Origin of the sequence: Pseudoalteromonas sp. NCIMB 1079, assembly GCF_040567695.1 — a bacterium.
Taxonomy (GTDB): domain Bacteria; phylum Pseudomonadota; class Gammaproteobacteria; order Enterobacterales; family Alteromonadaceae; genus Pseudoalteromonas; species Pseudoalteromonas distincta.
This window is the reverse complement of record NZ_JBEWZA010000001.1, coordinates 1,960,830-2,018,500: the sequence shown is the minus strand read 5'-3', so window position 1 is coordinate 2,018,500 and position 57,671 is coordinate 1,960,830. Positions and strand designations below refer to the sequence as shown.

General features: G+C 38.7%; 46 protein-coding genes, 1 tRNA gene and 2 pseudogenes (2 of these 49 cut by a window edge). 15 read left to right on the top strand and 34 right to left on the bottom strand.

Features of this window, described 5'->3' with window-relative positions; genetic code table 11:
• Positions 1 to 900, top strand: partial view of a class Ia ribonucleoside-diphosphate reductase subunit beta gene (gene nrdB / locus ABX891_RS09340; RefSeq protein WP_002961159.1) — the 3' portion only. Its footprint begins 231 nt before the window's first position; 900 of the gene's 1,131 nt are visible here — the last part of the coding sequence; the start codon falls outside the window, past its left edge; the stop codon is at positions 898 to 900.
• On the top strand, positions 900 to 1,172 hold the full coding sequence (gene yfaE / locus ABX891_RS09335; RefSeq protein WP_007583035.1) for a class I ribonucleotide reductase maintenance protein YfaE: 273 nt from the start codon (positions 900 to 902) through the stop codon (positions 1,170 to 1,172). Before nrdB ends, yfaE begins: the two co-directional genes overlap by 1 nt.
• 79 nt (positions 1,173 to 1,251) lie before the next feature.
• On the opposite strand, the gene pbpC is transcribed toward yfaE, so the two are convergent.
• From pbpC to ABX891_RS09315, 4 genes are all read right to left on the bottom strand, one after another.
• A complete protein-coding gene (gene pbpC, locus ABX891_RS09330) occupies positions 1,252 to 3,633 on the bottom strand; it encodes a penicillin-binding protein 1C (protein ID WP_354629349.1) in 2,382 nt (793 codons plus the stop codon).
• The gene (locus ABX891_RS09325) at positions 3,614 to 9,538 is read right to left on the bottom strand and encodes an alpha-2-macroglobulin family protein (protein WP_354629348.1); all 5,925 of its coding nucleotides are present in this window, start codon (positions 9,536 to 9,538) and stop codon (positions 3,614 to 3,616) included. Before ABX891_RS09325 ends, pbpC begins: the two co-directional genes overlap by 20 nt.
• A gap of 65 nt (positions 9,539 to 9,603) precedes the next feature.
• Positions 9,604 to 10,197, bottom strand: a complete 594-nt coding sequence (locus tag ABX891_RS09320) for a DUF1287 domain-containing protein (protein ID WP_165743582.1) — start codon at positions 10,195 to 10,197, stop codon at positions 9,604 to 9,606.
• A 27-nt stretch (positions 10,198 to 10,224) separates the two neighbouring features.
• Positions 10,225 to 10,698 (bottom strand): hypothetical protein, encoded by a 474-nt coding sequence (locus ABX891_RS09315; RefSeq protein WP_024606555.1) that lies wholly within the window; start codon positions 10,696 to 10,698, stop codon positions 10,225 to 10,227.
• A gap of 284 nt (positions 10,699 to 10,982) precedes the next feature.
• Here ABX891_RS09315 and ABX891_RS09310 point away from each other — a divergent pair, with 284 nt between their 5' ends.
• Positions 10,983 to 11,978 (top strand): alpha/beta fold hydrolase, encoded by a 996-nt coding sequence (locus ABX891_RS09310; protein ID WP_165743579.1) that lies wholly within the window; start codon positions 10,983 to 10,985, stop codon positions 11,976 to 11,978.
• 136 nt (positions 11,979 to 12,114) lie between these two features.
• Here ABX891_RS09310 and ABX891_RS09305 read toward each other — a convergent pair whose 3' ends face one another.
• Both ABX891_RS09305 and ABX891_RS09300 read right to left on the bottom strand, forming a co-directional pair.
• A complete protein-coding gene (locus ABX891_RS09305; RefSeq protein ID WP_007586178.1) occupies positions 12,115 to 12,543 on the bottom strand; it encodes a hypothetical protein in 429 nt (142 codons plus the stop codon).
• A 199-nt stretch (positions 12,544 to 12,742) separates the two neighbouring features.
• A complete protein-coding gene (locus tag ABX891_RS09300; RefSeq protein WP_354629347.1) occupies positions 12,743 to 12,922 on the bottom strand; it encodes a hypothetical protein in 180 nt (59 codons plus the stop codon).
• Between the two features lie 272 nt (positions 12,923 to 13,194).
• Here ABX891_RS09300 and ABX891_RS09295 point away from each other — a divergent pair, with 272 nt between their 5' ends.
• Complete coding sequence (locus ABX891_RS09295; RefSeq protein ID WP_024590141.1) at positions 13,195 to 13,584, top strand: YkgJ family cysteine cluster protein; 390 nt, start codon at positions 13,195 to 13,197, stop codon at positions 13,582 to 13,584.
• A gap of 215 nt (positions 13,585 to 13,799) precedes the next feature.
• Positions 13,800 to 16,169, top strand: a complete 2,370-nt coding sequence (locus ABX891_RS09290; RefSeq protein WP_354629346.1) for a TonB-dependent receptor — start codon at positions 13,800 to 13,802, stop codon at positions 16,167 to 16,169.
• 368 nt (positions 16,170 to 16,537) lie between these two features.
• Here the strand turns inward: ABX891_RS09290 and bamJ are convergent, their stop codons facing one another.
• The 7 genes and pseudogenes from bamJ to ABX891_RS09255 all read right to left on the bottom strand — a co-directional run bounded on the left by bamJ (position 16,538) and on the right by ABX891_RS09255 (position 21,904).
• On the bottom strand, positions 16,538 to 17,158 hold the full coding sequence (gene bamJ / locus ABX891_RS09285; RefSeq protein WP_002962890.1) for a BamJ family beta-barrel-assembly machinery protein: 621 nt from the start codon (positions 17,156 to 17,158) through the stop codon (positions 16,538 to 16,540).
• A gap of 69 nt (positions 17,159 to 17,227) precedes the next feature.
• The gene (locus ABX891_RS09280) at positions 17,228 to 17,614 is read right to left on the bottom strand and encodes a hypothetical protein (protein WP_354629345.1); all 387 of its coding nucleotides are present in this window, start codon (positions 17,612 to 17,614) and stop codon (positions 17,228 to 17,230) included.
• A 53-nt stretch (positions 17,615 to 17,667) separates the two neighbouring features.
• A tRNA-Ser gene (locus ABX891_RS09275) sits at positions 17,668 to 17,758 on the bottom strand.
• Positions 17,759 to 17,902: 144 nt separating this feature from the next.
• Positions 17,903 to 18,280: a hypothetical protein gene (locus tag ABX891_RS09270; protein WP_002962892.1), complete on the bottom strand. Its 378-nt coding sequence runs from the start codon at positions 18,278 to 18,280 to the stop codon at positions 17,903 to 17,905.
• Positions 18,281 to 18,483: 203 nt separating this feature from the next.
• A complete protein-coding gene (locus ABX891_RS09265) occupies positions 18,484 to 19,032 on the bottom strand; it encodes an NAD(P)H nitroreductase (RefSeq protein ID WP_138489000.1) in 549 nt (182 codons plus the stop codon).
• A 129-nt stretch (positions 19,033 to 19,161) separates the two neighbouring features.
• A pseudogene (locus tag ABX891_RS09260) lies at positions 19,162 to 19,849 on the bottom strand (HvfX family Cu-binding RiPP maturation protein).
• A gap of 93 nt (positions 19,850 to 19,942) precedes the next feature.
• Entirely contained in the window at positions 19,943 to 21,904 is a 1,962-nt protein-coding gene (locus ABX891_RS09255) for an oxidoreductase (protein ID WP_197098684.1), read from the bottom strand.
• A 219-nt stretch (positions 21,905 to 22,123) separates the two neighbouring features.
• On the opposite strand from ABX891_RS09255, the gene sppA reads away from it, so the two are divergent.
• Positions 22,124 to 23,989: a signal peptide peptidase SppA gene (gene sppA, locus ABX891_RS09250; RefSeq protein ID WP_039489813.1), complete on the top strand. Its 1,866-nt coding sequence runs from the start codon at positions 22,124 to 22,126 to the stop codon at positions 23,987 to 23,989.
• Between the two features lie 82 nt (positions 23,990 to 24,071).
• Positions 24,072 to 25,082 carry an asparaginase gene (gene ansA / locus ABX891_RS09245; RefSeq protein ID WP_002962901.1) on the top strand — a complete coding sequence of 337 codons (1,011 nt, stop codon included), beginning with the start codon at positions 24,072 to 24,074 and terminating at the stop codon, positions 25,080 to 25,082.
• 68 nt (positions 25,083 to 25,150) lie between these two features.
• On the opposite strand, the gene gnd is transcribed toward ansA, so the two are convergent.
• Positions 25,151 to 26,524, bottom strand: coding sequence for an NADP-dependent phosphogluconate dehydrogenase (gene gnd / locus ABX891_RS09240; RefSeq protein WP_165743572.1), 1,374 nt, complete (start codon positions 26,522 to 26,524; stop codon positions 25,151 to 25,153).
• A 377-nt stretch (positions 26,525 to 26,901) separates the two neighbouring features.
• Here gnd and pyk point away from each other — a divergent pair, with 377 nt between their 5' ends.
• Entirely contained in the window at positions 26,902 to 28,338 is a 1,437-nt protein-coding gene (gene pyk, locus ABX891_RS09235; RefSeq protein ID WP_002962904.1) for a pyruvate kinase, read from the top strand.
• Between the two features lie 64 nt (positions 28,339 to 28,402).
• Here pyk and ABX891_RS09230 read toward each other — a convergent pair whose 3' ends face one another.
• From ABX891_RS09230 to thrS, 10 genes are all read right to left on the bottom strand, one after another.
• Entirely contained in the window at positions 28,403 to 29,227 is an 825-nt protein-coding gene (locus ABX891_RS09230; protein WP_182195575.1) for a LytR/AlgR family response regulator transcription factor, read from the bottom strand.
• Positions 29,220 to 30,296 (bottom strand): sensor histidine kinase, encoded by a 1,077-nt coding sequence (locus ABX891_RS09225; protein ID WP_024606563.1) that lies wholly within the window; start codon positions 30,294 to 30,296, stop codon positions 29,220 to 29,222. Before ABX891_RS09225 ends, ABX891_RS09230 begins: the two co-directional genes overlap by 8 nt.
• A gap of 249 nt (positions 30,297 to 30,545) precedes the next feature.
• Positions 30,546 to 32,102, bottom strand: coding sequence for a SulP family inorganic anion transporter (locus tag ABX891_RS09220; protein WP_002960702.1), 1,557 nt, complete (start codon positions 32,100 to 32,102; stop codon positions 30,546 to 30,548).
• A 129-nt stretch (positions 32,103 to 32,231) separates the two neighbouring features.
• Positions 32,232 to 32,690: an Lrp/AsnC family transcriptional regulator gene (locus ABX891_RS09215; RefSeq protein ID WP_002960703.1), complete on the bottom strand. Its 459-nt coding sequence runs from the start codon at positions 32,688 to 32,690 to the stop codon at positions 32,232 to 32,234.
• 106 nt (positions 32,691 to 32,796) lie between these two features.
• Positions 32,797 to 33,438, bottom strand: a complete 642-nt coding sequence (locus ABX891_RS09210) for an MBL fold metallo-hydrolase (protein ID WP_197098687.1) — start codon at positions 33,436 to 33,438, stop codon at positions 32,797 to 32,799.
• 1 nt (position 33,439) lies between these two features.
• Entirely contained in the window at positions 33,440 to 35,257 is a 1,818-nt protein-coding gene (locus tag ABX891_RS09205; RefSeq protein WP_354629344.1) for a M14 family metallopeptidase, read from the bottom strand.
• A gap of 441 nt (positions 35,258 to 35,698) precedes the next feature.
• The gene (gene rplT, locus ABX891_RS09200; protein WP_002960711.1) at positions 35,699 to 36,058 is read right to left on the bottom strand and encodes a 50S ribosomal protein L20; all 360 of its coding nucleotides are present in this window, start codon (positions 36,056 to 36,058) and stop codon (positions 35,699 to 35,701) included.
• Positions 36,059 to 36,073: 15 nt separating this feature from the next.
• Positions 36,074 to 36,274, bottom strand: coding sequence for a 50S ribosomal protein L35 (gene rpmI, locus ABX891_RS09195; protein WP_002960713.1), 201 nt, complete (start codon positions 36,272 to 36,274; stop codon positions 36,074 to 36,076).
• Between the two features lie 211 nt (positions 36,275 to 36,485).
• Complete coding sequence (gene infC / locus ABX891_RS09190) at positions 36,486 to 37,046, bottom strand: translation initiation factor IF-3 (RefSeq protein WP_309168752.1); 561 nt, start codon at positions 37,044 to 37,046, stop codon at positions 36,486 to 36,488.
• Between the two features lie 59 nt (positions 37,047 to 37,105).
• The gene (gene thrS, locus ABX891_RS09185) at positions 37,106 to 39,016 is read right to left on the bottom strand and encodes a threonine--tRNA ligase (RefSeq protein WP_309168751.1); all 1,911 of its coding nucleotides are present in this window, start codon (positions 39,014 to 39,016) and stop codon (positions 37,106 to 37,108) included.
• A gap of 354 nt (positions 39,017 to 39,370) precedes the next feature.
• Here thrS and ABX891_RS09180 point away from each other — a divergent pair, with 354 nt between their 5' ends.
• Together ABX891_RS09180 and ABX891_RS09175 are read left to right on the top strand one after the other, a co-directional pair.
• Positions 39,371 to 39,817, top strand: coding sequence for a DUF3010 family protein (locus tag ABX891_RS09180; RefSeq protein ID WP_002960715.1), 447 nt, complete (start codon positions 39,371 to 39,373; stop codon positions 39,815 to 39,817).
• Between the two features lie 198 nt (positions 39,818 to 40,015).
• Positions 40,016 to 41,748: pseudogene (locus ABX891_RS09175) on the top strand (AMP-binding protein).
• 142 nt (positions 41,749 to 41,890) lie between these two features.
• Here ABX891_RS09175 and hflX read toward each other — a convergent pair.
• From hflX to ABX891_RS09140, 7 genes are all read right to left on the bottom strand, one after another.
• Entirely contained in the window at positions 41,891 to 43,243 is a 1,353-nt protein-coding gene (gene hflX / locus ABX891_RS09170; protein ID WP_309168748.1) for a GTPase HflX, read from the bottom strand.
• Between the two features lie 208 nt (positions 43,244 to 43,451).
• Positions 43,452 to 44,804 (bottom strand): NADP-specific glutamate dehydrogenase, encoded by a 1,353-nt coding sequence (gdhA, locus tag ABX891_RS09165; RefSeq protein ID WP_011328073.1) that lies wholly within the window; start codon positions 44,802 to 44,804, stop codon positions 43,452 to 43,454.
• Positions 44,805 to 45,236: 432 nt separating this feature from the next.
• Complete coding sequence (locus tag ABX891_RS09160; protein ID WP_011328072.1) at positions 45,237 to 45,710, bottom strand: YehS family protein; 474 nt, start codon at positions 45,708 to 45,710, stop codon at positions 45,237 to 45,239.
• Between the two features lie 134 nt (positions 45,711 to 45,844).
• Complete coding sequence (locus ABX891_RS09155) at positions 45,845 to 47,089, bottom strand: lipoprotein-releasing ABC transporter permease subunit (protein ID WP_354629343.1); 1,245 nt, start codon at positions 47,087 to 47,089, stop codon at positions 45,845 to 45,847.
• A complete protein-coding gene (gene lolD / locus ABX891_RS09150) occupies positions 47,079 to 47,777 on the bottom strand; it encodes a lipoprotein-releasing ABC transporter ATP-binding protein LolD (protein WP_007375330.1) in 699 nt (232 codons plus the stop codon). The genes ABX891_RS09155 and lolD overlap by 11 nt, the downstream gene beginning before the upstream one ends.
• Entirely contained in the window at positions 47,770 to 48,987 is a 1,218-nt protein-coding gene (locus ABX891_RS09145; RefSeq protein WP_354629342.1) for a lipoprotein-releasing ABC transporter permease subunit, read from the bottom strand. Before ABX891_RS09145 ends, lolD begins: the two co-directional genes overlap by 8 nt.
• A gap of 147 nt (positions 48,988 to 49,134) precedes the next feature.
• Positions 49,135 to 50,007 (bottom strand): LysR family transcriptional regulator, encoded by an 873-nt coding sequence (locus ABX891_RS09140; protein WP_354630131.1) that lies wholly within the window; start codon positions 50,005 to 50,007, stop codon positions 49,135 to 49,137.
• Positions 50,008 to 50,136: 129 nt separating this feature from the next.
• On the opposite strand from ABX891_RS09140, the gene ABX891_RS09135 reads away from it, so the two are divergent.
• Together ABX891_RS09135 and fghA are read left to right on the top strand one after the other, a co-directional pair.
• Positions 50,137 to 51,258 (top strand): S-(hydroxymethyl)glutathione dehydrogenase/class III alcohol dehydrogenase, encoded by a 1,122-nt coding sequence (locus ABX891_RS09135; RefSeq protein WP_165723406.1) that lies wholly within the window; start codon positions 50,137 to 50,139, stop codon positions 51,256 to 51,258.
• A gap of 68 nt (positions 51,259 to 51,326) precedes the next feature.
• Entirely contained in the window at positions 51,327 to 52,169 is an 843-nt protein-coding gene (fghA, locus tag ABX891_RS09130; protein WP_354629341.1) for an S-formylglutathione hydrolase, read from the top strand.
• Here the strand turns inward: fghA and ABX891_RS09125 are convergent.
• Complete coding sequence (locus ABX891_RS09125) at positions 52,123 to 52,497, bottom strand: hypothetical protein (protein WP_354630130.1); 375 nt, start codon at positions 52,495 to 52,497, stop codon at positions 52,123 to 52,125. The genes fghA and ABX891_RS09125 overlap by 47 nt on opposite strands.
• 75 nt (positions 52,498 to 52,572) lie before the next feature.
• On the bottom strand, positions 52,573 to 52,797 hold the full coding sequence (locus ABX891_RS09120) for a hypothetical protein (protein WP_354629340.1): 225 nt from the start codon (positions 52,795 to 52,797) through the stop codon (positions 52,573 to 52,575).
• A gap of 213 nt (positions 52,798 to 53,010) precedes the next feature.
• Here ABX891_RS09120 and ABX891_RS09115 point away from each other — a divergent pair, with 213 nt between their 5' ends.
• The 3 genes from ABX891_RS09115 (at position 53,011) to ABX891_RS09105 (ending at position 56,291) form a co-directional block, all read left to right on the top strand.
• Positions 53,011 to 53,427 carry an MgtC/SapB family protein gene (locus ABX891_RS09115; RefSeq protein ID WP_002960738.1) on the top strand — a complete coding sequence of 139 codons (417 nt, stop codon included), beginning with the start codon at positions 53,011 to 53,013 and terminating at the stop codon, positions 53,425 to 53,427.
• Between the two features lie 149 nt (positions 53,428 to 53,576).
• A complete protein-coding gene (locus ABX891_RS09110) occupies positions 53,577 to 54,761 on the top strand; it encodes an acetyltransferase domain-containing protein (protein WP_165743549.1) in 1,185 nt (394 codons plus the stop codon).
• Between the two features lie 156 nt (positions 54,762 to 54,917).
• A complete protein-coding gene (locus tag ABX891_RS09105; RefSeq protein ID WP_024598303.1) occupies positions 54,918 to 56,291 on the top strand; it encodes an IS4 family transposase in 1,374 nt (457 codons plus the stop codon).
• Positions 56,292 to 56,335: 44 nt separating this feature from the next.
• Here ABX891_RS09105 and ABX891_RS09100 read toward each other — a convergent pair whose 3' ends face one another.
• Positions 56,336 to 57,671, bottom strand: partial view of a beta-ketoacyl synthase gene (locus tag ABX891_RS09100; RefSeq protein WP_354629339.1) — the 3' portion only. It continues 572 nt past the right edge of the window; only the last 1,336 of its 1,908 coding nucleotides appear in the window; its start codon lies off the right edge, out of view — the gene reads right to left on this strand; the stop codon is at positions 56,336 to 56,338.

The window sequence follows — 57,671 nt, the reverse complement described above, 5'->3', positions numbered from 1 at the left end:
TTAAAATACCAAACACTGCTTGATAGTGTACAAGGTCGTTCGCCAAACGTGGCTCTACTTCCAATTGTATCGCTACCAGAGCTTGAAACATGGATAGAAACGTGGGCGTTCAGTGAAACAATTCACAGCCGTTCATACACGCATATTATCCGTAACGTAACACAAGCACCTGAGCTTATTTTTGATGACATTGTTAGCAACGATAAAATTAGCGAACGTGCTGATGCCGTAACTAAATACTACGATGACTTAATTAACTCTGTATCGCTTTACAACTTATACGGTGAAGGCAAACACGAGATTAACGGTAAAACAGTTATCATTAATTTATTTGAGCTTAAAAAGAAACTTTACCTGGCTATGATGTCGGTAAATATTCTTGAAGCGATTCGCTTTTACGTAAGCTTTGCATGTTCGTTTGCATTTGCTGAGCGCGAGCTAATGGAAGGTAACGCTAAAATCATCAAGCTAATTGCACGCGATGAAGCACTTCACCTTTCTGGTACTCAGCATATTTTAAACATTATGCAAGACGGTAAGGACGATCCAGAAATGGCGATTGTTGCTGCCCAGTGCCGCGACGAAGCAATTAAAATGTTTGTTGATGCTGCAGAGCAAGAAAAAGAGTGGGCCGAATACTTATTTAAAGATGGTTCGATGATTGGCTTGAATAAACATATTTTATGTCAGTACGTTGAATACATTACCAACGCACGTATGACTGCAATTGGTTTGCCAGCACAGTTTGAAAATAACAGTAACCCTATCCCGTGGATAAACTCGTGGTTAGTGTCTGATAACGTGCAAGTAGCACCACAAGAAGCAGAAATAAGCTCATACCTTGTTGGTCAAATAGACTCTCAAGTTGATGCATCAGAATTTGGTGATTTTGATTTATAATGAGTGACAAGTCTACTGCAAGCATAACGCTTGCAGAAAACAGCCAGTGTATAGAATTTACCGCAGGCTGCCCTTCTCTTTTACAGTGCTTAGAGTCCATGAAAATAGACGTCGCATTCCAATGCCGTGAAGGTTACTGCGGCGCTTGTAGAGCAACGTTAGTGTCAGGTAGTGTTGAATATAACGAAGAGCCACTTGCGTTTGTGCGCGAAGGCGAAATACTCCTGTGCTGCTGTAAACCCAATGGCAATGTAAGTATTAATTTAAAGTAGTCTAAACGCTAAATACAGTTTATAAACGCCAATCTAATTGTTTAATACCCGATAACTAGCTCTTTAGCTTATTTACGTATCACTGAACGAGCTTTACACGCATTGAAACTGATGCGCTACGCCCTAAATTATCAACCACTCTTACGTCAAATTCGCCTACTTGCGGGTGCCAGAAAAAAGGCGTATCTCGCTCTACTTTACCAACAAAGCTGTTATCTACAAACCAATATAAAATACGTGAATCTGTATCTGTGATTGCACTAAAAGGCAGGCCTTCTTTTTTCAATTTACTGGCTCTTATCGTGTAGCTAATTAAATTACTCGGGGATGTAATACTCGGTGCTGAGCCACGTGTACTCGTGTCATTAATTAAGCATGAATCTAAATAAGGTGGAGGCTGGCGTTTAACAATACCTGCTTGTTTAAATAATCTGACTAAGTCAGATGGCCAAAATTCATAAACTGCCTTTGTAGTTGTAGATTCAACATACTGACAAGCACGTAATCCCGATACTTTATCAATATAAATTTCACGATGTACATCGGACACTTTAATTGGCGACTTACCTGGAATAAAAAGCCCTTTTTCTGTTTTAGGGCAATGCACATTAGGTAAATCACCTGTTGTTGAACAAATATCTACTTCTGTAATATTTAAACTACCTGGTTTTATATTGCCTTTGATTAAGCCGTAACTATCTAATGAACGTATTATTTCAAAAAATAAAGGCGCGGCTGCTTGTCGCCCAATAAAAGATGGGTGCCCTTCTCCTGAGAAATTACCCACCCATGTAGCTAAAACATACGGACCAACAATACCTACTGACCATGCATCGCGAAAAGCAAATGAAGTACCTGTTTTCCAATATACAGGGTATGATTGCCTTCTTTCTTTTTGAAATGAAATTTCATCAACTGCACTATTTTTACTTAGCATTTGTAAAGTCAGGTAGGCTGCCTCTGGGCTGATGAGTTGCTTAATATGATTGTTTTGATTATTTGGGTTGTTTTGGTTAATAACAGTGGCGTCTTTTTTTAATATAACTTCATCCTTATACACCCCTAAATTAGCTAACATAGCGTATAACTTAACGAGCTCTAGCATCGTTACTTCACTGCCGCCCAGCGCAAGCGCTAAACCATAAAACTCTTTGGGCTGAAGCTTTTTAACATCGGCTGCAACGAGTAAATCGTATAGCCCAACATTTTGTAAGCGATACATCAAATTAACAGCAGGCACATTACGGCTCAGCACTAGCGATTCAGTAGCCGATATAGGCCCTAAAAACTGCTGATCGTAATTCTCTGGTGTATATCCTCCAAAGCGTTTGGGGGCATCTTTTACAAGCGTTAATGGATGAATTAACCCTTCCTCTATAGCAAGCGCATAAATAAATGGTTTAAGGGTTGAACCTGGTGAACGCTTAGCTCTTACACCATTTACTTGACCGCTAATGTCATTATTAAAAAAATCCACAGAGCCTAATTCAGCAACTACTTCCATAGTTTTATAATTTAGTAAAATAGCAGACGTATTACTAAGCCCGTCTCTATGCCTGCGATTAATGTAATTTCTTGCATGGCGCTGAAGTAAGTTTTGTAAATTAAGGTCTATCGACGTTTTATATTCTCCAGGCTTTAGGTGCGGGTACTCGCTTTGTAAATTATTAATAAAATGTGGGGCTTCAAAAGGCAAGTCTGAAGAGGCATATACCTTTATCGGTAATTGCATAGCTGCTAGCCAGTGTTTATCGTCTGGGTACTTTTCAAGCCAACGAGTAAACAGTTTTTTTCTTGTTTCTAGCAATACCAGTTTAGCCGATTTTTTAATGGGATTTCGTTTGGTTGGGTTTTGCGGGATTAAGCTAAGTAATAATGACTCAGGTAAATTAAGATCAATAGCTGGTTTCTTAAAATAAATTAAACTGGCTGCACCAACACCTTCAATATTTGATCCATAAGGCGCTAAGTTAAAATACGCCTCGAGTATTTGGTTTTTACTGTAGTGTCGCTCAATTTGTAACGCTCGAAGTATTTGTTCTACTTTTCCAAAAATAACATGCGTGTTCATCCCAAAGTGTAACCGGGCTACTTGCATTGTTATTGTTGACGCACCGACTCGGTGACTTCTTTTAATATAGCTAGTATAAAACGCATTTATTAAAGCAATAAAATCGACACCAATATGCTCATAAAAGTCTTGGTCTTCATACAGTAAAGTAGCTTGTTGAATGCTCAAAGGGATTTTATCTATTGGCGTCCATAATCTATATCTATCGTCTGCGGCTAAATTTAAACGAAGTAATTTATCACTGCTATCGTAAAAAGCCGTTGAGTAAGCATTGGGCTGGGTAATATCAGGCTTTGGAGTAAATAAATACAACAGCACTGCAAGCAGTGCTGTTGTAAAAAAAGCCGTTTTTATTATAAAACTAAGCTTTTTATTTAGCGGCGGTAACATCAAAACGACCCGATTTTGAGTGCGCTTTAATACTTAAATCATACATAGATTCAGCATAAGCCGATGGCACTACAAAGCTGCCAGATGCTGTAGCCTTAACTTTGTAAGTAAGCTCAGTCATGCTATCGCCAAAGCTGTCATACAATATAACGCGATCCTCTCGTATATCTTTATAATCAGAGGTCCAGCGATTATAACTATTGCGAACGCTGTCTCTGAGTACTTCAAACCCACCAGGTAGTAAATCAATAACAGCAACATCCGAAATATTTTTACCCGTTGTACTACGCACTCGTAATACAACGTTTAGTTCTTGACCTTGAACAGCGGTGGTTATCACATTACCTTTATCGTCTTGGTATTCTCTGACAACTTCTAAACCATTACTTAATGACTTTTGTGGCACGTTTGTATCAAAACCAGCTTGGCTCATCATGTAAAATGAGCGAGGTGGCGCTAATACATCAAGCGTTTTAACGTCATTTAAAAACGAGGCTTTAGGATAAGGTGTATAGGTTACGTCTAATGCCTTTTTTTCTGCCATTGTCGTTGTTGCCATTATTTTTACATCTTCAGGCTGGGCTTGTGATAACGCAACTTTTGAGTATGCCGTCATAGCAAGTACAGACCAAGCAGACGACAACGTGTTGAAGTCTCCTTTAAAAATAGGGTCAACGACATTAAACAAATCATCTTTAGTTAACTGCTTTAAGCGAGCAGGAAAATGTTTTGATAACAAATAAATATACTGTCCGTCGTGAGCTAAACGTGAGTCGTAAGCGCCCCAATTATCGTGCTGGGTATCTTGCCCAATTTTATAGCTATGGATCAGTGCTTGCGCTTTGTCGCTTGCACGTAATAGCTGATAAGTTGCGCCCATAAACGCGGACGTTATATCTTGTTGCCATACTTTGCTATTACTCGCATTTACACTTTTTTCTAAATCAGATAAGTAATTAGTTGTTACCTCACCTTGTCGTGTTAACAAATAAATGGCATAAGCGCGGTTTCTGTCATTCGTCTCTAAAGATCCGCTCGCTATACTGCGCACACCTTCAAAACCACTGCTCCACATATCATAAGGTATTGCTACGCCCGCTTCTTTTGCATCTAATAAAAAATGCATAACATAAAGAGAAGAATAAATAGATGCACTAGAATTACCCGGCCATAACATAAACCTGCCATCAGGTAACTGACGTTGACGAAGGGTATCTATTAAGTTGTTTATACGCTCACGTTTATAAGATACATCGCCCATATAACTCGGGTGTTCTAAATAACTCAGCACCGGAAACACACTACTCACTACCTGCTCGGTACACATATGAGGAAAGTTATCTAAATAACTAATAAGACCATCAACAAGCGCTAACGGGCTTTGTGAAGCGGTAATATTATTTTGTGATAAGTTAGGATATAGCTGTCTCGAAACCGCTATTTCTTTTTTACCTGATTCACTAAAGCCACTTTCAAAGCTACTAACAAATGCAACCGCAGGGCGCACACTTAACGTTGCCGTGCGTTGGCTAACATTGTCACCCGATAACGCAGTAAATGTAATTGATGCAGCGCCAAGCTTATCAAGCACTTTCACTCTAAACGTTAATGTGTCTTCTGATTTTTCATCAATATTTAGCGTTAATTTTTTATCGCTTATTATTTCAATTTTGCTTGAAGTAAGCGCTTCTACCGTAATTGGCAGTTGTTTACCTGAATCCTCAACGCCATTAGCAATACCAAGTACAATATCAAACTCATCGCCTGGTGCTGCTGTCGTTAATACATTAGGAGTTAATACAAAGGGCCCTTTCACAAGTGTTGTACTTTCTTTAACACCAACACCCTCGTCATTTACGGCAATAGCAATTACACGTACCTGACCTGCAAAAGTATCTGGGATAGTAAACGTATGTTTTTTCGTTTTAGCATCAGCCGATAAAATACCAGACCAAAATGCGACTGGTTTTTGTACCTTACGAGAAAACGGGTTAAGTTGCTTGCTCTTGCGGTTCATTGCCATTGAGTCAGCATAACCACCACCCGCAGCTGCAAGCTCTTGCACTAGTTTAAATTCAGGTAAAATAAGATCAACAATTTGCATAGTACTAACTTCTAAAGCACGTTTTTGTAAGAAGTGATTTAACGGCTTTGGCGTCCGATAATTTGCCACTTGTAAAATACCTTCATCTACAGCAAATAACAGAACACGTGAAGGTGATTTGGCACTATATGAAATGACTAAATCGTCACCTGGTTTTACTTTATCAGGTATGTTTACGTCAAAATCTATTGCGCGTTTACTTCGTTCAATCGCAAATGGTTTAACTGCGTAGCTTAATGGGCTTGTAAATATTTCTTTCGATTCAAGGCTTCGAACAAATGAAACATTAACATACGCATTGCCTTCTATCCCTTGAGGTAACGTTATGGTTTGTATGCTACTTGTTGTTTTACTCTCAAACCATTTAAAAGCGTGTACTTTATTAGTTTCAATTGTAATTAAACCCGAGCCAACATAAGGCGCTACAATACTTATTTCAATTGTTTCGCCCGGTTTGTAATCCGGTTTATTTAATTGAACTTGCAGTTCAGCATTCTTTTCAAGCTTACCCGCTAAGTTACCCGTGCCGGTTATCGTAAATGATACCCTACTAACGGTATTCCCTTTGCCATCAACGAGTTCTATTAAGTAATCACCTGGTTCAGCAGTGGGTAATTCGTAGTTTGCGCCATCTTGTTTAATGTAAAACGGATTGCTTGATACCTGTTTGTTTTTTCTAACCGATTGGTACTTATAAGTGCCGTTATTTTGTTGCACCAACGTAGATACATATTGTTGTTCTATTAAATTTAGCGATAAATCATCACGAGCAACTTGCTCAGTTTCTGAATTAATATTAATAAATTTTACAACACGTTTTGACTCTTTTGATATGTAGCTTAAATCGCCATCGGCTTTATAACCAACTAACTGCTCAACGGGTGAAACAAGCACCGAGCTGCTTGCACGAACACTTTTACCACCGCCTTCTTCATACCCTTGTACTGCAAAATTTAACTGATAAGTACCTGCCTCATAGCGAGTTAAGTCAATATCAAATTCTGCCTTGCCTTGTTCATCAGTTTTGGTTTCGGTTAATGATTCATAACTGTGTCTAATATTTTTTCCTTCACTGTGGGGATCAGAAAACACATAACCTTTGTATTCATTAAAGTAAAAACCAGCTGGAGATAAACGTAAATCAGCAGTAACACGTCTATTTTGAGCGGGTGTACCAAATAAATTTTGAAGGCTCACCAATGCTTTAAATTTTGAGCTGTTTACCCACCCCTTTGCAGATGATTGAGAAAATTGACTACTAATTTTCAATCTATCGGGTACAAACTCTTCAACTTTAAACTGAGTACTGCCTAATTGGTCGCGGCTATTATTATTTTTAATAAGTTGGACCGATACATAATACGTTCCGGTATTGGCGCTATTTTGTGTTTTAAAGTCAAAATCAAGCAATCCATACTTATCTAAGCTCACTCGTTTATTATAAACAGTTGTCCCTTTAGGATCGGTAATTATAAGTTCAAGCGGTATATCGCCCAGTTTTGCAAAGTTTTGTTGCTTCACAATCGTGGCAAGTTTAACACTATCGCCTGGTCGATAAATTCCACGATCAGAAAAAACAAACGCATCTATTTTATTACTACCACTGAGCCCAGAACTTACACCGCCGGTATTAAACCGAGAGTAGTTAACCATTCGAGCATAGCGATTATAAGGAATAAAAGACATGTCACTTTTAGTTTCGACTACAAAAGCAACGGGAGTTTGATCATCAGTAAACCACGTTGTGTTGTCGAAAAATGCGTGCCCCTCAGAATCTGTTTTAGCATTTAAAATAACTAATCCGTTTTTCCCCAATAACGACACCTTCGCTTTTGCTACCGGTTTTCCTGTTTCAATAGATTGGACAAATATATCGCGAGATCCATCTGCATTATTTTTTACCAAAATACCTAAATCAGTAATAAGGATAAGTCGTTTTTCTTGGGGGCCATATACGTAATTATCTTCTGTATTTAACGCTTGAGCATTTATAAAAAATAAGCCTAAACCAACTGACTCATTATACTTACTACTCAAATCAATAGATGAATAGACCGCTTTTTTAGGGTGCTCCGATTTTAAATTAACTTGTCTGGTAAAAATTGAACTTATGTTTTGTTCTGTAAAGTAATAATTATTAAATTCTGGATTAGAAATATCACCACTGGTTTGACTTATAAGGTGGTTAATTTGATTGGCTTCTACCCTACCTACTTTAACTTGAAGTGCGTTTACACCGCGGGTCAAAAATGACAATTTATGATCGCCATTTTTTGATAATATAGAGCCCTTAGACATAATATTTACTTGTGTCGGATAAGCCGGCGTATCTAAAATAGTGTCGTATTTATTCACCATCGTAAACTCACCCGTCGACTTTAATCCCTTATCAATCGCGATATAAACTTGCTGGTTTTGAGGGGCGTCAAACGTAAAACTGTGTAACTTAGTTGTATCTTGCGCGGTAGGAATCGCATTTAACTTAACTTTTTGAGATTGCTTAAGCACTGCATCAGTAACTTCTCGTGGGCTACTGAAGTACTTATAATTACCTTTTGAATCTTTAGCCGGTAATACGTAAGCAACTGTTTTACTAACCACATCTTGCGATGAAATATCATCTGTGAAGTCTAAAACAAGTGTTTGTTCGGGCTCCCCTTGCGTATTTTTTACCATCAACACATTGGCAGTATTTACTCTAAAAAAGCTATTTACACTTGGGATCAACACGGCGTCTTTAATCTCTACTGTTGTTTGAGAAGGACCCATAACCGGCTTTACACCGCTATTAAGAACAAAATACAGATAGCTTTCGGTATCTTGAATACGTATTTGCTCTGAAGTAATGTAAATCTCTCGTTGATGCTTGTCGTAAGTAACATCAAATTTGTATTGTGCTAGTTCGTTTTTGCCATCTTGCTCAAGTGATTGAGTCAGCTTTAAATTATTTTTTATGGTGCTTAAATCTGTTGGGTGAGTCGCTTTTAATGTTGCAATCACCTTGTGACTTTTTTTAACGTTAGGATCTTGATAAAAAGCGAGTGAGCTAAGCGTTAGTTCAAAATCGGGAGTTTTAAATACATGCTCATTATCGCTTAGATGTATATCACTTTTAAAAATAGATGAATCAAAACGTACCTTATATTCTTGCCCTGCTGACCAATCTTGTTTTGGGATAAATTTAAGCTGGCTTTCACTATTCCAAGACCACTGTCCAATTAGCTCAGGCGTGACTTTTATACCTGTGGGAATCACTTTGCCAACAAGCGCAAGCTTTGCGACAGAGTAAGACACTGCATCCGTGTTTTCTACATCATCTAAAACGGGAGTAAAATCAATATAAAGCGGTTCAGGGTTTAAAACATCAGATAAAGTGGTAACAGCAGGTGTAGAGTGAGTTGCTTTGTAACTAATTGGCTGTGGTAAGGAAAGAAAAAAACAATAGCCTGCTATAATTAATATCAACATTAGCACGGCGCTAAAAAATGCTGTTTTGCGCTCTTTAGCAAACCTAAGCACATTATTTATAGCAGTAATTAACCATTTCGGTTTATGCCAAATAATGACACCAAATGCATTTAAAATAACAAAAAATGTGGTCAGTAAAACCCACACACTGCCAACTGTTTTTTCGGTTACATTTACGTTGCCAAGTAAGCTTGCAACCAAACTAAACAAACCCGTACCTATCGCTGAAAAAGCAATACTCATAAATAAGCTAGCTATTTTGGGAGCGAGTTTACTTTGTTTAAGATTAACCTCTTTTGGGCTAGCCTCTTTTGAATCTGTTTTTGTATTCACGTTCAAAATCCTTTTTCTTTATACTGCAATATCAATAAATGAGAGAACTCATACTTATAATCTGGTTATTTATATTCTTGTGGGACGAAACGGTAATGCCCCGTAATTTTAAAATCGAAAAGCATGTCGCTTTTTTCAGGTCCTCGACCAATATTATGAACAATTAATGGATTCCCTGTGTCTTTTGCTAACTCATTCACAACCATACCAATGTGCGGCAAATTACCTGGCAGCATCCACGTTACAATGTCACCCGTTTTATAGTCGTTCACGTTACTTGATTTAGCGAGCACTTGGCCATGATTTTTAAAGTAAGCCTGTAAGTTTGGCACACGGCGGTGGTCTATATTTTTATCCGGTTTGGTTAAACCCCAAATACGCTTAGAGGGATATAGCTCAAAGCTTTTTAACATGTCCTCATGCACAAGCTTTTGCAAATCAATACCTAAAAGTCGATATGATCGAATAACTACATCGGTACACACCCCTACATTAGCGGGCACATCGCCACCCGGATAAGTAATAGAGCGATAAGACCCGTCATAGGTAACGTTATGTGTTGTTCTTTCAAGTAACGCAGCCACAATATCGTCATCAAACGATGCCGCATAGGCATTTACACTAAGTAAGCTCAGTAAAAAAACAGTAAAGCGTGTCATATGCAATCCTTTGAAAATGTTAATTAACTACAACGCTTGAACCACGAGTTCAGGCACGTTTATTTTCTTGCCATTATTTGTAAAGTGCTTATCAAGACCATACGCCATGACTTCAAGTGGCGCAGCATCATAACCAACCTGCTGAATTTCGGTTATGTAACGCAACATAAAAGCCTCGGCGCCAAGTTCACTCCATTGGGCTACGTGAACAAGTTCATGAAAATGCACAGCTAAATTATCAGCTACGTAAGGAAGCATGTAATAAGTGTTTTTGTATGTAGTACCTGCGGCATCCATGTCAATAAAATCGTCTAATCCCATTTCACGCAAAAAAGGAAAGTTAGGTTTGGGTATTTCATCGACAATAACGGAAAAGGCATTTTTTAAAAATTCGACAGGATAAAACCCTGCAAACTCACTGGCAAATTTCTCACAGCTAATTCTTTGGGTTTTATATTTAATATTTGTTGCATCAATCCATTGTTCTATTTGTTCGAGCACGTCCTTCCTCCAAAATACTCACTTAACATTGTATAAATGTTGTAAGCCAACAACTCAATTGTAACAAAAGTAAATTAACGAATCTCTTTTTAAAGTACAAAAAGCTGCTAAAAAACCACTTACCCTCTAATCAACTATATATTTGGTAATGTGCTTTAAAAACACAGGTATTGTTACTGTGTCCTTATTAGTAGTAACTTGTAATTATTAACTGAATGCAATTGTGTAAATAACGGGTCTGGTAAATTAATAAAGCGTCATTACCAAAAATAACGAGTTTACTTATGCACCCAGATATACAAAAAAATCTTAAAGTAAAACCTGCTCACATCGTCTCATTTATTGTGTTTTTATTAGTTTCAATGTCTACGCTTACCGCTCAGGTATATGCCGCTGATGCTGTATGGCCTTCAAAAACCGCTTACAAATATGCAAATGTAAACGGTAAAAAGATATTTTACCGAGAGGCTGGCATCCAGAATAAGCAAACCATTGTGCTTTTACATGGCTATCCGTCGTCTTCACATACTTATCGTGAGCTAATTCCGCTTTTATCAGGGCGTTATCATGTTATAGCACCTGATTATTTAGGTTCTGGTTACAGCGAACGCCCAAACCCAGAAACTCAAAAATATACTTTTGAATTACTAGCTCAATACGTTGAAGGGTTACTAACAACACTTAAAGTAAAGCGCTACAGCCTATATATACAAGACTTTGGAGCGCCCGTAGGCTTTAGAATGTTATTAAATAATCCTAATAAACTTGATGCACTTATTGTACAAAATGGTAATGCGTATTTAGAGGGGCTACCCCTACCGAGGCAAGCATTTTTTAAAGCCGCGAATGAAGATAGTTCGAAAGCTCAGCAAGATAAAATTTATTCGTTCACGTCTGAACAAGCCATTATTAATAAGCAGTATTTACGAGACGTACAAAGTAACCCAGAAGTGATGAGCCCAGATAGCTGGACGCATGATCTTCACTTTTTACAAACCAAAGCCGATAGAGTAATTCAAGTGCAATTGCTACAAGATTACTACAACAACCTTCTCGACTATCCAAAGTGGCAAGCTTATTTACGCAAGTACCAACCACCAACGTTAATTATATGGGGTAAAAACGACCCTGCGTTTATAGCCGAAGGCGCTAAAGCATACTTAAAAGATGTACCGAACGCTGAACTGCATTTACTCGATTCAGGGCACTTTAGCGTTGAAGAAAAACCAGTAGAAATTGCAAAGTACATTGTCGATTTTATGAATAAGCTAGCTCAATAATAAGCCTTTCCTTTTGGTTTAGTATTTATAGCGAACATAAAAAAGCGCTGAGGCTAGAAACCATCAGCGCTTTATTAAGCTCAAGCTAAATCCACAAAAATCACATTTAATATGGATAAGTTATGCTTTTATGTATTTAACCTTCTTCTTCAATAAGCGACTCTAGTAGGTCGTGTATTTCAGCTTTAAGCTCTTTGTCTTCAATTTTATTGGCGCTGACTTTAGCATTTTGAAGGTTTTTAATAGCTTCATCTTTTTGGCCAAGCTCAAGCTGTAATGTAGCCATTGAAAAAGAAACCGACGACATGTGATCTTTGTTATTAATCGCAATCGACTTTTCTAATGCTTTTTCGTAAGTAGTAATTGCCTCTTCTAACTCTTCGGTAAAATCAGCTAAAGTTTCCCATTGTACAGGGTGATCTTTTGAGGTGTTTTCGTTTTCAATACAAATAGCTTTTAATTGAGCAAATAACGACTCAAACTTTTCACGGTTATTTTTGTTAGCCGCCGCCATTAAATCTTCTGCTAGATCATGTACCGCTTTATATACTTTTGTATTCATCATCACTGGTTATCCTTTAATGCAGCTAAACTCATTTACTCACTCAATTTAGCTAAAATGTATCATTACAGTCATTATAAAACGTATTTAAACAACTGATTTATTTAATTTGGTGTATAGCGTAATAATACATTAATAATGAACATCGCGTAGGCGTTAAACACTCTGTGATTAAACTTTATCGCAATTGCTCTTGGTAAACTTACACGCTGAATAAACTTGCAACCCAATCCAACGTAAAAATGGTCGTAAACACTTTAAGTGCAATGACAACTAAAAATAATAGGATGATTGCCGCTTTAGCTTTGTTACTTTTAAGATTGTTCCAATACAATAACTTTGCATTAAATTCTGTTTTTAACTTAGTGACAGCCTCTTTCATAATAACGCCCTGCTTAGGTATCCGCGCTCAGCAACATTTAACAATCACACAGTTTCTCAAGCGGGGTTTGTAACATTTTTCGCTACCTTTAGAGTAAAGCCTGTACTATATAAAATGTAACAAGGGGTTTTAACTTAAGTTATTGTATCTAACTATTGTTTACACACCCAAAAATTAAAGGATGGGTAAATTCAGTAGAGCGTTAATAATAAATTTGGTGCTACACTAATAACTAACTTAAATTCGTTAACAGCCAACTAAATTAGCCAATTATGAAAGAATGCAACCAGTGTGGTAAATGCTGTATTAAATATGGCGGCGGCGATTTAAGCGCAACGAAAGAGGAAATAGATTTATGGGAGCTCTTTAACCCCGAAATTTATGAATACGTTAAAAACAACGAAATTTGGTTTGACCCAAAAACAGGCTTAAGACTTCAAGTATGCCCATTTTTAGAAATTGCGCCTAAAAAAGATCCTCTCGCTAAAAATATGTATACCTGCAGTATTTACCTCGACCGCCCAGAAGACTGCCGCCACTACCCTAGTCTTATTTCAGAGATGATCCGCGACGAATGCGAAATGATTGAATCTGTAGATATAACAAATCAGACAAGAGCGCAGCATAAACTAGATGCGATAATGATAGATAGCCGCTATTAAATAAATAGGTTTACCGGTTAGCGCTATGAGTTCTTCGGTCAAATAGATAAGTTTTCTATTCACAAACCTATTATTTGAATTTTTATAATATTGGCTTAATCGTCATTTTTAGATTATTCATCGCAAAATTCAAAGTTATACTATAACATTGTTGATTCGTTAATTTTGCGGTGTTATATTATATCACAACATAATAACCACGAACCAATATATCCATGACAAAGTTAACATTAATCTCCTCTGCTATTTTTTCTGTTTTATGTTCTCAATCAGCTTTGGCTGCAACCGTTACTGGTAAAGTAATGGATGATAAAAATCAACCTATTAAAAATGCCTCTATCCATGTCCATGGCAAAAACCAAAGCGTTAAAAGTAATGATTTAGGCGAGTTTGCTATCGATATAGATGCAAACAGCCAATTACATATTAGTAAAGACAACTACGTAGACTCTCGTATTGCTGTTAGCGAATCTTCAAACAATCTGTCTGTGTCACTTAAACCAACATCGGTTGAAACAGTGGTTGTTTATGCCTCTGCACTTCATAAGAACAGCCTAGAAATGATTTCTCCTGTAAGTGTGCTCTCAGGTGATGAATTAAGAAATAAATCTAAACCAACACTTGGCGAAACTCTTAAAGGTTTACCAGGCGTAAATGCAAGTTACTTTGGCCCTGTATCATCAAGCCCAATTATTCGTGGTTTAGATGGCCCTCGCGTTAAAATCACACAAAATGGATTAGATGCCAGCGATGCGTCGCGAATTGGCCCAGACCACGCGACATCAAGCGACAGCCTAGCGGCAGAGCAAATTGAAGTGTTGCGCGGTCCAAGTACCCTACTTTATGGCTCTGGTGCAATTGGTGGCGTTGTAAACGTGGTTGATAACCGTATTCCTACTAGCAATATCGACGAGCTTACAGGCGCTGCTGAATACAGCCACGATACGGTGTCAAATTCAAACACCGTAGCTGCAAAACTTGAAACAGGTAATGAAGGCTTTAACTTTCATTTTGATGGTACTAAGCGCAGCGGCGATGATTACCAAACACCGACCTTTACTATTGCCGACGATGATGGCGATGTTGAAACCGAAAGCTCGGTAGAAAATACATTTATTGATAGCGAAACACTCAACTTTGGTACCAGCTATGTTGGCGATCACTTAACGATTGGTTTTTCTTACGGTAGCATTGATACTGATTACGGTATTCCTGGGCATGAGCATCATCACGATCACGAAGGTGAAACTGAAGAAGAGCATGCAGAACATGAAGATGAAGCTGCTGAAGAGCCAGTTTACGCACATTTAGAGCAAGACCGCTGGCAAGGGCTTGTAAGTTACGCTCTTCATAATAACTGGATTGAAACCATCAACCTACGTGTTGGCTATACAGATTATTCACACAGCGAAATTGAAGATGGCGAAATTGGTACTACTTTTAAAAATAAAACGACTGAAGCACGTTTAAATGTAGAGCATAAGTTTGCTGATTGGCACGGAATGATGGGCTATCACTACAGCGATTCTGACTACGATGCAATTGGTGAAGAAGCATTTACACCCGCGAGTGTAACTACAACTAACGCATTATATTTACTAGAAGAGCGTGAATTTGGCGACGTGACAATAGAGCTTGGTGCACGTGTAGAAGATTACAAAATTGAAAGCCAAATCACGGCACACGAACATAGCCACGATGAAGTAGAAATAGATCATAGCGACGAAGAAACTATTGGATACAATAAAAGCTTTACCAATTTAAGCGCCTCTGCCGGTGCCATTTGGCAGTACAAGCCGGGTCATAGTATTGCGACAAGTATTTCTCATTCAGAACGAGCACCGCTTTCGGCAGAACTTTTATCTAACGGCTTACACATTGCAACTGGCACTTACGAGCTAGGCCTTGGTTACAATATTGAAGATAATGAAGCGCATTTTGAGCCAGAAAATATCAAGCAGGAAACTTCAACAAACTTAGATTTAAGCTTTAGACGCTTTAGCGGTGATTTTGGTTACACCGTTAACTTTTTCTATAACGATATCAAAAACTTTTATTTTCAAGAAAATACGGGTTTAGTTTACGATGAAGAAGATGGTTTAGAATCAGCTATTGGTGCACATGACGATGCTGTTGCGGTTTATCAGTTTACAAGTAAAGACGCAGAGCTTTATGGAATTGAGTTTGACGCGCATTACCAAGTAACACCAAGCGCTATGGTTAAAGTATTTGGTGACTCAACTCGTGCAAAACTAAAAGACGACGATGGTAATTTACCACGTATCCCTGCCAATAAATTAGGCTCTGAGTTACAGTACGATTTAGGTGACTTACAACTAACATTAACGGGTACTCATTACTTTGATCAAAACGATGTAACTGCCTTTGAAACTCAAACTGATGGCTATACGTTATTTGATGCACAAGCTAATTACCAATTAGGTTTAGGCAGTGTCGATGCACAGCTGTATATAAACGTTGATAACATTACTGATGAGTTAGGTTTTGTACATAGCTCATTTATTAAAGATAAAGCCCCACTACCTGGCAGAAACTTCCGCTTTGGTGTTCGTGGCTATTTTTAATAATTAAAAGTACTTTTAGTTTATATATTTATAAACCGCATTTTATTAATGCGGTTTTTTATTTTTAGAATATATAATATCAACACGCAGTTATACTTAATCGATTTGAAGGATTAAACCTGATGCTAACTGCGTTAAGAATTTCTGATATACGACTGCATGGATGCTGGAGGTAGAGCAATGCAAGAGCAATTAGTGGTAACAACTAAACAACGAAATTTTTGCCTTGTTATCGACACAATTTTCTTAGCGAAAAATAGATCACTTAATTAAGCTAATTGGTATAAAACTCTTAAATTACAAACACAAAAAAGCCGTATTCAAATTGAATACGGCTTTTTAAATTCTTAAATTAAAATTTATTTAATTTAAGAAATGATTTCGTGTAGCTCAACATCAAATACAAGCGTTGAGAAAGGTGCGATTGCAGCACCTGCGCCACGTTCACCATAAGCAAGCTCATGAGGAACGTAGATACGCCATTTAGTACCTACAGGCATCATTTGTAATGCTTCAGTCCAGCCTTTGATCACGCCACCAACTGGAAATTCAGCTGGTTGACCGCGCTCGTATGAGCTATCAAACACAGTACCGTTAATAAGTGTACCGTGGTAATCAACACGTACTGTAGACTCAGCTGTTGGCTTTTCGCCTTCGCCAGTCGCTAGTACTTCATATTGAAGACCAGACTCAGTTACTGTGATTTCAGGACGTTTTGCGTTTTCTTCTAAGAATGCAATACCTTCGGCAGAAAGTACTTTAGATTCTTCTTCACGACGAGCTTGGATCTCTTCGTTAATCTTTTCGAATGCAGCTTGAATCTCAGGGATCTCAACTTGAAATGCGCTACCAGCGTACGCATCTTTCATGCCTTCAAATACTGAATTTAGGTTTAAGCCTTCAAAAGGATTAGACTTAAGTTGCTCACCCATTTGTAAGCCAATACCGTAACTTGCTTTTTCAGCATCTGTAGTAAAATTATCTGACATAATGTGTTTTTCACGTTTTGTTAGTTAAAAGACACGTATATGCTATCACAAAATAAACCCCGTTTGGGGCTAGTTTTTGCTGAGTTTTAGCTTAATTAGGCCAACAATATAACTACAAAGCGGTAAAGTGAATAAAATTCCAACAAGTAAAGGAATAGCTAATAATCCAGATTCACCAGACAATAAAAATGGCACTGCAACTAAGCCTACTAAACCAATAAAAGCAGAGCCAATTACTGGCCAATGTTTATCATATTTAGTAATAAGATGGGCAGCCAAAATATTAAAACCAAGACCATAAGCAAAAGCGGTAATTAAAGGATATTCTGGTTGTGCGTCGACCGCCATTTTTGCCAACAAGCTAATAGCACTTTGATAGCAGTAACCAAATACCACCCATAATAAAAGATGTTTCATTAATAGCTGTGAGGTTGATAGGTTTGTTGCTTTAGTCATTAATTAAACTCCACAAAGCAAAAAACCGCCTATAAGGCGGTTTTTTTTAATAATGGTGGAGAGATAGGGATTTGAACCCTAGATGGGCTATAAACCCATGCCGGTTTTCAAGACCGGTGCATTCGACCACTCTGCCATCTCTCCGTACGGCGCGAATAATATGGTTAAACGTGTTACTTGTAAAGAGCTAAATATAAATTAATCGTAAATAATAATTAAACGATTAAAAACAAGTCACAATGCTCTTTTGTTACGCTATTTACTGCAACACGCTTATTAATTCAACAATCAATAATATTGTTTGGGCCTGCGAGCAATCCAAGAACAAATCAAACAAGCCAATAAACTCAATGCCGTGAATGTTACACTTTGAAAAATTAAGTCAAACCGATTTAAATCATCACTTGGCACTATTACAAACATAAAAGCAGGGAGTACACTTAGTGCTAAAACATAACAACACACTTTAAATGCCCGTCCAAAGTCAAAACGTTTAGACTGTTGCATCCACAAAGTTAACAGTATTAGCATACCTATTGCAGAGCCTGCTATAAAATGCGCTGCATTTGTACTCATTGCAACATACAAGGTTACAAAAGCACCAACAATTCCCCAAATTGACCACGCAAGCCAGTTTTCTTTTTCCTGTAAAAATAAATTTCCCATTGTCTTCGTCTTCTTTATCGTTATTTTTATTAAGACTTTCCATAATGTATCAAAAAACAACCGATTAAAAAACAAACTGAAGAAGAATTATTAACTTTTGTGCTTCCAAGCGCTTCTCACAGCCAAATCACTAACTCTTTTATATTACTCTTAGTAACCTTAATGAATTATGACTATGCAAATTGCATAAAGTTCATACTATTTCACAAATTACTAAAATAATGTTCTGGTTTATGGCGAGGTGACTTTTTACACTCGACTTGAGGAGTACCAATGTATAAGTACCCTACTATTTCATCTTGCTCATGTAAGTTAAGCGCTTTTTTAACCGCCCTACTTTGTGCAAAGTAACCTGTGCGCCAAACACCACCTAAACCTTGAGCAAATGCAGCTTGTTGCATTGCTAATACACTACAGCCTGCACTTTGTACTTGCTCAATACGAGGAACTTTTGGGTGTTCTTGATATTTAGCAATTGCTATTACAATCATAGGCGCACGAAGGGGAAGCTCTTTAGCACGGTTAATTACTTTTTCTGTCTGTTGCTCTGCCACTGCACTTTGATGGTAAATTTCACCCAGTTTATTGCGTGCATCACCTTGAGCAATGATGAACTGCCACGGTGCTATACAGCCATGATCAGGAACACGTAATGCTGCTTGCTTAATTATGTCGAGCTGCTCAGGCGTAGGACCCGGCTCTGTTAGTTTAGAGTCTGATTGGCGGGTAAGTAAAAGCTCGATAGCGTTCATAACGATTCCTCAAAATTCAAAACGATAGAGTAACATTTAAAACCTTAAATAATAAATACCGAGAAATTAAAATGCAAAACGGCCGCAAAGGGTCAACTATGCAGCCGTTAATAAAATACATTTAATGCGCTATTTTTTTATAACGTTTCGCTTTAACCAGTAATCAAAACTAACAAAACGCCCACCGCCCATAAAAAATAAACTTAGGAGCATAGCAAAATAAATTGCCGAAAATTCTATGCCATTATTTAAAATAGATGGTTTACCTTTTTCGTATAGGTAATCAGGAAAGCCATGCTCTTCAACTAAGCCTCGAATTTTCCCTATCCTATCCTGTCCTGTACTTCTAATGAGTTTTCGAGGCTTTCTTTTGCACCAGGGATAGATAACCAATCGAGTACTTGCGCAGCACTTGTTTCAGGATTAGTCGGCGCTATTGCAAACCACCCGTTATGCCAATGTACTGAAGTAGCCGCTACAACCATTGTGAACATAAGCGGGATACTGACTAAGCGAGTTAAAAGGCCAAATAATAACAACCAGCCTCCTAAAAACTCACTCCAACCAGCTAAAAAAGCGAGTAAGTCAGGAAACGGTAAGCCTAAACCCCATTCACTATTACCAAACCATTGAACGACATCAGGCGACGCTAAAAAGTTACTTAGAAAGCCTTCTGTTTCAGTGCTTATAGCAAGTTTGTTATAACCTGCGATGATCATAACGGGAGCTAAGATTAAGCGAAATAGTAAAGCAGGTAAACCATCTAAAACGATAGCTTACCCAATATTGTGTTATAAAAACTGATTAGTTTATTCATGCGTATCCTGTGTGTTCAATGTTTATTAAGTTATAGACTATAAACAACAAAGACCGTATAAATTGATAAACTATTTCAATTTATTTACAAAGGTTAAATACTTCTCGCCACTTGTAGAGCTTCAAAAATAGCGCGTTTAGCATCAATTGCAGCAGCCAATTTAGCTCCGCCTATCACATGCACTTTTGCGTTATCTGTGTAACCTTCTAGCACTTCGCTATTAGAAACCTGACCAATACACGCAATAACAGTATCTACCGGCAGTACTTGAACTTCTCCAGCAACATTAATTGTTAACCCATTTTTATCAAAACTTTGATATTGGCAGTCAGCAATTTGTTTAACACCATGCTGTTTAGCAACTTGGCGATGTATCCAACCAGTGGTTTTACCAAGCTCACTACCAAAACGACCCGAACTTCGTTTTAACATATACAATTGGCGCTCGTCTTTATGAGGTTGTGCATCACACTCAATCCCCCATTGCGTTTTAAACTCGCTAATGGATTGTGATTTATGTTCACTTAAAAAAGCAACCATATCAAAACCAATACCGCCAGCACCTAAAATAGCGATTGATTTGCCCAATTCTACTTCGCCGCGTATGACTTCGTCATAAGCAAACACACGCTTATCATCACTACATTTAATAGAGGCTTCACGCGGCCTAACGCCTGTTGCAAAAACAATATCATCATAATCTTTAAGCATTGAATCGTCGTAAGCTTTACTAAGCTCCACAGTTACTTTTAATCGCTCGAGCTCATTAGTGAAGTAAGTAAGTGTATGGTTAAAATCTTCTTTACCCGGTATCTGCATGGCTAAATTAAATTGGCCGCCCATTTGCGATTTTTGATCAATTAACGTGACGTTATGCCCTTTTTGAGCCAAGTAACAACTTGCTGATAAACCAGCAGGACCTGCACCGACAACTAATACATTTTTAGCTTTAGCTGCTTGCTCTAGCGGGTAATCTAGCTCAAATGCAGCTTGTGGATTAACTAAACACGTAGCACGTTTATTTTTAAATACGTGATCTAGACAACCCTGGTTACAGCCAATACAAATATTGATTTGTTTAGATTGATTGTTTACGTACTTATTAAAAAACTCAGGATCAGCTAATAATGGACGTGCCATCGAAATTAAATCAGCCTCGCCTGCATTTAAAATATCGTTAGCAATTTCTGGAGTATTAATTCGGTTAACAGCAATAACTGGCACGCTCACCACGTCTTTTAAACGTTTTGATGCTTCTTTAAATGCACCCGGTGGCACCATACTCGCAATAGTCGGTACACGCGCTTCGTGCCAACCAATACCAGTGTTAAATATATCAACACCCGCTTTTTCAAGTTCGGTAGCCTGAATAACAACTTCCTCTGGTGTTGAACCGTTTGGAATCAAATCAATGACCGACAATCTAAAAATAATTAAGAATTTTTCAGATACTTTTGCTCTTACAGCTTTAACTATTTCAAGTGCAAGTCGCATTCTATTTTCTAAGCTGCCACCAAACTCATCATCGCGTTTATTGGTGTGCGGCGCCATAAATTCATTAATCAAATACCCTTCAGAACCCATGACCTCTACGCCATCGTAGCCGGCTTTTTCAGCCATATAGGCAGAATGCGCAAAGTCTTTAATTGTTTTTTTAATCGAGCCAAGCGACATCGCTTTAGGTTTATAAGGATTTATAGGTGCTTTTATTGCACTTGGTGCTTGATTGAAAGGATGGTATGCATAACGTCCAGCATGTAATAATTGCAAACAAATTTTTCCACCGTGTTTATGCACAGCATCTGTGTAAGCGCGATGCTTAAACACATCGTAATAACTATTAAATGAGGAAGAAATAGGTGTTAGCTTGCCACGTAAATTAGGGCTGTATCCGCCTGTAATTAACATCGCGGTGCCACCTTTTGCACGTGCTTCATAAAATGCACGTAAGCGTTTGCGGTTATGCCAGCCCTCTTCAAGACCTGTATGCATTGAGCCCATAACCAAGCGGTTACGTAATTGTGTGTGTTTTAGTTGTAATTGTTGTTCTAACATCTTGTGCCCCGTTAACTGGTCTAACCTGTATACATTAGCTAATTCTGCTTTAATGGCAAGTAATAAGCAATATGTGCATGCATTTAATTAAAAATAGCAGTAAAAACTTACGTTTATATAGGTTCATAAACACTTCGTTACGATTTAGCAGTTAAATTTATTTTTATTCTAAGCTAAGATGGGACTAATGTATTAACTGTACCAAATTAAGGAGCTATTTTGATAGCAAAGGTATTTAAAGGTATTTGGGCTGGAATTAATTTTTCTCGTCGCTTAATACTAAACATTTTGTTTTTATTACTGGTAATTGTTTTCTTTGTGTCACTCTCAAGTGACGATGATCAAATAATAGTTGAAAATGGCTCTGTACTTAGGCTTAACTTAAATGGCCCTATTGTTGAAGAGAAAACATATATAGACCCAGTTGAAGCCGCAATTAGTGATGCAACTTCTGGTTCTGAAGCACCAAGCGAAATATTACTCGACGATATTGTTGAAGTAATAAACGAGGCGACTAAAGACGATCGTATCACGGTGATATTGCTTGATTTACAAGAGATGCCTAAAGCACATTTAAATAAACTTAAGCAAATTACAAAGGCTATTGATGCCTTCAAGCAAGCTGGCAAAAAAGTAATTGCATCGGGTTATTACTATACTCAAGCGCAATACTATATTGCATCGCATGCTGACGAAATAGCTATGCACCCATACGGCAGCGTAGGTATTGAAGGTTATGGCATGTACCCGCTTTACTTTAAAGATGCACTTGAAAAGCTTGAAGTAACGCAGCATATTTTCCGTGTTGGTACATTTAAGTCAGCAGTAGAACCTTTTATTCGTAACGACATGTCCGATGCAGCTAAAGAAGCTAACCGCGTTTGGTTAGGCGCTCTTTGGAGCGAATACAAACAAGATGTTGCCGCTGTTCGCCCGTTTGATGAGTCAAATTTTGACGAAACAATGGACGTATATCTAGAAAAAATGAAAGCTGCCGATGGCGATGCAGGTAAATATGCACTTGATCACCAGTGGGTTGACTCTTTAAAAACAAATCAGCAAGTTCGCAAACAATTAATTGATTTAGTGGGCACACAAGAAGATGGTAAGACATTTAAGCAAGTTTCATTTCGTGAATACTTAAGCTTAATTAAACCGCCTATTGAAATTGATAACCCTATTACCGAAAAAGTAGCGGTAGTTGTTGCTAAAGGTACGATTGTTGATGGTGAGCGTAAAGCGGGCGAAATTGGGGGTGACTCTACAGCTGCCCTACTTCGTAAAGCACGCCTTGATGATAAAGTTAAAGCGGTTGTACTACGTATCGACTCTGGTGGCGGTAGTATGTTTGCCTCTGAAGTTATTCGTGCTGAAGTATTAGCCCTTAAGGCTGCTGGTAAACCTGTTATTGCTTCAATGAGTTCTGTGGCTGCATCAGGTGGTTATTGGATTGCCTCTGCTGCAAACGAAATTTGGGCAGCACCAAGTACAATTACAGGCTCAATTGGTGTATTTGGTACCTTTATGACATTTGAGAAAACCTTATCGAAAATTGGTGTTTATTCAGATGGCGTTGCAACAACCGAAATGGCTGGCTTTTCTATCACTCGTCCACTAAATGAAAAAATGGGTCAAGTAATTCAAATGAACGTTGAGGAAGCATACGGACGCTTTTTAAATGTTGTTGCTGATGCGCGTAATATGACGCCTGAGCAGGTTGACAAAATTGCCCAAGGCCGTGTATGGATTGCATCTCAAGCACTTGAACTAGGTTTGGTTGATAAGCTAGGCGACAAACAAGGTGCGATTGAAGCCGCTGCTGCACTTGCCAAGCTTAATCATTATGAAGTTAAAACTATTAAACAAGATTTAAGCTCGCAAGAAAAAATGATCCAAAACATTTTTGGTAATGCGTCTATTAAATCTATGCTTGGTTTGCAAACACAAAAAACATCTGTGTTAGCAACACAAGCTAATTTACAAAGTGTTATTAACCAATTAAGTACTGAAGTTGAAAACCTTAAAGATTACAACGATCCACAAGGTGTATACGCACGCTGTTTAGTGTGTAACGTTGCACAATAAAAGTGCATAGCTTCACCTAATCAGCTGTATTTAAAGCTGCTTAACGTTATACTAGGCCCAGTTTTTTTACTGGGCTTTTTTTATGAAACGTAAACGCATTTATATCGCTTATACTGGCGGTACTATAGGTATGAAAAAATCGAGTCGAGGCTATATTCCGGCTGAAGGTTTTTTAACGGAAACCGTAGTGAATAACGCAGAATTTAATCGTGATGAAATGCCTTTGTTTGATATTCACGAATACTGCCCTCTTATAGATTCTTCAGACATGTCACCAGAGCATTGGCAACTCATTGCTAATGATATCAAAGATAAATACCAAGATTATGATGGTTTTGTGGTGCTCCATGGCACTGATACTATGGCGTATACAGCCTCAGCGCTGTCATTTATGTTCGAAAATTTGACTAAACCTGTGATTGTAACCGGCTCACAAATTCCGCTCTCACAATTACGTTCTGATGGCCAAGTAAACTTACTTAATGCCATGTATTTAGCTGCAAATTATCCTATTGCTGAAGTAAGTCTCTTTTTTAATAACCAACTGTTTAGAGGTAATAGAGCAACTAAAGCACACGCGGATGGGTTTAATGCTTTTGCCTCGCCGAATCTAGACCCCTTAGCGTTATCAGGTATTAATATTCAACTTATTAAAGGTCAGCTTAGCCCATATGTTGAAAATGAGCTGCAAGTTACACCTATTACACCTCAACCTATCGGGGTGCTTTATTTGTATCCTGGCATTAGCCAAGAGGTAGTTAAAAGCTTGGTCAATGGCAATATCAAATCACTGGTGCTACTGAGTTTTGGTGTAGGTAATGCACCACAAGATCCGAGCTTTTTGTCAATACTCGAAGAAGCAAGTAAACGTGGCGTCGTAATTGTTAACTTAACTCAGTGTTTAAAAGGTCATGTAAACATGGGTGGCTATGCAACAGGTAATGCGCTATTAAATATTGGTGTAATAAGTGGGTATGATATGACCCTTGAAGCATGTTTAACTAAGTTACATTATTTATTTAGCCAAAAGCTTGAAGTCGAAACGATTCGTCATTTAATGCAAGATAACTTACGTGGTGAGTTGAGCCGTTAATTTTTACAGGCTAAAAATACAAAAGGCACGCTAAATAGCGTGCCTTTATCGTTTTAAACAACTGTTTTTTATCTAACTTTAGCGTCTATATCTACTAAATCAGTTAAATGACACATTTCACCACTGTGGGTTTTTATGCCGTGCTCACCAAAGTAATCACGCTGGGCTTGAACTAAATGCCCATTACTCGGTGTAGTTAATGTTGCTAAATACGTTTGTGTAGCACCCAATACAGGGAATGCTAAACCAGTCATTATTGCTTGACCGGTAATTTTGCGCAAAGAATTAGACTCTTTTTCAAGAGTGTCAATAAATTCAACACCTTGTGCAACGCTATCTAAGTAATCAGCACGGATTATACAACCTGCGCGCCACGTTTGAAGCGTTTTAGATAAATCTACTTTCCACTGATGAGTACGTGACGCACCTTTAATTAGCGCTAAACCTTGACGATACGCAAGTAAGCTTGCAAGTAAGAACGCGTCTTTTAGCTCTTCTAAATCAATTTCAACATTGTTCGTTGATTTAGATGCATATGTCATCTCTTGTGCAGCCGTTGTGTTACATGCATTAGTTAAATGACGAGCTTGAACAGCAGCAACAAGTGAAGGGACAGCAATACCAAGTTCGAGTGCATTTTGCGCAGTCCAAAGACCAGTACCTTTAGCGCCAACTTTATTATCAATTAAGTCCGCAAGCGGTACATTATTATGATTTTCAAGTGACAATATATGGCTAGAAATAGACAGTAAATAACTATTTAATTGACCTTCTGACCAGTCATTAAATATCTCAGCTACTTCTTTTGGAGAACGATTAGTACCTAAACGAAGTAATTGGTACACTTCTGCAATAAGTTGCATCAGTGCGTATTCAATACCGTTGTGAACCATTTTTACAAAATGACCACTTGCTGATTGGCCAACACGTGCAAAACACGAGTCGCCATTATAGCTAGCAGCTACTTTTTCAAACCATGGCTCAATACGTTCCCAACCACCTTCAGAACCACTTGCCATCATTGCAGGACCATGACGAGCGCCTTCTGCACCGCCAGAAATTCCCATAGTGGCAAATTCAAATTTATTTTGGTATTTGAGTTTACGCGTTATACCATCTTTATAATTACTATTGCCGCAATCGACTATCATATCGTCACAATTAACGCCGGCCTCTACTAGTTCATTACAAACTGTATCAACTAACTCACCAGCAGGAACAAGTAATAAAATAGAACGAGGTGCCTCTAAACGCCTTACCATGTCACTTAAATCAGAGACAATGTGAAGCCTATCAGCCATGCCTTGTGATTTGGCACAACTTAGTAACTCTTCACCCGCATGTGGGTTTTTATCATAAGCGACTAGCGTTATCCCTTTTTCAATCAAGTTTAGGGCAAGATTTTTTCCCATAACGCCTAACCCTACTAATGCAACTTGCATCTAGTGTCCTCCTCGGTAACAACTATTTGGTTAGAAAATTCAGTGTATAAATTAAATAATACCGCGTGCATTATACTCATACAGTCATAAAATACTAACTATGAGCCCATACAACATGCTTTTTTATTACAGATAAATAAGCTACGTAATTATATCAAACATCAATGCTCTCGGGGTGACTAAAAGCAACGCTAATTGAAATTAAGATCATTGACGCATTCTGACACCGGTGTCATAATGATGACACAATAGTTTTGTATAAAATAGTGGCAAACCTTTGAAGTTTGCACATAGTTAAAATATTTTAATCTAATATAGATATTTTAATTCAACAAAATAACGTCAACATGCTTTCACCAAGCAAACAGGAGAAATTGATGCTAAGACGCACGAAAATAGTTGCTACCCTTGGACCTGCTACCGATAGAGATAACAACTTAGAAAAAATTATTATCGCTGGGGCTAATGTAGTACGTTTAAACTTCTCACATGGTGTTGCCCAAGATCATAAAGACCGTGCGCAAGCTGTACGCGATATTGCAAAAAAATTAGGCAAGCATATTGCTATCCTTGCTGACCTTCAAGGCCCTAAAATCCGCGTTTCTACTTTTAAAGAAGGTAAAGTAACGCTTGCTGTGGGTGCAAAGTTCACTCTTGATGCAAAAATGGAAAAAGGCGAAGGCGATGTTAACTCTGTAGGTATTGATTATAAAGAACTACCTAACGATGTTAGCCCTAACGACTTACTACTCCTAAATGACGGCCTTATTCAACTAACTGTTGATGAAGTAGCTGGACACTTAGTACATTGTACTGTAACTGTTGGCGGTGTTTTATCTAACAATAAAGGTATTAACCGTTTAGGTGGTGGCTTAACTGCTCCAGCATTTACTGAAAAAGATAAAGAAGATTTAATAACTGCCGCTGAAATTGACGTAGATTACATTGCCGTATCATTCCCACGTAGTGGCGACGATATGCGCTACGTACGCTCACTTGCTGAAGCTGCTGGTTCAAAAGCACAACTACTTGCAAAAATTGAACGTGCTGAAGCCGTTGAAACACAAGAAGCTGTTGATGACATCATTCTAGCGTCTGACGCTGTAATGGTTGCTCGTGGTGATTTAGGTGTTGAAATTGGTGATGCAGCTCTTATGGGCAAGCAAAAACTAATTATTCGTCGTGCTCGTTCATTAAACCGTACTGTAGTAACAGCAACGCAAATGATGGAATCGATGATCGATAACCCTATGCCTACACGTGCAGAAGTTATGGATGTTGCAAATGCTGTTCTTGATGGAACAGATGCTGTAATGCTTTCAGCTGAAACAGCTGCTGGTGATTACCCTGAAGAAACTGTTGCAACTATGGCACGTGTTTGTTTAGGTGCTGAATCTCAAAAAGAAACGCATGTTTCTAAGCATCGTTTAGATAGTCGTTTTTCTAACAATGCAGAATCTATCGCACTTTCTGCTATGTATGCAGCTAATCACTTAGATTCTGTTAAGGCTATCATCACGCTTACTGAATCTGGTAGCACGGCTAAATTAATGTCACGTATCAGCTCTGGCTTACCAATCTACTCGCTTTCACGCCATGCGAGTACATTAGGTCAAACAGCACTTTATCGTGGTGTTTACCCAGTATTTTTTGATTCTACAAAAACTGAAAAAGACGGTATGGTAAAAGCGGCACTTGATACTTTAGTTTCTCAAGGTTCTTTACAGTCTGGCGACACAGTAATTATTACTCACGGTGACTCAATGGAAACTGTGGGCGCAACTAACACTATGAAAATTGTAACTGTTGCATAATTATTAAATATAAAAAATGCGAGCTTAGCTCGCATTTTTTCTGCCTGTAATAAAAGCGTTGGCTTTAACTTGCTAATGCCGCTTTAACCTTATCTCGGTAGCTACGGCTCACTTTTAATTCTTGTCCGTTTTCAAGTACTAATAAATACTCGCCACTTACTTGTGTAACCAGCTTACTAATTTGTTTTGTATTTACTATTGCACTGCGGTGTACACGCACAAATAACTGAGGGTCTAGCTCTTGCTCAAGCTCTTTCATTGTTTTACGAAGTATATGCGTTTGTCCATCTTCACAGTGTAAACACATATAGTCACCTGCAGCATCAACCCATTGGATAGTCGCTACAGGTACCCGTATAATTTCACCCTGCTCTTTTACTGCAAGCGATTCTGGGTAACGTCTATCTGTTAAGGTATCGCCAGTGGCTAATTTTTTTAATATTTCTTCGCAATTATTACCAGTAATACCGGCTACAAAACTCGCTAGTTTTTTCTTATGGGCGTTGTCTTGCTGCGTTTTTAAATAAGTATGCACTTTTTCTACCGCCTGTTTTAATCTGTTATCATCAACGGGTTTTAAAATGTAATCGAGAGCATGAATTTCAAATGCTTTTACAGCAAACTGATCAAAAGCAGTTACAAATACTATAGCAGGTAATACTTTTGTACTTTCGCTAAGCGCTCTTGCCACCTCAAAGCCATTCATACCTGGCATCTGAATATCTAAAAAAACCAAATCGATTTTCTCTCTTTGGCACATTTCAATTGCATCAGCGCCTGAACTACATAATTTAATTACTTCAATATCAGAATATTCATCAAGTCTTACCGCTAAACCTTTTCGCGCTAACGGTTCATCATCAACAATGAGTGTTTTTATTTTAGTCATTTTTCACAGCCTTCTCAAAAGGTACTCGCAGATTAACTTTTAATCCACTTGGCGTATTATGTGATAATACAAACGAATAATTATTTTCATACAACGTTTTTAATCTATCTTTGGTGTTAGCAACACCTACACCTTGAGCGTTAACTAATTGGCCATCAAGTATTTCAGTGCCTGGGCCGTTGTCACCCACTTCTAGTAATAATTCATTCGCAAATACTTGTGCTTTAATATCAATTACACCACCTTCTGTCAGATGGGCAATGGCATATTTAATCGCGTTTTCTATAATTGGTTGCAAAATTAAGCTCGGTACTAAAGCCTCTTTTGCTTGCTCGCTAATATCTACATTTACTTTCAACCGCTCATCAAAACGGACGCGCTCTATTTCTAAGTAAAGCATGAGCGCATGTAGCTCTTGCTCAAGCGGTACTTTTTTAATTGGATCGGTATTAAGTGTGTAACGTAAAAAGTCACTTAACCTTGCTACCATTAAGTTAGCATCTTTGTTTTCTTTAACCAAAATTAAAGTAGAAATAGCGTTAAGTGTATTGAATAAAAAATGGGGATTTAACTGATACCTGAGCATTTTTAGTTGCGCTTCGTGTGCCATCGTTGTGGCCTTTAACGCTTTTTGTCGCTCACTTTGTAATAACTGATAATATTTAACGCCAAAGTACAAACCACTCCAACATAAAATAATATAAACCGAATCTAAACCTTGCTGCAGGTAATAAAACCACTCCTCTGGTCTATAACCATGGCGGTATATTTCCCATAGATTGAATTTTTGAACGACAGCCCATAGAGTGCCCGTTATATAAGAGGCACCAAATACTACAATCATTAACACCCAGGGCGAGGCATTCCAAATTTTACGGTAAATATACCTAAGCGGCACTGTCATCAAACAACCAGCGTAAGCATTCAATAAAATAACAAATACGTATATATCACGCATTTCAAATACTTTAGAGCCGATATAATTTACTAACGCGTAACCAATCCAGCCCGCGATTTGCAAAAGCCAAAAAAAACGTTGCCTGTTATCGACTAAAGTTTGCCAGTTCAAAATAGATGTTTACTCCGTATGGTTAAAACTAATTCCATAAAATAGGCTTTTGTTATTTTTATTATTTTTACCTATGTAGGGCTAATTTTCACAAAATTAGGTAGTCTTATTATATAGATTTATGAGTTTGCATAGCACTACAGCTTGCCTTGCTTTTTAAGAGTCTTACCGCAAACAAATAGTCGAGACACTAAAAAAGCGAAAGGTTATCCGCCTTCCGCTTTTTAAATATCAATAGCCTTGTGTAAATTAAGCTAGTTTATCTGATGCTACTTTGTACGTTGGATCTTCAATCACATTCACTTCAACTAAATCACGTGCTTTATGAAGCAACTGCGTACAGTCTTTACTTAAGTGACGTAAATGAAGTTGTTTACCTGCTTTTGTGTATTTGTCAGCAAGTGTATCAATTGCTTCTATTGCACTGTGATCAGATACGCGGCTGTGTTTAAATTCAACAATCACATTTTTAGGATCATTTTTCACATCGAATAACTCAGAAAAGTTTTTAACAGAGCCAAAGAATAACGGACCATGTAGTTCGTACACCTTAGCGCCTTCCTGATCAATGTAGTTAGTTGTATATATCTGCTTCGCATGCTGCCAAGCAAATACTAGAGCCGATACAATAACACCCACACATACAGCAATCGCTAAATCAGTAATAACCGTCACGCCCGACACAAGAACAATTACAAATGCATCAGATAATGGTACGCGCTTCATCATTTTAAAGCTTGCCCATTCAAATGTACCAAGTACTACCATAAACATAACACCAACAAGTGCAGCTAATGGGATCATTTCAATTAAGCTAGAGGCAAAAATAATAAAACCAAGTAGCATAAGTGCAGCGCTTATACCTGATAAACGAGAGCGACCACCTGAATTTATATTGATCATTGATTGACCAATCATTGCACAACCACCCATTGCACCAAACATACCGCAGGTAATATTTGCAGCACCTTGACCAATACATTCTTTATTACTATGACCACGGGTTTCTGTAATCTCATCAATTAAGCTAAGCGTTAATAATGATTCAATTAAACCAATAGCCGCTAAAATAAGTGCATAAGGAAAAATAATTTGTAGCGTTTCGAAAGTAAACGGTACCATAGGAATATGAAATTCAGGTAAACCGCCAGCGATTGTTGCTGTTTCGTCGCCTGTCATTCCTTTTAAGAAATCTAATACTGTATGCGCTTCTAAATCAAACCCAATCACTAATCCAGTTACAGTTACAATAGCAACTAGAGATGAAGGCACTGCTGTAGTCAATTTTGGCAAAAAGTGGATTATTGCCATGGTTAATGCAACTAAGCCAAGCATGATAAATAATGGATTACCTGTCATCCATTCTTGTCCGCCCATACCGTCTGGCACTTTAAACTGCCCTAGCTGAGCTAAAAATATAACAATTGCTAACCCGTTTACAAAACCAAGCATTACCGGATGAGGAACCATACGGATAAACTTACCGAGCTTAAATACACCCGCGAGAATTTGCAGTATTCCCATCAGCAACACAGTTGCAAATAGATACTCAACACCGTGATCAAGCACTAAACTTACCATGACAACAGCTAGTGCACCGGTTGCACCTGAAATCATACCAGGGCGACCACCAAAAATAGCCGTAATTAAACCAACGATAAACGCGGCATATAGACCAACCAAAGGTTCTACATTTGCAACAAATGCAAACGCAACTGCTTCTGGCACTAAGGCTAACGCCACAGTTAATCCAGATAGAATATCGTTTTTAGCAGAGCTAGGCGCCCTACTGAGTAAGTTAAACATTGAGGTCCTCAAATGGTGTAATGGGTATCAAAAAAAGCGCTAAATTCTACCAAATTAGCGCTCAGTTAACAATTGTCATTATGTGGTTAAGCTAAACTAAAAATGGTTTAGCTTTTAAAAGAAGTGCTTTTACAAAGGAAGGGAAGTACTGCGTTTTACACATGTCATTGTTACATTAGAATGTACTTCTTGGACGTATTCTAAGCTTAGTAAATTATCACGCACAAAATGCTCATACCCTTCTATGCCTTGTGAAATTATGCGTAGCATAAAGTCCATGGTGCCAGCCATAGTGTAACACTCTGTTACCTCGTCGTAGCTCATGATCAGCTTTTCAAACTCAGCAAGATTCTTTTTACCGTGATTTGATAAACGCACATGTGCATATACAAGCATATCAAAGCCAAGTTTTTTCTCATCTAAAAGAGCCACTTTGCTTTTTATATAACCATCTTGCTCTAGCTTAGCGATTCGACGCCAGCATGGAGATTGAGACAAGCCTACTTTATCTGCAATTTCTGCGGTTGATAAACTAGCATCTTGTTGTAAAAGTGCCAATATTTGGCGATCTACGTGATTTAGAGACATTTTATTTCTTATTTATCAAATAAACTGGTTAAATTATACAACCATTTTAAAACTCAGTCTGCTTATTTTTAATGTTTATGCAGTTTGTAAACTTAAAATAAGCAACTTAACCAAACTTACCACTCACAAAAGGATTTGTTTTCTTTTCAAATCCCACCGTAGTGTCGCTACCATGTCCTGCCAGTATTTTAGTATTATCAGGTAAGGTTAAAATATGCGTCTTAATCGACTCTATAAGTTGTTCACTGTTCCCCTTAGGGAAATCAGTGCGCCCTACTGAGCCTTTAAAAATAACATCACCTACAATAACGCACTCATAGTCTGGTTGATAAAACACTATATGACCGGGTGTATGCCCCGGGCAATGTTTAACTAAAAAGCTAAGTTTACCTACGCTCACGGTATCGTTATGGTTTAGCCAAATATCCGGATAAAAAGGCTCAATGGGTTTAAACCCGAACATTTGTGCTTGCATAGGTAAGTTTTCAAACCAGAAGTACTCCTCTTTTTGTGGGCCAATAATTTGTACGTTAAATTGATTACGTAAAATATCAGCCCCACCCACATGATCTAAATGCCCGTGCGTTAACCAAATAGCACTTAACGCTAGTTTATGCTCATTAAGGACCGTTATTATTTTATCAGTGTCGCCACCTGGGTCGATAACCACAGCGTGTTTAGTTTCGCTACACCAAATAATACGGCTGTTTTGTGCAAAGGCAGTTACAGGTATAGTTATGATTTCCATATTAAATTTCTTTACTTTTTTGATCTGGAATAACAACTTCTTCTTCGAATGACATAAGTATTGGATACTTTAAGTACGCTTGATCATAAAATGGACTTTGCTCATATAACCAGTTTAATCGAGCTTCTGCGTCACTCGCGAATGATTTATCTTTAAGTTTTTCATCAAACTTAAGCGCAAGCTTTGGGTTATCTTTTAGCATTTGGCGTGCATACGGAATTAGCGCATAGTTTTCCATATATTCAGTACGTTGAAAAATAGTATTAAACTCACCCCACGCAAAAAATGAATCAGGGGCTTCCGGGTGCAATAAATGAACCGCTAATTCGCCTGCTTTTTGTTGGGTATTTACTTGGTACCAACCATCTAAATCTACATTTATAGCAGGGACGTAATCAAAAGTTGCTGATACTCTAAAACGCCCTTCAAATGGTGCTTTATCAAACGTGTAGTCTGCCACCTTTGCAACTTTCAAAGGCTGTGTGTTTGCCCCTTCAAGTTTATTAATAGAGACACCATGTAACTTTAGTTTCTTAATTATATTGCGATATACAGGCGGAATAAAAAAAGCTTTAGGTACTTCAACTGTATGTTGTACATCTTTTTGCCAATAAATAGGTAAGTCAGTATATGTATGTGCTTTACCCAAATACTTCACTTCATTTTGACCCGAAAGTGAATTCATGCTTGATGAATATTCAATGCCTTTAAACTGTGCAATAGTATCTGCTTGTTTGGCATAGCCACGCTTTACTATTAACTGTTTAGGAACAAATTCTTGTTCTTTTTTTACTGCATTAGCTAATTCATGACTGTGCTTTGATAGCGCAGTAATAGCACCATCTAAAAATACATAAGTTCCCAATACACGTTGCTTGTAAGGCTTCAATGAATGATTTTCGATTAAAATAGTTGGCAATGACTTTAAATCCCCCCAACCATTTGAAAAACGTGGCGTAGCAACCCAGCCCGCTAACCCTTTTTTAAAGTCGCGCTTGTCCATAACAAAAACAAGTGGTCCTGGGGTGTGTCCTTGCTTCGCTAGCGTATCGTCAATAAGAGGTTTAAAAAACTGGTTTAATGTATCTGATACCGCAGGCGATTCGCTCGAAAATACCGGATTGTAACCATAAGTCACATCGTATTGGTAATCTGCGCCGTCAGTAACGTGTACATCAATGTATAAATTTGGGTTGTAATCGTTAATAACCTTTAAAACACTTCTAACTTCTGGGGTATCTAATTTAGTAAAATCACGATTTAAATTAAGGTTATTAGCATTTGTTCTAAAGCCCATTTTTGCAGGGCCCCGTTGATTAATGCGATTGAATGCACTGCTACGTTCGTGACCATCTACATTTAAAATAGGAATAAATAATATGTTTACCTTTTTTAAAATGTCACGGCGCTTACCCGTCGCTATATCTCTGAGTAACATGAACATGGCATCTTTACCGTCTATTTCCCCAGAATGTATTCCTGCCTGGATAAAAATAGTTGGCTTAGTGCTATTAGCCATTTGCCTTGCTTCAAAAAAACCTTGCTCACTGGCAATCAACATTTTTATTGCACGCTTACTATTACTATAGCCAATGGTTTGAGATTGAAACTGAGTAGGGTTTGCAGCAACTAACCTATCTACAAATGCCATTGTATTTGCATAATCGGGCGACGCTTCACCTGCAGATAACTCGAAGTCAGTAGTTAACGGCCCTTGTTTTTGTAAAAGCTCTACGCTTTTCCCCTGCCACTCAATGAGTGGAGGTAAGTGTGCGTCATACGCCACACTTGCAGATAAAATTAGTAAACTTGCAAACATAAAATTCTCTAACAAACGCCTTAATTATATAAATTATATCAACTAAATTTTTTATAATGAGGAAACTGCGGTGATTCAACAAAAAAATGCAGCCAAATACATCTCACTCATTCGCACCTGTATTTTTAGGCTTTATAACCTTATTAAATATTATACCAATCCGCAGTAATACTTAATCATTTTGCGGGGCTAAACATGTCGCTACCTGCGTTAAAAAACTCTCATTTACGACTGCATGGATGCAGAAGGTAGAGCAATGCAGGAGCAATTGCCGAGAACAACTAAATAGCGAATTTTTTGCCTAGCTATCAATACGTTTTTACGCTCTCAAAATAGATCCTTTAATTAAGCGAATTGGTATTACTCATTGGTTTAAGTTACTAAATTACAGGCACAAAAAAAGGAGCCATAGGCTCCTTTTTAATACTTATATAAAAAAGCTTAAGCGGCTAGGCCTTCTTTTGCTTTTTCTACAAGCGCTGCGAATGCAACTTGGTCGTAAACAGCGATATCTGCAAGGATCTTACGATCGATTTCTACAGAAGTCTTTTTAAGACCATTGATAAAACGGCTGTAAGACAGACCATTTTGACGTGAAGCAGCATTGATACGTGCAATCCATAATTGACGGAAAGTACGTTTCTTCGCACGACGGTCACGGTAAGCGTATTGACCCGCTTTAGTAACAGCCTGGAAAGCTACGCGGTAAACACGTGAACGTGCTCCGTAGTAACCTTTTGCTTGTTTTAAAACTTTTTTGTGACGTGCACGTGCGACAACGCCGCGTTTAACTCTTGCCATTTCTAAAAACCCCTATTAAGCGAACGGTAACATACGTGAAACTAGACCATGGTCATTTTTATGAACCATCATCTTAGGACGTAGGTGTAACTTACGCTTAGAAGTTTTCTTAGTCAGAATATGACGAAGATGCGCTTGTTTACGCTTGAAACCGCCAGAAGCAGTCTTTTTGAAACGCTTAGCAGCGCCACTGTGACTTTTTAGCTTATAAGCCATTGCAATAACTCCAATTGTATTGCTTTTAAATTAGTAAGCAGGCGTGAGATATATTGCTATAGCTCCACTTTTAGGCCTGACTTACTGCCATGTTCCGGTGAAGACCCAACATAAATGCCGCAATCTTACTTTAAAACCGGTTAACTCAGGTGAATATTCGCATATTGCTTGCAGACCTGAGCTAATTTCGGTGCGTATTATCGCTTAAAAATTATTTTTTAGCAACAGGCGCCATCATCATAACCATTTGGCGGCCTTCAACACGATTTGGGAAAGACTCAACTACAGCAAGCTCTTCTAAATCGGTTTTGATACGGTTTAATAATTCTATACCAATTTCTTGGTGAGCCATTTCACGACCACGGAAGCGGATAGTAATCTTAGCTTTATCGCCAGCTTCTAAGAACTTACGTAAGTTGCGAAGCTTAACCTGATAATCACCTTCATCCGTACCTGGACGGAATTTGATTTCTTTTATCTGGATTTGCTTTTGCTTCTTCTTCTGCTCTTTTAGTTCTTTGCTTTTTTCAAAGATGAACTTACCGTAATCCATGATTCTACAAACAGGCGGCTCAGCGTTTGGACTGATCTCAACAAGATCAACACCCGCTGTATCGGCCATAGTTTGCGCGTCTTGTAATGACTGAATTCCAGCTTGTTCGCCTTCAATGTCAATTAAACGAACTTCTTGCGCTGTAATTTCTTCGTTAATACGATTTTTTTGAGCTGTTTGTTGCCCTTTCTTGCCGCCTCTAATAGTACGTTCCTCCAAGAATATCAATAATATAAGCGTGTAATTGGCTGTTTGTTAATGCCTTACACGCTCGATTTTTACTGTCGATTTTTAATTTCTTCGCTAATTTTAGCTACAAAATCATCAACATTAAATTTGCCAAGGTCTTCACCTGTGCGAGTACGCACTGCTACTTCTTGCTGTTCAACTTCTTTATCGCCAACAACAAGTAAATATGGAATACGCTTCAGTGTATGCTCACGGATTTTAAAGCCAATCTTCTCATTTCTCAAGTCAGCAGCGGCTCTAATTCCAAGTTTATTTAATTTTTGTACAACTTCTTTAACATAAGGAGCCTGTTTATCGGTAATATTCATAATTACCACTTGCTTTGGTGCAAGCCACGTCGGGAATAAACCAGCGTACTCTTCAGTTAAAATGCCAATAAAGCGTTCAATAGAACCTAAAATAGCACGATGTATCATTACAGGTGTACGACGCTCGTTATTTTCTGCTACATAAGTAGCACCTAAACGACCCGGTAATGCAAAGTCTAATTGCACTGTACCACACTGCCACGCTCTGTCTAAACAATCGTACAAAGTAAATTCAATCTTCGGACCGTAAAACGCGCCTTCGCCCGGAAGATAATCAAATTCAATATCGTTTAGCTTAAGTGCATCAGCTAAAGCAAGCTCTGCTTTATCCCACATATGGTCTTCACCAATGCGTTGTTCTGGGCGAGTAGATAGCTTAACTACAATCTTCTCAAATCCGAATGTTTCATATGTATCATAAACCATCTTAATACACGATGACACTTCGTCCATTATCTGCTCTTCAGTACAGAAAATGTGAGCATCATCTTGTGTAAAGCCACGTACACGCATTAAACCGTGTAGTGCACCTGATGGTTCATTACGGTGACAACAACCAAATTCAGCCATACGAAGTGGTAAATCACGGTACGATTTTAACCCTTGGTTAAAAATTTGCACGTGACCAGGACAGTTCATAGGTTTAATTGCGTATTCACGTTTTTCAGACTCAGTGGTAAACATTGCTTCTGAATATTTTTCCCAGTGACCTGATTTTTCCCAAAGTGAACGGTCCATCATCATTGGACCTTTTACTTCTTCGTACTCATATTCGCGTAATTTTTCACGTACAAATTCTTCAAGCTCGCGGTAAATGCTCCAACCATCGTTGTGCCAAAATACCATGCCTGGTGCTTCTTCTTGCCAATGCCATAAATCAAGCGCTTTACCAATACGACGGTGATCGCGTTTTTCAGCTTCTTCAAGGCGCTTTAAATACGCTTTAAGTTGCTTTTTATCGCCCCACGCGGTGCCATAAATGCGTTGTAGCATTTTGTTTTCTGAATCACCACGCCAATATGCACCCGCCACTTTCATTAGTTTGAAGTTTTGGCAAAATTTCATGTTAGGAACGTGAGGTCCACGACACATGTCTACATATTCTTCGTGATGATATAAACCTGGGCGGTCATCTTTAGCGATGTTTTCGTCCAGAATTTCTATTTTGTATGTTTCGCCACGCGCTTCAAATGTATCGCGTGCTTCTTGCCAGCTTACTGTTTTTTTCACTACGTCGTAGTTGGTTTTTGCAAGTTGCAGCATACGCTTTTCAATTGCTTCAAGATCATCTTGTGATAATGAGTGTTCCATATCGATATCGTAGTAAAAACCGTTATCAATGGTAGGACCAATTGCCATTTTTGCGTCTGGGAAAAGTTGCTTAACTGCATGACCGATTAAGTGAGCACAAGAGTGACGAATGATTTCAAGGCCGTCATCGTCTTTAGCGGTAATAATCTCAAGACGAGAATCTTCACAAATTTTATCACATGCATCAACACGGTTGCCATTTACACGGCCCGCAATGGTCGCTTTAGCTAAACCAGGACCAATGTCGTTTGCAACATCAAGCGTGCTTACAGGGTTTTCAAAACTACGTTGACTTCCGTCTGGAAGAGTAATAACTGGCATTATAAATCCTTGCTACAGTGGTGACACCTACAATGTATCACGTGTATTTTTAATAAATTAAATGAGAATGACTCGACAACGCTTTTACGAATAAGCATTGACTAATAAATGTAGATGAGGAGTCTATTCAACTACAAAGATATATTGTCGCGTGCCGCGCATTTAATTACAAGTTTAAAGGGGTGAAATCCACCCGTTTTATCCACAAAATGTAGCTTTTAAAGCAAAAAAATCATTTTATTAAAATATAAAAGCATCAATGCATTAATTACGCGCCTACAACTATACCCACACTCGCATTTTAATGTGCGTTGCGTATAATACTGCGTAATTAAGTTATTTTAGAGAATAAACATGAGAACATGTGGTGTAGAAATTACCGGTAGTGATGTACTACTTTGTATTTTAAGTAAAGATAATGACGTATTTGATATTCGCGATGTGCGCCAAACACGCTTTACCTTAGGTAACGGTAACGACACTGAAGTAATGCGTAAATTTCAATTCGATTTTGCAAAATTAATGCAAGATTACCAAATTGATTCTGTTGCAATTCGTGAGCGTCAGCCTAAAGGTAAATTTGCTGGCAGTGCAAAAGGCTTTAAAATGGAAACTGCAATTCAATTAATCGACAACTTAGATGTACGTTTATTTACTACAACTGAAGTTAAAGAGCAGTTAAAACGCAACCCCATCCCTATTGATTTTGAAGAAACAGGCCTTAAAAAGTACCAAGAAAATGCTTTTGTAAACGCTTACGTTTACATCATGAAAAAAACATACCGCAGCGACGAAATGTAAACTCATTACTCGTTTAAAAACGCGTACTTACATTGTAAGACGCGTTTTTTTGTGTCTAAAAAGTAGTATTAGCTTTTATTAATCTAATAATACATTAGTCTAACTGCACTTCTCTTTGTCGACAATATGTGTTTATTTTAACTTTGTAGTTTACATAACTCACACACATTTCCATGGAGAGAGCAATGCACACACACTATTGCGGTAAAAGAAGTAGAGCAAATAAATCACTTGCCGTTATCTCAAAGCTACTTTAGAGGTATACAAAGCACACCTTTAACAAATTCAACTATAGGCGAGTACTTTGACTTTATTGTCGACAAAAACCCAGAGGCGTTAGCTGTTGTAGTTCATCATCAAGGTATTCGCTTAACGTATAAAGAATTTCAAAAAGAAGTTAATCAACTTGCTATGGGGTTGCTGGCACTTGGCGTGAAACCAGGCGAGCGTGTTGGTATTTGGTCTCCTAATAATATTGAGTGGTGCTTAACCCAATTTGCAACCGCAAAAATTGGCGCAATAATGGTTTGCATCAACCCTGCATATCGCCCTAACGAATTACAATAAGCCTTAAATAGTGTTGAATGCTCTACTCTAATCACAGCATCAAACTTTAAAGGCAGTGATTATTTAGAAATGCTCAATGGTTTGGCTCCAGAACTTGCAACTTGCGATAAAGACACACTTAATTTAAAAGCACTACCCACTCTTAAAAATATAATCCGCATTGGCGATGAAGCATCTCCTGGTATGTACTCTTTTAATGATGTTATTAACTTGCCAACATCGGCACATGAGCTTGAATTAAAAGCAATAGGTGCAAACTTAAATGCTGAGCAAGACATCAATATACAATTTACAATTTACAATTTACATCAGGCACAACCGGCAACCCAGAAGGCGCAACGCTCACTCATAAAAACATTTTAAATAATGCGCTATTCGTCGCCGAATCTATGCACTTTACGAGCGATTACAAGTTATGTATCCCTATCCCATTATATCATTGCTTTGCAATGGTATTGGGTAGCTTGTTGTGTGTTAGTAAAGGTGCAGCAGCCATTTACCCAGGCGATTCATTCGATGCAAAAACCACACTAGATGTAGTTCAACAAGAAGGGTGTAGAGCGCTGCACGGTGTACCTACTATGTTTATTAGTGAGCTTGAGCTAAGTAATTTTAACGATTATGACTTAAGTACTTTACGCACGGGTGTAATGGCAGGCTCTACATGCCCAGAGCAAGTAATGCGCAAAGTACAAACACAAATGAACATGCATCAAGTACTGATTGCTTACGGGCAAACGGAGTGCAGCCCCATAAACAACATTACCGAAACAGACTCTTCAATAGAGCGGCAAGTAACGACGGTTGGCCGCGCACTTGCCCATACTGAGGTTAAAATAATTGACGAACTGGGTAACATTCAAAAAATTGGTCAACCTGGCGAAGTGTGTAGTAAAGGTGCAGGCATAATGCGCTGCTATTGGAATGACGATGCTAAAACAAAAGCCACAATAGATGACAACGGTTGGCTACACTCTGGCGATTTAGGTGTCATGGATACAGAAGGGTTTGTCACTATTGTTGGCCGCATTAAAGATATGATTATTCGCGGCGGCGAAAACATTTACCCTCGAGAAATAGAAGAAGTACTTTACACCTACCCGGGCATTCAAGATGCTGCCATATTTGGTATAACCGATGAAAAGTATGGCGAAGAAGTATGCGCTTGGATCCAACCAAAAGAAGATGCTGTGCTTGATGAGCAAGCAATTCGTGAGTTTTTAAAAGACAAACTAGCCTACTTTAAAATGCCACGACATATCCGTTTTGTAGAAAATTACCCAATGACAGTAACAGGTAAACTGCAAAAATTTAAAATGCGCGAGCAAATGCAAGAAGAGCTAAGCGAAAATCCTTTTTCCTAGTTTCGTTTTTAAGTAACTGAGACTCTGGATAGGGAATTTATCTCAGAGCTATATTTAGAGCTAGCAGCGTTAAATTTACGTATGTTAGGACTAATACTAAAACGCACAGCCAATTGGCTGTGCTTTTTATGTACTGAATTTATTATAAATTCAACATTCTCTTTTTTAAACGTTCTAAATCAATCGCACTCGAGCGCACTGTTAATTTAATATAGCTGTATTCATATTCTTCTTTAACAACACTCATACTCGATCGGATTTCGCCCACAATACCTTTAGCTGTGTACGGTATAAGAATCTCTTCTTCAATCATGTCCTCTTGAGCAATGCCAATAATGTATTTGTGCAATTTACTAATATCATCTGGATTACGTGTAGAGGTCATCATCGCATCAGGAAACTCATCCATTAGCGACTGCTGCTGCTCAGTACTTAATTGGTCTGACTTATTCAGTACTAATAATTTTTTGCTACCTTCTACCCCAACTTCTGCCAGTACTTTATGTACTACTTCAAGCTGTGAGCGAAAAGAAGGATCTGAAGCATCTACAACATACAACAATAACGACGCATCATGTGCCTCAGCGAGCGTTGAATGAAATGAAGCAACCAAATCATGAGGTAATTTTTTAATAAAACCAACCGTATCTGAAACCAATATACGTGGCTGCGTAATTGGATACAGCGCGCGAACAGTGGTATCTAGCGTTGCAAAGAGTTTGTTTTCGCCTTCTACATCACTACCTGTAATTGCGCGCATCATTGATGACTTGCCCGCATTGGTATAACCAATTAAAGCCACTGAGAATAGCTCAGAGCGCTGCGTACGTCTGTCCATCATTACATCTTGAACACTAACAAGTTCGCGCTTTAATTCTGCTAACTGATCGCGCACCTTACGGCGATTAAGCTCAAGTGTGGTTTCGCCCGCACCTTTACCCATTTGGCGTTCTTTATCACCTGTTGATGTTTCACGCAGCCGTGGCGCGACATAATTAAGGCGAGCAATTTCAACTTGTAATTTTGCAGTTTTAGTACGCGCATGACGACTAAATATTTCAATGATAATACCGGTGCGATCAAATACTTCTACACCCAGCTGGTTCTCAACATTACGCAGTTGAGAAGGCGTTAAATCGCAGTCAAACACGACAACATCGGCACAAGCAAAATCTAAACCGTCTGATGGAATTTCTGATGGCATGTCGGATAATGGATCGTCATCAAGAAAATTCTCACCCTCTTTCTCATCTGCAGCAGAACCTTTATTACCAGTAAGGTGCGCTATTTCAGCCAGTTTACCTGAACCCAGTACATTTACTTTTTGGGTAGAACTTTGCTTTTGTGATTGTGTACCAACTACTTTAAAGCCAAGAGTGGTAACTAGGCGTGCCAATTCTGCAAGCGACTCAATTGCTTCATCGCCTTTAAAGTGAGGTGTACTAATAGAGATAAGTAATGCGTTAGGAAGTGATGCTTTTGCAGTTAGTTGCATAATTTTTTATGTTAATGCACCGCGAAGTGCAAACCCATTTTCATTCGAAAGTAGCCTGATCCTACGCTGTTATAGCTTGGCTTTATAGCGTTATAACTAACTTAAGCGGTTATTTAAATAAAACACCCCATAAATAGCTAAATTTATGGGGTGTTTTTAAGTACAGGCTCTCACAGCAATAAGCTGCAATTGCTTTAAACTATTTTAGTTAAACTACGCCTTGCTCTATCATTGCATCGGCAACACGGCGAAAACCAGCAATATTAGCGCCAAGTAACAGGTTAGTAGGTTGGCCAAATTCTGCCGCTGTTTCGTTAGCAATATTAAAAATGTTTTTCATTATGTGCTGTAATTTTGCATCCACTTCTTCAAAAGTCCAGCTTTGCATACTGGCATTTTGCGCCATTTCTAATTGGCTGGTTGCAACGCCGCCCGCATTAGCAGCTTTACCTGGGCCGTAAGCTATTTTGGCTTTAATAAAGCAGTCAATCGCGTCTTTGGTCGAAGGCATGTTTGCACCTTCACTCACCAAAATACAGCCATTGCTTAGTAGCGCTTTTGCATCGCCTTGAGTTAACTCATTTTGAGTGGCACACGGGAACGCAGCATCGGCTTTAAAACGCCACACTGCATGCCCATCTTCTGGGTAATCTGCGCGAGCAATATAAGTGGCTTCTGGGTAGCTTTCTTTATATTTGCTTAAACAGCCACGTTGCTGCTCTTTTAACTCTTTAATAAGCGTTAAATCTATACCCGCGTCATGAAATAGTGTACCGCGAGAGTCACTACAGGTAATTGGTTTTGCATTTAATTGATACAGCTTTTCCATCGCATAAATAGCAACATTACCCGAGCCCGAAATTAAACAACGTTTTCCAGCTAGGCTATCATCGCGGTTTTGTAGCATGTAGTTTGCAAAGTACACTGCGCCGTAGCCAGTTGCTTCTTTACGAACTAACGAGCCACCCCACATTAGGCTTTTACCGGTTAACACACCATCGTAACGCCCTGTTAAACGCTTGTACTGGCCAAACAAATAACCAATTTCGCGTGCGCCAACACCAATATCCCCTGCAGGTACGTCGGTAGTTGGGCCAATGTGGCGGTATAACTCGTTCATAAATGATTGGCAAAAACGCATTATTTCACCGTCTGATCGCCCTTTTGGATCAAAGTTAGCACCGCCTTTACCACCACCAATAGGTAGGCCGGTTAATGAGTTTTTAAACACTTGCTCAAAACCCAAAAACTTAATAATACTGGCATTAACACTCGGGTGAAAACGCAAGCCCCCCTTATATGGGCCCAAGGTAGAGCTAAATTCAATGCGATAGCCTTTATTTACTTGAATATTACCTTCGTCGTCAACCCAAGGTACACGAAACATTAGTTGACGCTCTGGCTCTACCATTCTTTCTATAATGGCTTCTTTTTGATAATTTGTAGTTTTTGCAAAAAGAGGTTCTAAAGATTCTAGTACTTCTTCAACAGCTTGATAAAACTCACTTTGCGCGGGGCTAGTTTGCTTTAATTGAGCTATCGTACTATGTATATAATTCATAATTATTCTTCCGTGTAAGCTATTTTTAAAATTTGAGAATTCGGGTAAGTATGATTAAGTTTTTTTTTGAATATAAATCTATTTTAAAATCATAATTTTCATACACCTTACCATTAGAAAGAGTGGTGTTGCACGTCATTCAAGTTGAATTATTTTACTGTTGTGTAAAAATAAAACAGCGACTAGCCGAATTTTTATTCATTTTAACGATATAAAAATACAGTGCGCGGTTGCTAAAACCAAACATACAGTTAACAAAGGAGGTAATTACTTGATATTTAAATGTTCTCATTCAATTGCTAGTTTATTAAGCGGTATTGAACAATTTTAAAGTAGGCGTGTAACAAGTTGAAATATATTTAACTTAAAAACAACAAAACGCTAAAACAAGGGCTGTTTTAGCGTTTTGAAAGAGTAATGGCTTTACCTTGCTTACTCAGCAGTGCTTTGTGGACGAACCTGCTGTTGTACACCCGTTAAAAATAAACGAAGTACCTGGTTGTTACATACGCGGTAGTGCTTGTTATCTACTTTACGAGAAAACGCGCTTAGCTCATGCTTACTCAAATTAAAGTCAACGAGTGCCAGCGTCGCAATCACATCTTCCGCTTTCATATTTAAAGCAATACGCAGCTTCATAAAAATAATATTGTTATTTAACTTGCTCTCAGGAGCAGGTTGATCGCCTTCGCGCTTACCACGTTGCGTATTAATAAAACCATTTAAAAAAGTTGCAAACTCTGTATCACTTATTTCAGTGTAAGCTTCTTCGCCTTCTTTAGTTAACCAAGCAATTACTTGCTCTGTAGTAACCGTATGCTCAGCTGCAGCAAAAACATTTACCATAGCGGTGTCAGTTAAATTAAAAGTGTAGCGAATGCGGCGTAAAATATCGTTATTTGTCAAAGTAAATCCCAGAGTAGTAAATGCTAACCCAATGGTTAGTTATTGTTAGCTTGTAAATAAGCGCCCTAGTTTAACAGACTTGCCAATACTGCCCTATTAGTTTTTATTTAGCAGCGCACACGCTACCAATGCCGCTAATTACCCAGCACTTTTGCAGGGTCAACTCTTGTTGCTTGCCACGCCGGATAAATAGTAGCTAACGCCGCTAAAATAAAAGTAACAACAACTGTTACCACAATATCCTGCCACACTAACTTACTGGGTAAAAACTCTATAAAATAAACTCCTTGAAGTGGATTTGCGCCAAAGAGTTGGCTGAGCCAAGTAAATAATTCGCTAATATTTATTGCCAGTACCACACCAATTAAGCTGCCTAATACCACACCTACAAAAGCTTGCGTTAAACCCTGCATTACAAAGGTAGCTAAAATGGTACTGTCTTTTGCGCCCATGGTTTTTAAAATAGCAATATTGCCTTGTTTTTCGCGTACTTCCATTACCAATGAGGACACAATATTAAAACTTGCCACAGCTATAATTAAAAACACCACAATATAAACTATGGTACGCACCATTTGAATATCTTGGTATAAGCTGCCTTGCGTTCTAAACCAACTAGAAATATATACATAGTCGTCTATGGTTTGCCCTACCCGTAGCGCAATTTGATGCGCGGTAAATACGTCATCAACGCTTAGGCGAAGCCCGGTTACTTGGCTTTCATCGTAACCTAATGTTTGCTGCGCTTTGTTAAGATGTATAAATGCAGCGGTACTATCAATCGGTCCGCCCATTTCTATAACACCTGCAAGGTTAAGTGTTACGCGTTTAGGCGCTAATAATGATTGACCTTTTTGACTAATTTGCGGAATAAGTAATGTAATGTTATCGCCTACTTTGGCGTCTAACTGTTTTACTATTTGCTTACCTAAAATTACATCGTCAAGGCCTAACTGACTCACTAATTTACCACTGGTAAACTGGTTTACCGCCGATACATTACTCTCGAGCGATGGCTCAACACCTCGAATTTCTATCGCTTTTAGCTGGCTTTTATATTGCGCCATTCCGTTAACGGCAATAAATGGCGCAGCCCCTGTTACGTGAAGTTGTGTTTGTAAATCCTCAACCTTTTGCGACCAATTTGCAATGGGTCTACTTGGTGCTACATATTCAACCTGCGGCACAACACTTAGCAATCTATGTACTAGTTGCTGCTCAAATCCATTAATTACCGACAGCGCCACAATTAAAACCGCGACACCTAATAAAATACCAATAGTCGACGCTTTAGCGATAAAACTAACAAAGCCGTTTTTTTCATCTTTGTGGCCTGAATAGGCTCTAAAACGTTTACTTAAAAATGCACTAAGCAACATGCTGCGACTCTTTAATAGCTAGTTTTCCATCGTCTAAATAAGCTATTTTGCCTAGCTTATCGGCAAGTTCTAAATCGTGTGTAACTACCACAAAACTGGTGTTTAAGCTTTGGTTAAGCTCATTAATTAAATCGTAAATTTTAATCGCATTTTGTTTATCTAAATTACCGGTTGGTTCATCAGCAAGCACAAGCGCAGGTTTAGTAACTAGCGCGCGGGCAATAGCCACGCGTTGGCGCTCTCCACCAGAAAGCGCAGACGGTTTATGCGAGCTGCGATGTGCAAGGCCTACTTTTTCGAGCATATCGAGCGCTTGAGCTTTGGCTTCTTTTGCACTCAAGCCTTTAATTAATAACGGCATAGCCACGTTTTCAACTGCGCTAAACTCCATTAATAAGTGATGAAATTGATAGATAAAGCCCAAATTTTGGTTTCTAAATGCGGCTTGCTCTGTTCGCGAAAGTTTTGCAACTTCTTGGTTTTTAATTTTAGCGCTACCTGAGCTTGCGGTATCTAATGTGCCAAGTATGTGTAAAAGCGTACTTTTACCAGAGCCAGAACTCCCGACAATAGCGAGCATTTCACCTTGCTGAAGCGCTAAATCAACGCCTTTTAATACTTCAACTTGGTTGCTGCCGTCTTGATAAACCTTACTTAAATTTTCACAACTAATCACTAAATCATTCATAACGTAATACCTCTGCTGGTTTTACTTTTGCGGCTTTACGCGCAGGATATAAGGTAGCTAAAAAGCTCATAGCAATACTGGCAAACGCTATTATTACTAAACTCAAAATATCAAATTTTACCGGAAGCTCTATACCCGCCAGTAAGTTTAAGCCCACTAATGCAAGTAGCTCATTTATATATAAACTAAATATTACACCTAAAAATGCGCCTATTGCGGTACCAATTACGCCGTTATATAAGCCTTGCACCATAAACACTTTTTGCACTTGCGAAGGTGTTAAACCTAACGTTTGTAGTATGGCTACTTCACCTTGTTTTTCGCTTACCATCATGGTTAATGCCGATACAATATTAAATACAGCCACCAATACAATGAGGGCAAGCAACATAGACATAATGCGCTTTTCCATAGCAACGGCTGCAAATAGAGTACCTTGGGTACTGCGCCAATCACTGTAATTGTGATCTTTTAAAATACGTTGGCTTGCTTCAATAAATTCATCTAGTTCGAAAGGTTCGTGCAATGAAACACTTAAATTTGGGGCGGTGTTTTTATCCAGCTTTAATACCCGTTGTAGCGAAGCGCCACTCGTAAACGCAAGTGCCATATCTATCTCAGATCCGGTTTCGTATATTGCGGCTACTTTAAATAAACGCTGGCTGGGTACTCGCCCAAGAGGTGTATATGTTGAAGCATTAGGCATAATAACGCGAAGCTTATCACCCACGCTAACGCCTAATTTACGACTCAAATAACCGCTTATAGCAATGTTGTAATTTTTGTTTAATACAGTTTTCCAATCGCCTTGCACTATTTTATCGGTAATTTTATACAAAGAACCACTATCGTTATAAAGGCCTTGTAGTAAAACGCCGTGCAAGTCTTTATTTGTTTGCAAAATAGCTTCGCCGTGGCGATATAAGCTTACATGATCAACATAAGGAGATTGTTCGAGGTCGGTTTTTAGGGTGTTCATTTGGGTGGCAGTGTGTTTATCTGCGCTAACTTCAACATGCGGAATAAGTCCAAGCATATTGGTTTTCAGGCTATTTTCAAACCCGTTCATTACACTGCTTACCGTAAATAATGCCATTAAACCAATAGCGATACCGGCAATAGAAAAAAACGAAATAAACGATATAAACGCATTTCCTTTAGATGAGCGACTATATCTAAGCCCTATAAATAAGCTAACCGGTTGAAACATATTATTTTTAACACTTATCGTAAAAGTATTGAGCAATAGTAGCACGAAAAAAGTGCCTTTGGGTATGGCGTAAAATGTAAGAAATAATTTATAAATCTGATACTTGGCTATATTTACAGCAATACATGTTTAACCATTAATTCGCGGTTAAGTTTTCAGCCCTTTAACTAAATAATCGAGCAATACCCGTACATTAGTGGCCACAAACTGCCTTGGTGGATATACGCCCCATACCCCTTCTAGCTGTGGTTGATAGGGTGTTAAAATAGGCACCAATTGCCCTGAGTTAATTTCGTTTTCAATGTAGTAGTCTGGGAGCTGTACAATACCGAGCCCCTTTTTTGCGCCATCCACCAGCGCCCAACCACTATTACACTGTAGCCGCCCCGCTATTTTAAAGTGTTTATCGCGCCCATTTTCGTTTACGCGCCAGTAGCTACTATTCCCAATTAAACATTCATGGCTGTTTAGCTCGCCTAAAGTATGCGGCTCACCAAATCGCGTTAAATACTGTGGTGCCGCGCACATAATAAAACGCCGCGCACTTAACCTACGCGCTTTTAAGCTCGAATCTTTTAAGTGCCCTAGCCTTATGGCTAAATCAAATCCGCCCTCTAATAAGTTTTCTTGCTCGTTACTTAGTGTGGCAACAACTTCTACCTCGGGATGATCCTTCATAAAATTATGCACTATGGGCATAATGAACGTTTCCCCATACATAACAGGGGCTGTGAGCTTAATTTTACCCTTTGGTGTACTTTGTTGCTGAGCAAGACCTTGAGTTGCCTCGTCCATAGCGTGTTGTAAGTGCTTTATTTGATGTAAGTACACTTCGCCTTCTTTGGTTAAAACCACTTTACGGGTTGTACGGGTTAAAAGCTGGGTATTTAAACGTTGCTCAAGCGCTGTAACATGGCGGCTAATATGCGCAACCGAAAGTCCAAGCGTTTTTGCAGCCGCAGTAAAGCTGCCCTCCTCCCCTACAGCTATAAACTCATCTATTCCATTCCAACGCGCCATTATTACCATACTGTAAAAGTGTTTTAATAAACCAGAGATTATCATTGTTTGAGAAAAAAATACAATAAGCACATCACCCAAGCAAATTGGGTCTACAATTATTATCTAACCACTACAAAGGATAAACACATGTCAGAATTTATTAAATCAAAAGCAGCTATTGCTTGGGGTCCTAATCAACCACTTAGCGTTGAAGAAGTTGATGTGATGATGCCTAAAAAAGGCGAAGTAATGGTAAAAATTACCGCTACTGGTGTATGTCATACCGATGCATTTACTTTATCAGGTGATGATCCTGAAGGTATTTTCCCTGCTATTTTAGGCCATGAAGGCGCAGGCGTTGTATACGCAATTGGCGAAGGCGTAACCAGTGTTGAAGTTGGGGATCATGTTATTCCTCTATACACTGCTGAATGTGGCGTTTGTAAAATGTGTACTTCAGGTAAAACTAACCTATGTTCTGCTGTGCGCGAAACTCAAGGTAAAGGCCTTATGCCAGACGGCACAACACGCTTTTTTAAAGACGGCCAACCAATATACCACTACATGGGTTGCTCAACGTTTTCTGAGTACACAGTGCTTCCAGAAATTTCACTCGCTAAAGTAAATAAAGAAGCCTCTTTAGAAGAGATTTGTTTACTAGGCTGTGGTGTAACAACAGGTATGGGCGCAGTAACAAACACTGCAAACGTAAAACCTGGCGACACAGTAGCAATTTTTGGCCTTGGTGGTATTGGTTTATCTGCCATTATTGGTGCAAAAATGGCAGGCGCTGGACGTATTATTGGTGTTGATATTAACACTACTAAATTCGATTTAGCGACAAAACTTGGTGCAACTGATTTAATTAATCCAAAAGATTTCGACAAGCCTGTTCAAGAAGTGATTGTTGAAATGACTGACGGTGGCGTTGACTACTCGTTTGAATGTATTGGTAATGTTGATGTAATGCGCTCTGCGCTTGAGTGTTGTCATAAAGGTTGGGGTGAGTCGGTAATTATTGGTGTAGCCGGTGCAGGCCAAGAAATATCAACCCGTCCGTTCCAACTGGTAACTGGGCGTGTATGGCGTGGTAGTGCATTTGGTGGCGTTAAAGGTCGCTCGCAACTACCTGAAATAGTTGAGCGCTACATGGCGGGTGAATTTGCGTTAAACGACTTTATTACTCATACAATGAGCCTTGAACAAATTAACGAAGCGTTTGATTTAATGCACGAAGGTAAAAGTATTCGTACAGTAATTCATTACTAATAAGCACTTAGTAAACGACTTAATAAAAAGCCGTAAAACCTAAAGGTTTGCGGCTTTTAAGGATTATTATGTTAGAGAATATCTCAAGTACAAAAGTAGCTGGTGGTTGGCATAAGCAATATACTCACCCTGCAACAAGTACACATTGCACTATGCGCTTTTCGGTGTTTTTACCACCAGGTGCAAGTGAAACAAACAAAGTACCGGTACTTTATTGGCTATCAGGTTTAACCTGTACCGACGAAAATTTTATGCAAAAAGCCGGTGCATTTAAAAAAGCAGCAGAGCTAGGCATTGCTATTGTAGCGCCTGACACCAGCCCGCGTGGCGAAAACGTACCCAATGAAGACAGTTACGACTTTGCACAAGGCGCAGGCTTTTACGTAAATGCCACGCAAGCTCCTTACAACACCCATTTTAATATGTACGATTATGTTGTTAGTGAATTACCAGCATTGATTGAACAACATTTTCCGGTAACAAGCACAAAAGCAATTAGCGGTCACTCTATGGGCGGGCACGGTGCATTAATGGTCGCACTTAAAAACCCGACTGCGTTTGTAAGTGCCTCGGCTTTTAGCCCTATTGTAAATCCGATTGAATGCCCTTGGGGTGTAAAAGCATTTACTGGTTATTTAGGAAATGATAAAGCGCTTTGGAAGCAATACGACAGCTGCGAGCTGATGAAAAACGCAGAGCAAGCTAATTACTTACCTATGTTAGTGAGTCAAGGTGATGCCGATGGTTTTTTACAAGAGCAACTTAAGCCAGAAAACTTAGTCGCTATTGCAGATAAAAAAGGCTACCCGCTTACACTTGAAATGCAAGCAGGCTACGACCATAGCTACTTTTTTATAAGCAGCTTTATTGACCAACACTTATTATTTCATCATCAGTTTTTAACTGCTTAGACTCATTAGTGTGTAGAGATGACTTTTCTACCTCTACACACTCTTTTAGACTTTTAGTGACCTGCCTACATACTTGCGTAGTAGTGCTTCCCCCTTTAACTAGGCTAACAAGAGCCGAATCTATCTTTAATCCCATATCAGTAAAGTTAAATCCGTTTTTATCTGTAGGTACTGGCTCTAGTGGGTTTTTATAAGGTGTTGACTGCGCCGGGCTAATACTATTTTTATCATTACGCGCCTGAGATTGTGCTTGCCCATCAATAATAGCGCCCGCAACTGTACAGCCAGAAAGGCAATAAAAAAACAAAAGTACAATAATTGTTTTCATCATTCATCCTAAACAAAATATTACCTAAATTGTATACGTTTTTTATTGTAACTCTGTAAAAAAATGTAAGTATTACTACCTAAAATCATTTATAAACTTTCTTGTAACACCCACCAGCTGCAATATAAAAAATGGTGATCCTAAATAACCTAAAATTTTATTAATGGTAGGTTGTAAGTGTTCTGTGAGAAATTCAGGAAATAAAAAAGCAAAAACAGATAACCCAGCGCAAAATAGTAACGCTGTTTTTTCATGCTTAGTGGGTGTACTTAATGTTTTATCTAAAGGCAAAAGGTTCACATAGGTGTCTTTTAGGTATGATAAAAGAATACGGGGCTTTAAAACTCAGATCAAATTAACTATCGCGTAAAATAGTAATAAAAACATGTAAAAGTTTCCTCAATAATTTTTATTAAACTCAGCTTCCTACAATAAACCATTGATTATTAGTTATTTATGCAATGGCCCGCTGCTTGCTTATTATTAACAAAATTAACCCGCATAGGCTCAATAATGGAAATTGATTTACAGTGGAATGAAATCATCGATAACTTAATACATTTAGGTATTGCATACCTACTTGCGCTACCTATGGCTTACGACAGAGAGCGTAGCCATGATGGTGCAGGCCTTCGTACCTTTCCTCTTGTTGCTGTTGCATCGTGTGGGTATGCATTAATAGCTATGTCGGTTTTAGATGGCGCAGAAGCTCAATCTAAAATGTTGCAAGGCATCATTACTGGCATTGGTTTTATTGGCGGTGGCGCAATTTTGAAAAATAACAAATCAACCTCCGGTACAGCAACCGCAGCCAGTATTTGGAATATGGGCTTAATTGGTATAGCTGTAGCCTATAGCCGTTACGAAATAGCCATTTTGCTCGCCATTATTAATTTTATAACGCTAAGGTATGTAAAAAAGTTTAAGTGATAATTAGCTGTATCATTACAAGTAATGCGAGCAAATATTGGTCGTATTACGTGTGTATAATCACTGGCAAAATATAAATACACGGTTTCAATTTGATACAATATAACATATAATAAATACAGTTTTAAATCACTCTATATAGCTCTCTTATGCCGCTACCTTCAACCGATAACCGCTTACATCATATTGATATATTACGGGGCATTATAATTATATTTATGGTTATTGACCATGGTATGTATTATTGCCTTAATTACTCAGTTACCGATCCGATGACCATTCCAGGGACTGATCCCGTTACCTTTTTTACGCGTTTTGTTTCTCACTTTTGCGCACCACTCTTCGTATTCTTAGCAGGTCTATCTGCGGCAATAACAGAGCATAAATATGTATCCACTAAAGCATTTTCACAGAGCTTGATTATTCGTGGTTTAGTGCTAATTTTGTTTGAATTTACTATTGTTTCGTGGTCTTGGAGCTTTAACCCATTATACTCAATGCTATACGCACAAGTTATTTGGGCTATCGGCTGGGGCTTTGTTATTTTAGGACTGCTGCGTTTCCTGGGCATTTATGCCATTTTTGTAGCAGGTTTATTACTCGTGTTTGGGCATAATTTATTTGATGGAACAAGCTTTGAGCCTAATACATTTGCACATACTGCTTGGTCTATTGCACATCAAAAAAATGTACTTGATCTCCCTTTTGATTTTCAAATTAGAACAACCTACCCAGTTGCCCCCATTGTTGGCTTAATGGCATTGGCATATTGCGCTGGTGTTTATTACAAAGCGCAACAATACAGTAAAAAAGTGATGAATCACGCATTGTTATTAGGGGTTACTTGCCTTGCGCTTTATGGCATTTTACGTGGATTTAACTTATACGGTGATATGTCACAGTTTGCTATACATACAAGCTCATTACTCACTGTTATGTCGTTTCTAAACCCAACAAAGTATCCGCTTTCGCTGCAATTTATGTTACTTACTGTTGGCCTTGGGCTTATTTCTTTAAAAGCATTAAATGGTTTAAAAACCGATTTTTCGCATAACTTTTTACAAGTACTGGGTAAAACAAGTATGTTTTCATACCTTGTGCATTTGTATTTATTACATGCTATTGCTTGGTTAATTATACCTATTCTTGGCTTTAATTTTAGCGATATGACCTACGCAGATACTCTCGTTGGTTTGCCTGAAGGTTATGGCATGAGTTACACAGCAACACTTTTATTTATAACCGTTGTAATAGGACTAACAACCCTACTCGCTAAGCGATACATTGTTTGGAAGCGAAGCCACAAACATACCTTAATTGCTAAATATATATAGCGTTTATACAAATTAGCACAAAATAATAGACATTAAAAAAGGCGCTTAAAAAGCTGTCTCTTATACACAAATTCCTGCTAAGAAATTAGCGGGGATTTTTTTGAACTAAATCTCAATGTCATGATCAGATCTTCAAATCTTGTTTGAGGGCACATTATGATTAACGAACATACTCATTGGGCAAAACAACAATTCGGTAAATCGGACTTAGGTGATCCAAGAAGAACAGCGCGTCTGGTAAAGTTAGCATCAACGCTTGCAAATGAACCAGGAAAACCACTTGTGAACATCACTCAATCCCCCGCCGATATGGAAGGTGCCTACCGCTTTATTCGCAACGAGAATATTGACGCAACGGCTATAGCAGAGTCAGGCTTTAAAGCCACGGTTGAACAAGCAAAAAGTCATAACTTATTGCTCGCATTAGAAGACACGACCACACTAATTTATAAGCATTCCTCCATTCGAGATGATTTGGGTCATGTCGGACGAGGAGCAAAACAACGAGGCTTGTTAGCTCATAGCGTATTACTGTTTGCGCCAGACACAAAGCAAGTTGTGGGATTAATTGAACAGTCTCGCTGGAGTCGTGATATCAACACGATTGGAAAAAGAGAAAAACACGCGACGACTTCTTACGAAGAAAAAGAAAGTTACAAGTGGGAGTCAGCGTCACGAGCGATGGCAGAGCGGCTGCAAGGACAAATGGCGAACGTGATATCGGTGTGTGACCGCGAAGCGGACATCTACGAATACTTGCAGTATAAACTGACCGAGCAGCAACGATTCGTCGTACGCTCGATGCAAAGTCGTCATATTGAAGAAGGTGAGGATAAGCTCTATGCGTTTGCAAGCGAGCTGATGAGTGCAGGCACCAAACACATCCACATTGCACAAAAAGGAGGAAGAAAAGCCCGAAGCGCAACACTGGATATCACCTATGCGCCAGTGACACTCAAAGCGCCTTACAATAAGAAAGGACACTCCCTCCCAGTTTACTATGTCGGCTGTACAGAGCGAGGAAACGCTAAGAACGGCTTAAGCTGGCACCTATTAACCAGTGAACCAGTCACCAGCAAAGAAGACGCCTTAGCTATCATCACCTACTATGAGCACCGTTGGCTTGTAGAGGAATACCATAAAGTCTGGAAAAGTGATGGTACGGATATCGAAAGTTTACGCCTTCAAAGCCAAGATAACATGGAAAGATTGGTGACGATTAATGGCTTTATTGCGACGCGAATATTGCAACTAAAGTTCACCAATGAGCAGCCTGATTCTCCAAGTTGTGAACAACTGTTATCTCCCAAAGCATGGAAGTTATTGTGGTTAAAGAGAATAAAAACACCATTGCCTGAAACTGCTCCAAATATGTCATGGGCGTATCAGGAACTGGCAAAGTTAGGAGGCTGGAAAGATACCAAGCGCACAGGGCGTGCATCTGTGAAAGTGTTATGGAAAGGATGGCTTAAGTTACAAGCCATCCTGGAAGGCTACGATTTAGCAAAATCTCTTGAGTCAGACTTGTGATCAAGAGACAGCTTAAAAAGCGCCTTGCTAACAAGTATGTGTGCTTAAAACATATCTTGATAGGGGTTTGTTGTGCTAAACGTAATTGCTTTTTCAAAGCCTGGTAAATGAATACTTTGCTCGTCTATTACAATGTCGTTGTCGTCAATAAGTCCGTCGCCAAAGCGATAAATAAGCTCGTACTGGCCTAAATCTGCTTGCGTTTGATACGTTTTCTGCGAAGCGCTAACCACACTATTTTTCTGTGTGTAACTAGTCATAACATCATCGCCATGGCGCTTAGCAAGCATTTGCATTGTTACTTTTGGTGAAAGTACGGTAGCTGTTGCATTGTTACCGCCAAAGCCTTTTGAATTTATAAAAGCAATATCCATATCAGCGCACTCGTAATGGCTATTACGAATATCAAGATGGTCGCTATAAACATCATCAGCCACTTTATCAATAGTGGTAATACCCGGCATAATATTATGACTAAATATGCCTAACGCAATCGCTAACTGGTCACCACTTGCAGGTGCAATAGTATGGCCAACATACGCTTTTGGCGCTGTTACTTTCCAGTTATCAATAACAAACGTTTGCGCTACTTTGTGATAAATCAAAGACTCTGTTACACGGTTTTGCGGTGTACTAGAACCATGAGCTAAAATAAAGCTACGTTCTTGCAGTGCTTCTTTACCTAATAAGCTGCTAGCAAGTGCGGCTGATTTTGCCATTGTAATATAGTTACCAGGTCCAGGTGATGTAATCGACTTTTTAACGCCATCTGCATTTACAAACACATCCGGTACGCTGCCCATAATATCAGCGCCCAACTCAAGGGCTAAAGCATCATCCATTAAAATAGCAACTTGCGCGCCTTCACCTAATGTAAAGCCACAGTTATCGCCAAATGGGCGGCTGCTATTACGGTAATCAGGTTCTTCATCATTTGATAAGTTATCTAAACGGCGCAAACCTTCAACGTTTGCAAGTGCGCTCATGTTACCAAAGCCTTCTACAACTTCTGGTGTAATAGCACACTCAACACTTGCGACAACCGCAACGCGTGTACGCCCTGCTTGTATGTCATTAACCGCTGCACGTAAATTATATAAAAACGTTGCACATGCGCCCGAGGTCGAAAACGTAGTACCTACATTGCCCGTAACATAGGCATTAATAAAATCGGTAGACATTGTATTTAAGCCCAGTGCTAACTGCTTAGTGCTAACACGGTCGCCTTGTTGGCGCGCTTTTACTAAACCACCTAGGCCTTTGTCGTCCATTTGGCCAATTACCGATGCTGAATAGGTACCAATTTTATCTGGCTCTACGCTATTCATAATATGCTGCCAATCAAGCCCAGTTGATTTAATCGCATCAGTAGCTGCAAAA

Excerpts from the sequence above, each read along its gene's own strand:
- ABX891_RS09205 (WP_354629344.1), bottom strand. The coding sequence starts at position 35,257 with ATGTTTGCAAGTTTACTAATTTTATCTGCAAGTGTGGCGTATGACGCA.
- ABX891_RS09105 (WP_024598303.1), top strand. The coding sequence starts at position 54,918 with ATGATTAACGAACATACTCATTGGGCAAAACAACAATTCGGTAAATCG.
- hflX (WP_309168748.1), bottom strand. The coding sequence starts at position 43,243 with ATGCAACTAACTGCAAAAGCATCACTTCCTAACGCATTACTTATCTCT.
- ABX891_RS09290 (WP_354629346.1), top strand. The coding sequence starts at position 13,800 with ATGACAAAGTTAACATTAATCTCCTCTGCTATTTTTTCTGTTTTATGT.
- ABX891_RS09180 (WP_002960715.1), top strand. The coding sequence starts at position 39,371 with ATGAGAACATGTGGTGTAGAAATTACCGGTAGTGATGTACTACTTTGT.
- ABX891_RS09255 (WP_197098684.1), bottom strand. The coding sequence starts at position 21,904 with ATGTTAGAACAACAATTACAACTAAAACACACACAATTACGTAACCGC.
- ABX891_RS09220 (WP_002960702.1), bottom strand. The coding sequence starts at position 32,102 with ATGTTTAACTTACTCAGTAGGGCGCCTAGCTCTGCTAAAAACGATATT.
- bamJ (WP_002962890.1), bottom strand. The coding sequence starts at position 17,158 with ATGTCAGATAATTTTACTACAGATGCTGAAAAAGCAAGTTACGGTATT.
- pyk (WP_002962904.1), top strand. The coding sequence starts at position 26,902 with ATGCTAAGACGCACGAAAATAGTTGCTACCCTTGGACCTGCTACCGAT.
- ABX891_RS09145 (WP_354629342.1), bottom strand. The coding sequence starts at position 48,987 with ATGTTTCAACCGGTTAGCTTATTTATAGGGCTTAGATATAGTCGCTCA.
- ABX891_RS09210 (WP_197098687.1), bottom strand. The coding sequence starts at position 33,438 with ATGGAAATCATAACTATACCTGTAACTGCCTTTGCACAAAACAGCCGT.
- ABX891_RS09300 (WP_354629347.1), bottom strand. The coding sequence starts at position 12,922 with ATGAAAGAGGCTGTCACTAAGTTAAAAACAGAATTTAATGCAAAGTTA.
- ABX891_RS09310 (WP_165743579.1), top strand. The coding sequence starts at position 10,983 with ATGCACCCAGATATACAAAAAAATCTTAAAGTAAAACCTGCTCACATC.
- rplT (WP_002960711.1), bottom strand. The coding sequence starts at position 36,058 with ATGGCAAGAGTTAAACGCGGCGTTGTCGCACGTGCACGTCACAAAAAA.
- thrS (WP_309168751.1), bottom strand. The coding sequence starts at position 39,016 with ATGCCAGTTATTACTCTTCCAGACGGAAGTCAACGTAGTTTTGAAAAC.
- ABX891_RS09265 (WP_138489000.1), bottom strand. The coding sequence starts at position 19,032 with ATGAACGCTATCGAGCTTTTACTTACCCGCCAATCAGACTCTAAACTA.
- gdhA (WP_011328073.1), bottom strand. The coding sequence starts at position 44,804 with ATGAATTATATACATAGTACGATAGCTCAATTAAAGCAAACTAGCCCC.
- ABX891_RS09230 (WP_182195575.1), bottom strand. The coding sequence starts at position 29,227 with ATGACTAAAATAAAAACACTCATTGTTGATGATGAACCGTTAGCGCGA.
- gnd (WP_165743572.1), bottom strand. The coding sequence starts at position 26,524 with ATGCAAGTTGCATTAGTAGGGTTAGGCGTTATGGGAAAAAATCTTGCC.
- ansA (WP_002962901.1), top strand. The coding sequence starts at position 24,072 with ATGAAACGTAAACGCATTTATATCGCTTATACTGGCGGTACTATAGGT.
- ABX891_RS09305 (WP_007586178.1), bottom strand. The coding sequence starts at position 12,543 with ATGATGAATACAAAAGTATATAAAGCGGTACATGATCTAGCAGAAGAT.
- ABX891_RS09110 (WP_165743549.1), top strand. The coding sequence starts at position 53,577 with ATGCCGCTACCTTCAACCGATAACCGCTTACATCATATTGATATATTA.
- fghA (WP_354629341.1), top strand. The coding sequence starts at position 51,327 with ATGTTAGAGAATATCTCAAGTACAAAAGTAGCTGGTGGTTGGCATAAG.
- ABX891_RS09270 (WP_002962892.1), bottom strand. The coding sequence starts at position 18,280 with ATGGGAAATTTATTTTTACAGGAAAAAGAAAACTGGCTTGCGTGGTCA.
- ABX891_RS09115 (WP_002960738.1), top strand. The coding sequence starts at position 53,011 with ATGGAAATTGATTTACAGTGGAATGAAATCATCGATAACTTAATACAT.
- ABX891_RS09155 (WP_354629343.1), bottom strand. The coding sequence starts at position 47,089 with ATGTTGCTTAGTGCATTTTTAAGTAAACGTTTTAGAGCCTATTCAGGC.
- ABX891_RS09215 (WP_002960703.1), bottom strand. The coding sequence starts at position 32,690 with ATGTCTCTAAATCACGTAGATCGCCAAATATTGGCACTTTTACAACAA.
- ABX891_RS09320 (WP_165743582.1), bottom strand. The coding sequence starts at position 10,197 with ATGACACGCTTTACTGTTTTTTTACTGAGCTTACTTAGTGTAAATGCC.
- ABX891_RS09140 (WP_354630131.1), bottom strand. The coding sequence starts at position 50,007 with ATGGCGCGTTGGAATGGAATAGATGAGTTTATAGCTGTAGGGGAGGAG.
- yfaE (WP_007583035.1), top strand. The coding sequence starts at position 900 with ATGAGTGACAAGTCTACTGCAAGCATAACGCTTGCAGAAAACAGCCAG.
- pbpC (WP_354629349.1), bottom strand. The coding sequence starts at position 3,633 with ATGTTACCGCCGCTAAATAAAAAGCTTAGTTTTATAATAAAAACGGCT.
- ABX891_RS09280 (WP_354629345.1), bottom strand. The coding sequence starts at position 17,614 with ATGACTAAAGCAACAAACCTATCAACCTCACAGCTATTAATGAAACAT.
- ABX891_RS09295 (WP_024590141.1), top strand. The coding sequence starts at position 13,195 with ATGAAAGAATGCAACCAGTGTGGTAAATGCTGTATTAAATATGGCGGC.
- ABX891_RS09135 (WP_165723406.1), top strand. The coding sequence starts at position 50,137 with ATGTCAGAATTTATTAAATCAAAAGCAGCTATTGCTTGGGGTCCTAAT.
- ABX891_RS09125 (WP_354630130.1), bottom strand. The coding sequence starts at position 52,497 with ATGAAAACAATTATTGTACTTTTGTTTTTTTATTGCCTTTCTGGCTGT.
- lolD (WP_007375330.1), bottom strand. The coding sequence starts at position 47,777 with ATGAATGATTTAGTGATTAGTTGTGAAAATTTAAGTAAGGTTTATCAA.
- rpmI (WP_002960713.1), bottom strand. The coding sequence starts at position 36,274 with ATGGCTTATAAGCTAAAAAGTCACAGTGGCGCTGCTAAGCGTTTCAAA.